This window comes from Empedobacter sp. GD03865, assembly GCF_029840775.1.
Lineage (GTDB): Bacteria > Bacteroidota > Bacteroidia > Flavobacteriales > Weeksellaceae > Empedobacter > Empedobacter falsenii_B.
The window spans coordinates 1-48,393 of record NZ_JAOCDF010000027.1 but is presented as its reverse complement, the minus strand read 5'-3'; the positions used below and the strand labels follow the sequence as shown (position 1 = coordinate 48,393).

At 31.7% G+C, this 48,393-nt stretch carries 45 protein-coding genes, 2 tRNA genes and 2 riboswitches; of the genes, 30 read left to right on the top strand and 17 right to left on the bottom strand.

The window, feature by feature from the left end:
• Nucleotides 1-150 precede the first annotated feature (150 nt).
• Both N5D46_RS10750 and N5D46_RS10745 read left to right on the top strand, forming a co-directional pair.
• Nucleotides 151-570, top strand: a complete 420-nt coding sequence (locus N5D46_RS10750) for a hypothetical protein (RefSeq protein WP_280049948.1) — start codon at nucleotides 151-153, stop codon at nucleotides 568-570.
• A 5-nt stretch (nucleotides 571-575) separates the two neighbouring features.
• Nucleotides 576-1,586 carry a hypothetical protein gene (locus N5D46_RS10745; RefSeq protein ID WP_280049947.1) on the top strand — a complete coding sequence of 337 codons (1,011 nt, stop codon included), beginning with the start codon at nucleotides 576-578 and terminating at the stop codon, nucleotides 1,584-1,586.
• Between the two features lie 431 nt (nucleotides 1,587-2,017).
• Here N5D46_RS10745 and N5D46_RS10740 read toward each other — a convergent pair whose 3' ends face one another.
• Entirely contained in the window at nucleotides 2,018-2,416 is a 399-nt protein-coding gene (locus N5D46_RS10740; protein ID WP_280049946.1) for a DUF4296 domain-containing protein, read from the bottom strand.
• Nucleotides 2,413-3,135 (bottom strand): polyprenol monophosphomannose synthase, encoded by a 723-nt coding sequence (locus tag N5D46_RS10735; protein WP_038336742.1) that lies wholly within the window; start codon nucleotides 3,133-3,135, stop codon nucleotides 2,413-2,415. Before N5D46_RS10735 ends, N5D46_RS10740 begins: the two co-directional genes overlap by 4 nt.
• A 66-nt stretch (nucleotides 3,136-3,201) precedes the next feature.
• Here N5D46_RS10735 and N5D46_RS10730 point away from each other — a divergent pair, with 66 nt between their 5' ends.
• Genes N5D46_RS10730 through recJ form a run of 3 tightly spaced genes read left to right on the top strand, consistent with a single transcriptional unit; the run spans nucleotide 3,202 to nucleotide 6,382 of the window.
• Nucleotides 3,202-3,876 carry a DUF4271 domain-containing protein gene (locus N5D46_RS10730; protein ID WP_038336743.1) on the top strand — a complete coding sequence of 225 codons (675 nt, stop codon included), beginning with the start codon at nucleotides 3,202-3,204 and terminating at the stop codon, nucleotides 3,874-3,876.
• Between the two features lie 7 nt (nucleotides 3,877-3,883).
• Nucleotides 3,884-4,633: a uroporphyrinogen-III synthase gene (locus N5D46_RS10725; RefSeq protein WP_019974792.1), complete on the top strand. Its 750-nt coding sequence runs from the start codon at nucleotides 3,884-3,886 to the stop codon at nucleotides 4,631-4,633.
• A gap of 48 nt (nucleotides 4,634-4,681) precedes the next feature.
• Nucleotides 4,682-6,382 carry a single-stranded-DNA-specific exonuclease RecJ gene (recJ, locus tag N5D46_RS10720; RefSeq protein ID WP_280049945.1) on the top strand — a complete coding sequence of 567 codons (1,701 nt, stop codon included), beginning with the start codon at nucleotides 4,682-4,684 and terminating at the stop codon, nucleotides 6,380-6,382.
• On the opposite strand, the gene rsmI is transcribed toward recJ, so the two are convergent.
• From rsmI to N5D46_RS10705, 3 genes are all read right to left on the bottom strand, one after another.
• Complete coding sequence (rsmI, locus tag N5D46_RS10715) at nucleotides 6,379-7,053, bottom strand: 16S rRNA (cytidine(1402)-2'-O)-methyltransferase (protein ID WP_221854392.1); 675 nt, start codon at nucleotides 7,051-7,053, stop codon at nucleotides 6,379-6,381. The genes recJ and rsmI overlap by 4 nt on opposite strands.
• 60 nt (nucleotides 7,054-7,113) lie before the next feature.
• Nucleotides 7,114-7,608 (bottom strand): DUF4252 domain-containing protein, encoded by a 495-nt coding sequence (locus tag N5D46_RS10710; RefSeq protein WP_038336746.1) that lies wholly within the window; start codon nucleotides 7,606-7,608, stop codon nucleotides 7,114-7,116.
• Nucleotides 7,609-7,670: 62 nt separating this feature from the next.
• Nucleotides 7,671-9,422 carry a 1-deoxy-D-xylulose-5-phosphate synthase gene (locus N5D46_RS10705; protein ID WP_280049944.1) on the bottom strand — a complete coding sequence of 584 codons (1,752 nt, stop codon included), beginning with the start codon at nucleotides 9,420-9,422 and terminating at the stop codon, nucleotides 7,671-7,673.
• Nucleotides 9,423-9,493: 71 nt separating this feature from the next.
• On the opposite strand from N5D46_RS10705, the gene N5D46_RS10700 reads away from it, so the two are divergent.
• Genes N5D46_RS10700 through N5D46_RS10685 form a run of 4 tightly spaced genes read left to right on the top strand, consistent with a single transcriptional unit; the run spans nucleotide 9,494 to nucleotide 13,133 of the window.
• Nucleotides 9,494-10,072 carry a DUF3109 family protein gene (locus N5D46_RS10700; RefSeq protein WP_280037310.1) on the top strand — a complete coding sequence of 193 codons (579 nt, stop codon included), beginning with the start codon at nucleotides 9,494-9,496 and terminating at the stop codon, nucleotides 10,070-10,072.
• A 13-nt stretch (nucleotides 10,073-10,085) separates the two neighbouring features.
• The gene (locus N5D46_RS10695) at nucleotides 10,086-11,747 is read left to right on the top strand and encodes a hypothetical protein (protein WP_125349979.1); all 1,662 of its coding nucleotides are present in this window, start codon (nucleotides 10,086-10,088) and stop codon (nucleotides 11,745-11,747) included.
• 5 nt (nucleotides 11,748-11,752) lie between these two features.
• Nucleotides 11,753-12,757: a Gfo/Idh/MocA family oxidoreductase gene (locus tag N5D46_RS10690; RefSeq protein ID WP_219034045.1), complete on the top strand. Its 1,005-nt coding sequence runs from the start codon at nucleotides 11,753-11,755 to the stop codon at nucleotides 12,755-12,757.
• Nucleotides 12,738-13,133: a hotdog domain-containing protein gene (locus N5D46_RS10685; RefSeq protein ID WP_038336752.1), complete on the top strand. Its 396-nt coding sequence runs from the start codon at nucleotides 12,738-12,740 to the stop codon at nucleotides 13,131-13,133. Before N5D46_RS10690 ends, N5D46_RS10685 begins: the two co-directional genes overlap by 20 nt.
• 43 nt (nucleotides 13,134-13,176) lie before the next feature.
• Here the strand turns inward: N5D46_RS10685 and N5D46_RS10680 are convergent, their stop codons facing one another.
• The 3 genes from N5D46_RS10680 to N5D46_RS10670 form a co-directional block, all read right to left on the bottom strand.
• On the bottom strand, nucleotides 13,177-13,473 hold the full coding sequence (locus N5D46_RS10680) for a type II toxin-antitoxin system RelE/ParE family toxin (RefSeq protein ID WP_280049943.1): 297 nt from the start codon (nucleotides 13,471-13,473) through the stop codon (nucleotides 13,177-13,179).
• Nucleotides 13,458-13,691 (bottom strand): hypothetical protein, encoded by a 234-nt coding sequence (locus N5D46_RS10675; protein ID WP_038336755.1) that lies wholly within the window; start codon nucleotides 13,689-13,691, stop codon nucleotides 13,458-13,460. The genes N5D46_RS10680 and N5D46_RS10675 overlap by 16 nt, the downstream gene beginning before the upstream one ends.
• Nucleotides 13,692-13,801: 110 nt before the next feature.
• Nucleotides 13,802-14,323, bottom strand: coding sequence for an acyl-CoA thioesterase (locus N5D46_RS10670; protein WP_280049942.1), 522 nt, complete (start codon nucleotides 14,321-14,323; stop codon nucleotides 13,802-13,804).
• Nucleotides 14,324-14,503: 180 nt separating this feature from the next.
• Here N5D46_RS10670 and N5D46_RS10665 point away from each other — a divergent pair, with 180 nt between their 5' ends.
• The 4 genes from N5D46_RS10665 (at nucleotide 14,504) to N5D46_RS10650 (ending at nucleotide 20,765) form a co-directional block, all read left to right on the top strand.
• Nucleotides 14,504-14,899: a hypothetical protein gene (locus tag N5D46_RS10665; protein ID WP_180905720.1), complete on the top strand. Its 396-nt coding sequence runs from the start codon at nucleotides 14,504-14,506 to the stop codon at nucleotides 14,897-14,899.
• A gap of 156 nt (nucleotides 14,900-15,055) precedes the next feature.
• A complete protein-coding gene (locus tag N5D46_RS10660) occupies nucleotides 15,056-16,138 on the top strand; it encodes an efflux RND transporter periplasmic adaptor subunit (RefSeq protein ID WP_219034048.1) in 1,083 nt (360 codons plus the stop codon).
• A gap of 18 nt (nucleotides 16,139-16,156) precedes the next feature.
• On the top strand, nucleotides 16,157-19,324 hold the full coding sequence (locus N5D46_RS10655; protein ID WP_280049941.1) for an efflux RND transporter permease subunit: 3,168 nt from the start codon (nucleotides 16,157-16,159) through the stop codon (nucleotides 19,322-19,324).
• On the top strand, nucleotides 19,317-20,765 hold the full coding sequence (locus N5D46_RS10650) for a TolC family protein (RefSeq protein ID WP_280049940.1): 1,449 nt from the start codon (nucleotides 19,317-19,319) through the stop codon (nucleotides 20,763-20,765). The genes N5D46_RS10655 and N5D46_RS10650 overlap by 8 nt, the downstream gene beginning before the upstream one ends.
• 78 nt (nucleotides 20,766-20,843) lie before the next feature.
• On the opposite strand, the gene N5D46_RS10645 is transcribed toward N5D46_RS10650, so the two are convergent.
• Complete coding sequence (locus tag N5D46_RS10645; RefSeq protein WP_280049939.1) at nucleotides 20,844-21,998, bottom strand: SPOR domain-containing protein; 1,155 nt, start codon at nucleotides 21,996-21,998, stop codon at nucleotides 20,844-20,846.
• Nucleotides 21,999-22,086: 88 nt separating this feature from the next.
• Between N5D46_RS10645 and dprA the strand changes: the two genes are divergently transcribed.
• The 4 genes from dprA (at nucleotide 22,087) to N5D46_RS10625 (ending at nucleotide 27,452) form a co-directional block, all read left to right on the top strand.
• Nucleotides 22,087-23,184, top strand: coding sequence for a DNA-processing protein DprA (gene dprA / locus N5D46_RS10640; protein WP_280049938.1), 1,098 nt, complete (start codon nucleotides 22,087-22,089; stop codon nucleotides 23,182-23,184).
• 58 nt (nucleotides 23,185-23,242) lie between these two features.
• Nucleotides 23,243-25,498, top strand: a complete 2,256-nt coding sequence (locus tag N5D46_RS10635; protein WP_280049937.1) for a two-component regulator propeller domain-containing protein — start codon at nucleotides 23,243-23,245, stop codon at nucleotides 25,496-25,498.
• On the top strand, nucleotides 25,498-26,217 hold the full coding sequence (gene recO, locus N5D46_RS10630) for a DNA repair protein RecO (RefSeq protein WP_038336765.1): 720 nt from the start codon (nucleotides 25,498-25,500) through the stop codon (nucleotides 26,215-26,217). Before N5D46_RS10635 ends, recO begins: the two co-directional genes overlap by 1 nt.
• Before the next feature lie 83 nt (nucleotides 26,218-26,300).
• The gene (locus N5D46_RS10625) at nucleotides 26,301-27,452 is read left to right on the top strand and encodes a cystathionine gamma-synthase (RefSeq protein ID WP_280049935.1); all 1,152 of its coding nucleotides are present in this window, start codon (nucleotides 26,301-26,303) and stop codon (nucleotides 27,450-27,452) included.
• A gap of 48 nt (nucleotides 27,453-27,500) precedes the next feature.
• On the opposite strand, the gene N5D46_RS10620 is transcribed toward N5D46_RS10625, so the two are convergent.
• Complete coding sequence (locus tag N5D46_RS10620) at nucleotides 27,501-28,559, bottom strand: hypothetical protein (RefSeq protein WP_219034053.1); 1,059 nt, start codon at nucleotides 28,557-28,559, stop codon at nucleotides 27,501-27,503.
• A 124-nt stretch (nucleotides 28,560-28,683) separates the two neighbouring features.
• On the opposite strand from N5D46_RS10620, the gene N5D46_RS10615 reads away from it, so the two are divergent.
• Entirely contained in the window at nucleotides 28,684-29,277 is a 594-nt protein-coding gene (locus N5D46_RS10615; RefSeq protein ID WP_280037324.1) for a hypothetical protein, read from the top strand.
• A 4-nt stretch (nucleotides 29,278-29,281) separates the two neighbouring features.
• Here N5D46_RS10615 and N5D46_RS10610 read toward each other — a convergent pair whose 3' ends face one another.
• Nucleotides 29,282-29,866, bottom strand: a complete 585-nt coding sequence (locus N5D46_RS10610; protein WP_280049934.1) for a hypothetical protein — start codon at nucleotides 29,864-29,866, stop codon at nucleotides 29,282-29,284.
• A gap of 27 nt (nucleotides 29,867-29,893) precedes the next feature.
• Nucleotides 29,894-30,373, bottom strand: coding sequence for a hypothetical protein (locus tag N5D46_RS10605; RefSeq protein ID WP_280049933.1), 480 nt, complete (start codon nucleotides 30,371-30,373; stop codon nucleotides 29,894-29,896).
• Between the two features lie 48 nt (nucleotides 30,374-30,421).
• Between N5D46_RS10605 and N5D46_RS10600 the strand changes: the two genes are divergently transcribed.
• Nucleotides 30,422-31,168 (top strand): alpha/beta hydrolase, encoded by a 747-nt coding sequence (locus N5D46_RS10600; protein WP_280049932.1) that lies wholly within the window; start codon nucleotides 30,422-30,424, stop codon nucleotides 31,166-31,168.
• Here the strand turns inward: N5D46_RS10600 and N5D46_RS10595 are convergent.
• Nucleotides 31,165-31,605, bottom strand: a complete 441-nt coding sequence (locus N5D46_RS10595; RefSeq protein ID WP_280049931.1) for a nucleoside deaminase — start codon at nucleotides 31,603-31,605, stop codon at nucleotides 31,165-31,167. The two genes, N5D46_RS10600 and N5D46_RS10595, sit on opposite strands and share 4 nt — an antisense overlap.
• A gap of 77 nt (nucleotides 31,606-31,682) precedes the next feature.
• Here N5D46_RS10595 and N5D46_RS10590 point away from each other — a divergent pair, with 77 nt between their 5' ends.
• On the top strand, nucleotides 31,683-32,588 hold the full coding sequence (locus N5D46_RS10590; protein ID WP_114998128.1) for an EamA family transporter: 906 nt from the start codon (nucleotides 31,683-31,685) through the stop codon (nucleotides 32,586-32,588).
• A 36-nt stretch (nucleotides 32,589-32,624) separates the two neighbouring features.
• Here the strand turns inward: N5D46_RS10590 and N5D46_RS10585 are convergent, their stop codons facing one another.
• Together N5D46_RS10585 and N5D46_RS10580 are read right to left on the bottom strand one after the other, a co-directional pair.
• Entirely contained in the window at nucleotides 32,625-33,701 is a 1,077-nt protein-coding gene (locus tag N5D46_RS10585; RefSeq protein ID WP_280049930.1) for a DUF5074 domain-containing protein, read from the bottom strand.
• A gap of 6 nt (nucleotides 33,702-33,707) precedes the next feature.
• Complete coding sequence (locus tag N5D46_RS10580) at nucleotides 33,708-35,516, bottom strand: TonB-dependent receptor (protein WP_280049929.1); 1,809 nt, start codon at nucleotides 35,514-35,516, stop codon at nucleotides 33,708-33,710.
• Nucleotides 35,517-35,549: 33 nt separating this feature from the next.
• Nucleotides 35,550-35,693, bottom strand: a riboswitch (cobalamin riboswitch).
• 174 nt (nucleotides 35,694-35,867) lie between these two features.
• Here N5D46_RS10580 and N5D46_RS10575 point away from each other — a divergent pair.
• The 5 genes from N5D46_RS10575 (at nucleotide 35,868) to N5D46_RS10555 (ending at nucleotide 41,941) form a co-directional block, all read left to right on the top strand.
• Complete coding sequence (locus N5D46_RS10575; RefSeq protein WP_038336776.1) at nucleotides 35,868-36,119, top strand: TM2 domain-containing protein; 252 nt, start codon at nucleotides 35,868-35,870, stop codon at nucleotides 36,117-36,119.
• Nucleotides 36,120-36,277: 158 nt separating this feature from the next.
• The gene (locus N5D46_RS10570) at nucleotides 36,278-37,255 is read left to right on the top strand and encodes a pyruvate dehydrogenase complex E1 component subunit beta (RefSeq protein WP_280049928.1); all 978 of its coding nucleotides are present in this window, start codon (nucleotides 36,278-36,280) and stop codon (nucleotides 37,253-37,255) included.
• A gap of 77 nt (nucleotides 37,256-37,332) precedes the next feature.
• Entirely contained in the window at nucleotides 37,333-39,870 is a 2,538-nt protein-coding gene (locus N5D46_RS10565; protein ID WP_280049927.1) for a DUF5686 family protein, read from the top strand.
• 29 nt (nucleotides 39,871-39,899) lie between these two features.
• Entirely contained in the window at nucleotides 39,900-40,382 is a 483-nt protein-coding gene (locus tag N5D46_RS10560; protein ID WP_038336778.1) for an inorganic diphosphatase, read from the top strand.
• A 125-nt stretch (nucleotides 40,383-40,507) separates the two neighbouring features.
• Complete coding sequence (locus N5D46_RS10555) at nucleotides 40,508-41,941, top strand: M28 family peptidase (protein ID WP_260392002.1); 1,434 nt, start codon at nucleotides 40,508-40,510, stop codon at nucleotides 41,939-41,941.
• Between the two features lie 40 nt (nucleotides 41,942-41,981).
• Here the strand turns inward: N5D46_RS10555 and N5D46_RS10550 are convergent, their stop codons facing one another.
• Nucleotides 41,982-43,358: a tryptophanase gene (locus N5D46_RS10550; protein ID WP_180905739.1), complete on the bottom strand. Its 1,377-nt coding sequence runs from the start codon at nucleotides 43,356-43,358 to the stop codon at nucleotides 41,982-41,984.
• A gap of 117 nt (nucleotides 43,359-43,475) precedes the next feature.
• Nucleotides 43,476-43,889 carry an acyl-CoA thioesterase gene (locus N5D46_RS10545; protein WP_114998110.1) on the bottom strand — a complete coding sequence of 138 codons (414 nt, stop codon included), beginning with the start codon at nucleotides 43,887-43,889 and terminating at the stop codon, nucleotides 43,476-43,478.
• Between the two features lie 116 nt (nucleotides 43,890-44,005).
• Nucleotides 44,006-44,128: riboswitch (cobalamin riboswitch) on the bottom strand.
• Nucleotides 44,129-44,232: 104 nt separating this feature from the next.
• Here N5D46_RS10545 and N5D46_RS10540 point away from each other — a divergent pair.
• From N5D46_RS10540 to N5D46_RS10520, 5 genes are all read left to right on the top strand, one after another.
• Nucleotides 44,233-45,384: a hypothetical protein gene (locus N5D46_RS10540; protein WP_280049926.1), complete on the top strand. Its 1,152-nt coding sequence runs from the start codon at nucleotides 44,233-44,235 to the stop codon at nucleotides 45,382-45,384.
• 168 nt (nucleotides 45,385-45,552) lie between these two features.
• Nucleotides 45,553-45,625, top strand: a tRNA-Met gene (locus tag N5D46_RS10535).
• A gap of 6 nt (nucleotides 45,626-45,631) precedes the next feature.
• Nucleotides 45,632-45,704: transfer RNA gene (locus N5D46_RS10530), tRNA-Met, on the top strand.
• Nucleotides 45,705-45,957: 253 nt separating this feature from the next.
• Nucleotides 45,958-47,175 (top strand): site-specific integrase, encoded by a 1,218-nt coding sequence (locus N5D46_RS10525; RefSeq protein WP_280049924.1) that lies wholly within the window; start codon nucleotides 45,958-45,960, stop codon nucleotides 47,173-47,175.
• A gap of 14 nt (nucleotides 47,176-47,189) precedes the next feature.
• A partial coding sequence (locus N5D46_RS10520; protein WP_280049923.1) for a DEAD/DEAH box helicase family protein occupies nucleotides 47,190-48,393 on the top strand: 1,204 nt, incomplete at its 3' end.

Sequence of the window (48,393 nt, the reverse complement as noted above, 5' to 3'; positions counted from 1 at the left end):
AAAAGACATTATATTTTTTTATACAAAATGATTTTGTTTTTATACAAAAACCCGCAATTCTTCGGTTTTGTATAAAATACGCATTGGTTCGTATAAATTTGAATTTGGGACTAATTTTTTGCTTTTTATTTACGTCGAAAAATTAGTAATATGTCGCATGCAAAAGTGTTAAAATTATATAATCTTATAGACGAAACTTCGTTATCTGAAGAACAACTTGAATGTAAAATTATTCAAATAGTTGATCTTATTCGATTTATAGAAATTTACAATGATTCTATTTTGATCAAAGATTTTTTGAAATACAATTGTAGCATTATTTCCCATGAAAACAAATCAATCGGAATTGTGTTTTGTGAGCAACTCGAAGAAATTGAATCGCTTATCGCCACACAAAAACTTTTGATGATAAAGGAAAAAGAATTTCTGAATGAATTATGGATTGTTTTTGTTAAAGATTATCAACAATCAATTAATATTGAAAGTATTAGCAATGATCGTAAACTCAATCTTTTTGACAAGATTTTTAATTTCAATTTTTATAAACAAACAATTTTACAAGCCAGATAATAGCCATGAAATTAATTAAAACGTCAACAATATTATTTTGTCTTCTAACAAATGTTACCAATGTATATGGGCAAGACAATAAGGAAATAAAAGAACAAGATAGTATTTCCAAAAAAGCCTATATATATTTGACGCAACAATTTTCTGTTCCAAGACCATTGAATGTAGAATACACTTATGCCACGCCAACAAAATTTACTTCGAAAACGGATGGGAACAAAACTGATGGTAATCGAATTAATCATTATTCACAACTGAATATCAGTACAAATATCAATATTTTGAAAAAAAAGAATTGGATTCTTAGTACGACTCTTGGTTATAAGAATACCAATATGGATATAGAATTTGCTGAACCAACGTTTCAAGAAACAAAAAATGTAGATATTAATGCACATTATCTCTATGAATCCTTGAATTTGGCTTATAGTACAAAACTTTTTAACAAGCCTACTTTTCTAAGTTCTAGTCTTATTTTTGATGGTAGCGACAAATATTTTGGTCGAGTAAAAGGACTTGTAACAGGAAATATTTTATTAAAATCTACAGATCGAACTAAAATATTAGTAGGATTAGGATTGAACATTGATGAAGGTACTAAAACACCTGTAATTCCAATGTTTACCTTACAACATAGATTTAATAATGACTTTTTTGCAGATATTATTTTACCAAAACAAATTCTTTTCAGAATGCATCCTTTCAAAAATTCTCGATTATCAATAGGAACTGAATTGGAAGCAAACACGTTTTATTTATATCATTTGAATCCCAATAATTTATCTGAAAAATACGAATACAGACAAGTCGATTTAAATAATGGATTGAAGTACGAATATTTATTAAAACACAACTTTATTATCACTGCCAAAACAGGAGTAAAAACGCTAATTACAAACGGTTTATTTAATAAAAAAGACACGTTTGATGACAAGTTTTTCTCTTCGACACAAGATCCTTCGTTTTATTTTAATGTAGGACTTTCTTATAATCCTTTTGTAAAAAAGCGAAAATAAATCAGTTATTGTCTCCCCAAAAAAAGCCTTACAATAAGTATCGAAAGGCTTTTTAAATCTATCAACTATTAACTACTTGGGTAGTTATTACCTTTTGCAATGTTGCGAAATAAGACGATTTCTTTTAAGATAAATACAGGGATTTGTTCGTTAAGAATTCAAAAATATTAAGATGGTTAAAGTGATTACTATAATTAAAATAGAAACAATAACGACATCTTTATAATTGATTGTTTTCGAACCAAATCCAACTTTCTTTGATTTACTTATCTTTTTAGATTGCATCAGAAGGATTTTTTAGTTAATACAAATATAGATTATAAATTTAATTGAATAACTTATTTGTAATTAAATAATTGTAAAAATTACAATGTAATTATAAGGTAAATTATAACAAACAAAAAACCTCAAGCGATTCACTTGAGGTTTTGTTATTTTTCTGCTTCTATAACGTTATTTAAGCTATTCTTTTGATTTTTTTGACGCTCTTTTTCTTCGTCAGATAATTTATCTTCAAGATTCTTTTTCACATCATTCAGCATATCTTTGAATTTTTCGGGCTGCATCATATAATATTTGTAGCTCTCAGAAAATTGATGAAACGTGATATCATAACTTTTCATAATATCTACGGCATCTTTTGCTAAATCGATACTTTGATCTTGGTTTTGAGTAGGAAACATCTGTAAACCTTGTTGACTAATGTATAAATCTGTAAGAATATCAATCATTTCAGATTTACCGATGAGATCTTTTGGTTTGTCGTAATTTTTTGGTGCGCAACTAAAAATACTCAAAAAAATCAGTGATAGAAAGATCAGGTTTTTCATAATTTACCAAATATTTTTCTTAATCGTAACGAAATTACACCAAAAACAGCTTCTCCAATAATATCAGAACTAATTTTTGATTCGCCTAAAGTTCTGTCTGTAAAAATAATAGGAACTTCTTTTAGCTTAAATTTCTTAATCCACGTTTTATACTTCATTTCAATCTGAAAACCATACCCTTTGAACTGTATTTTATCCAAATCCAAAGATTTCAACACGTTTGCTTTATAACCAACAAAACCAGCTGTTGCGTCATGTACAGGTAATCGCGTGATGATGCTCACATATTTCGACGCAAAATATGACAATAAAACTCTGTTCATTGGCCAATTCACAACATTTACACCATTAGAATAGCGTGAGCCAATTGCTAAATCGGCACCATCTGCTAATGCTTGGTATAAGCGAGGTAAATCATTTGGATTGTGTGAAAAATCGGCATCCATTTCGAAAATATATTCGTAATTATTTGCCAAAGCCCATTTAAATCCATGTACATAAGCGCGTCCTAAACCATCTTTTGTGGTACGAATTTCTAAATGCAAACGTCCATTAAATTCAGGAATCAAGCGTTTTACAATATCATTCGTTCCATCTGGAGAACTGTCGTCAACAATAAGCACATCAAATGCTCCGTCAGCAGCCAAAGCTGCACGAATAATGGCTTCTATGTTTTCTTTTTCGTTGTAGGTCGGGATAATAACTAATTTGTCCGACATAAATATTATTTTGTGGGCATAAAGATAGTTATAAGATTGTTAGTCTTTTGTATTTTTGAAAAAATTATGAAAACAAACGATTTAATCTCGATAGGAAAAAATACACTTGGCAATGATACTGTTCTTATTGCTTTGACGGTGTGTTTGTTATTGGTTTGTGCAGCAAAATACTTGTTTGCGAAAAATTTCAAAACGCTTGATAATAAAACCGAATACATGAGTTTTACGGATGATAATACGACATTATTTAGTTTTATTGTCAATGGTGTGACGGTTTTGTTGATAAGTTTGTTGTTGGTTTCGTATTTTGATATCACGTATAATCATATTCCAAATTTTAAGTTTTATTATCTTTCACGTGTCGGAATTACCTTTGGTGTAATCAGTTTGATTATGCTTTTTAGGTTGATGATTGAGGTGGTTTTCTATCGTGTTTTCTATGAATCTAGTTCTGTTTCATATTTTATGAAAAGTTCGAGTTTTGTCAATGCAAAAAATGTTTTACTCTTACTTATTATTTGTTTTTTGTTTTTTTACACACAAATTAACAAAGATTACTTGATGGTGATTGGCTTTATTTTGTTGTTTTTGAATAGAATATTCGAAATTTATCATATATACGCAAAACAAATAAGTGACAATAAATCAGTTTGGTATTATAATATTTTGTACCTTTGCACCCTAGAAATTTTACCTATAATGGTATTAGCAAAACTATTAATTGTAGGTAAAGTAATCTAAAATTACTATGAAAGTTAAATCAATATTAGTATCTCAACCTAAGCCTCAGGCAGAAAACTCGCCATACTACGAGATTGAAAAAAGAAATAAAATCAAAATTGATTTTAGACCATTTATCCAAGTTGTCGGAATAGACGCTAAAGAAGTAAGACAACAAAAAATTGACTTTAGCAAAGTGACTGCTGTAATTTTTACAAGTAGAAACGCTATTGATCATTTTTTTCGTTTAGCAGAAGAAATGCGCTTTACTGTTCCTGACTCTATGAAATATTTTTGCGAATCAGAAGCAATTGCATTCTATTTACAGAAATACATTGTTTACAGAAAACGTAAAATTTATATTGGAGAAAAAGTTTTTGCGGATATGGTGCCTTTATTTAAAAAGCACAAAGACGAAAACTTCTTATTACCAGCATCTGATGTTTTAAAACCAAATGTTCCTACTTTATTAGATAGTTTAGGATTAACTTGGCAAAAAGCAACTTTGTTTAGAACTGTATCGAGTGATTTATCTGATTTGTCTGATGTAAAATACGATATTTTAGTATTCTTTACACCTTCAGGAATCAAATCATTATTTGAAAATTTCCCAGATTTCGTGCAAGAAAATACAAGAATTGCCGTTTTCGGAAAATCGACAGTAGATCAAGCAAAAGAGATGGGATTACGTGTAGACATTGAGGTGCCAACACCACAAACGCCTTCAATGACAATGGCGTTAGATAAATACGTGAAAGAAGCAAATAAATCAAAATAATATTCGCTTTACCCTTCTCTCTAATTAAAAAATATGTAAATTAAAGAGATGGAAAAAAGATGGGAAATAAAAGAACAGCCCAATACTGAAGTTGTTAAGGATTTAAGAGAATCGCTTAACATATCTGAGGTGCTTGCTATTTTATTAGTCCAACGTGGAATTACGAATTTTGCTCAAGCCAAATCGTATTTTAATCCATCCTTAGACGAATTGCATGATCCTTTTTTGATGAAAGGAATGTCTGATGCGGTTTCACGTATCAAAAATGCAATTGATGATGAAGAAAATATCTTAATATTTGGAGACTACGATGTAGATGGAACGACAGCTGTAACTTTGTTTTACGAATTTCTGACTTCTATCTACTCGAAAGTCTTTTTTTATATTCCAGACCGAAATAATGAAGGTTATGGAATCTCTCAACAAAGTATAGAATTCGCTGTACAAAATAATATTTCACTTGTTATTGCTTTAGACTGTGGGATTAAAGCACACGAAGAAATAAAATATGCACAATCAAAAGGCATAGATTATATTATTTGTGATCACCATTTACCAGATCGTTCTGTGCCAAAAGCGTACGCTGTTTTAGATCCGAAACAAAAAGGTTGTCGCTATCCTTACAAAGATTTGAGCGGTTGTGGTGTTGGGTTTAAATTGGTGCAAGCTTATACCGAGAAATTTAATCTTCCGAAAGAAAATCTTTTATCTCTTTTAGATTTAGTTGCAGTAAGTATTGCGGCTGATATTGTTCCGATTACAGGAGAAAATCGTGTGCTGGCTTATGCCGGCTTGAAACGATTAAATTCAGAACCTCGTTTAGCTTTTCAGCAATTAATTCCGACTAATATTAAAAATAATGTCAATATTTCGAATGTTGTTTTTTCTATTGCGCCAAAAATTAATGCTGCAGGTCGTATAAAACACGGTTCGGAAGCGGTTCGTTTTATGTTGAGTACAGATGAAGAGGATTGCCGTAAATATTTGAATGATATAAATTCATTAAATAATGAACGCAAAACCTTGGATCTTGATATGACACATGATGCACTTTTTCAACTGGATCAAATTAATACCAAAGAAAAATATTCGACCATTGTTTACGATGCTTCTTGGAATAAAGGAGTAATCGGAATTGTTGCTTCTCGTTTGGTCGATTTGTATTATAAACCAACCATTGTTTGCACGAAGAATAATGAAGGCGAAATTGTATGTTCGGCTCGCTCTATTCAAGAGTTTGACATACATTCGGCAATCGAAAAAAACAAAGATTTGTTAACACAGTTTGGTGGACATATGGCTGCTGCTGGTTTGGCAATGAAAGAAGAAAACTTTGAAGAATTCAAGATTAGATTTGATCAAACAGTGAAAGAAATGTCGAATGGAAAACATTTTACGCCATCAATTTTGATCGATAAAGAGATTTCTTTTAAGGATATGACACGTTCTTTCTTGGAATCGGTGATGCGAATGGCGCCTTTTGGACCAGATAATATGAATCCTGTTTTTATTTCGAAGGATTTATTAGCAACGGATTTCCGATTAGTTGGTAAAGAACACGCGCGTTTGTACGTACATCAGCGAGATACACGTATTACGTTTCCTGCAATTGGTTTCAAATTAGGGAAATTTGGACCAAAATTAGAGAAAGGACAATCGTTTGATATGGTTTACACAATCGGAATGAATTATTGGCAAGGAAAAGGAACTTGGCAATTGAATATCAAAGATATTCGCTTCAACGATTAATGATGTCCTTCTATAACCAAAACCATTTCACCTTTTAAATTTCTTTTTTCAGCTATTTCGGCTAATTCAGTTAATGTTCCGCGTAAAGTTTCTTCAAATTTTTTCGAGATTTCGCGTGATAAACTTGCTTTGCGTTCAGCTCCAAAAGCTTCGGCTAAATCTTTTAATGTGCGTCCAATTTTATGTGGAGATTCGTAGAAAATCATCGTTTTCTTTTCTTCTACTAATGAATCTAATTTCGATTTTCGACCTTTTTTCACAGGTAAAAATCCAACAAAAGTAAATTCATTATTTGGTAATCCAGAAACAACTAATGCAGGAACAAAAGCGGTTGCACCTGGTAAACATTCGATTACGATATTATTTGCTACACATTCTTTTGCTAATAAATAACCTGGATCAGAAATACCTGGAGTTCCGGCATCAGTAATAATCGAAATGATTTGACCATCTTTTAGCTGACGAATAATATCTTCAGTTGCTTGATGCTCATTGTGCATATGGTAGCTACGCATTGGAGTAGAAATTTCGAAATGTTTCAGTAAAATACCACTATTTCGCGTGTCTTCTGCCAAAATCACATCCGATTCTTTTAGCACATCAACCGCTCTAAATGTCATATCTCCCAAATTTCCGATTGGCGTCGGAACCAAATATAATTTTCCACTCATGCGACAAAGTTACAAAGTAATTTCAAAAGAAAAAGCCAGCAAATTAGCTGGCTTCCTATATTATTTCAAAATATCTGCTAAATCTGCAATATCTTCAGCCGAAACTTTGTCCAAAATTTTGTCTAAATCTGTTCTAGGAATATCTAATTTCGAATCGATAACCAATACATTTCGTAAACCGTTAATTCCAAAAATCATTTTCTTAACTCGTCCGCCATCTTCTTGTAATGAAATGTTCAAACGGCTGTCTTTCGCTTTGAATTTGACTAAGTTCTCATATTTTTCACCACGCATAGATGACTGCAAATCATTCATGATTCTTTTTTGCTTTCCTTGTCCAGCATCTGAAACAACAAAAACTTTAGCCGATTTTAAATAATTAAATAAATCTGTTCCACCAGCTTTTCCAGCTAATTTCAACGCAAAAGAAGGTAAAGGAATTACAGTAGATTGATTATCATATTTTTTGTAGAATTCTTGCATGTTGCTTGTTGTACCGCAAGATTGCAATGTTAACAATACTGCTATAAAAGATAAACCGATTATTTTTTTCATTGTTCTTGTGTTTATAAATTAGAAAAAGCTATTACAACTCTCGTACCGAAAATTATTAATTTTTAGGATTGTTGAATTTTTAGGTAGGAAAAAATCATTTCTAAAATCGATGAATCATCCAAACCAACGATTTCTTCTAATTCGGTAATCGAAGCGTGTTCGATAAATTCGTCTGGATAACCGTTGATTGTAATATTTCCTTTGTAATGTATTGAATTCAGAAACTCTAAAATTCCACTTCCAAAACCTCCTTTTTTAATCCCATCTTCAAAAGTTAGTATGGTAGAATATTTCAACGAAATAGCTTTTAAACGAGATTCATCTAAAGGTTTGATAAAAGGAAAATCAATCAAAGCAACTTTATCTTGAAGATGATTTTGGATGATAATTTCTTCGATTCGAGAACTAATCAATCCAGTCGAAAGAATTGCTAATTGATTTCCTTCAAAAATAATTTCAGATTGACCGATTTCTATTTTTTTGACTTTAGAATTGCTTGTTTGGATATTATTTTTTGGATAACGAATAGCAAATGGTTGAGTTGTAAACTGCGCTGTGTACAATAGATTTTTGAAATCTTTTTCGTTTCGAGGCGAAGACACAATCATATTCGGAATTTCGCGCAAATATGCAATATCAAAATAACCATGATGCGTCGCGCCATCTGTACCAACGAATCCTGCACGATCAATACAAAATACAACAGGTAGATTCTGTAACGCTACATCGTGAATGACTTGGTCGTACGCACGTTGTAAAAATGTCGAATAAATCACACAATACGGAATGGTATTTTGCGTCGCCAGACCAGCTGCAAACGTCACCGCATGTTGTTCTGCAATCCCGACATCAAAAACACGTTCAGGGAAATCTTGATGACATTTTACTAAATTGCTTCCTGTTAACATAGCAGGCGTTATGGTTACAATTTGTGAATTATTTTCAAGTAATTGATGCATGGTTTTTCCAAAAACATCTTGATACGATTTTTCTTTTTTCTTCGATTTTATTTCACCCGTTTCTTTATCGAACAAACCAGGAGCATGCCATTTTACTTGATCGATTTCGGCTTGTTCGTAACCTTTTCCTTTTGTTGTTTTGATGTGTAAAACTTTTGGACCTCTGATTGAATCAGCTTTATTGAAAGCATTCAGTAATTCATCAAAGTTGTGCCCATCAATTGTTCCGATGAAATTTAAACCAAAATTGGTAAAGATATTTTCGGATTGATTTTCTAATGATTTAAAATGTTTTTTCAAACCACCAACCGAAGGATCAATTCCGATATCATTATCATTCAAAATCACTAAAACATCCAAATCTGTCGATCCAAGGTGATTCAATGCTTCTAAACTCATTCCAGAAGTAATTGATGCGTCACCAATAATTGCAATATGTTTTCTATTGATTTGATTGATTTTATCTGCTGTTGCCATCCCAACAATTGCTGAAATAGATGTAGAAGAATGTCCCGTTCCAAATGTATCAAACTCACTTTCTGTACGCGTTGGAAAACCAGAAATACCATCTTTCTGACGAAGAGAATCGAAAATTTGTTGACGACCAGTCAAAATTTTATGTGGATAACATTGATGACCTACATCCCAAATCAACAAATCTTTAGGTGTATTGTAGTGATAATGTAATGCAATCGTTAATTCAATCACACCCAAACTAGCACCTAAATGTCCTGGTTTTACACTCAAAGTATCCAAAATAAACTCGCGCATCTCGTGAGCTAAAGCAGTTAATTGAGACGCTTCAAAAGTCCTAAGTTCCTTAGGATGATTGATTTTTGAAAGTAGATTATCCATTATTCTTTTACAAAATTACATTTTTCTGAGGAATTTTCCGTACCTTTGCATGTTACAAAATTTAATGTAACATGTTCCAAATAGGAAAAACCCTTGTATCTGAAGAACTACTAAATGAAGATTTTGTTTGTAATCTGAACAAATGTAAAGGGATTTGTTGTGTAGAAGGTGACGCAGGAGCGCCTTTGAATGATGACGAACTAATTGTATTAGACGATATTTATGAAGATGTAAAACCTTATTTGCGTCCAGAAGGAATTGCGGTGATTGAGCAAGAAGGTAAGTACACAATGGATACTGACGGCGATTGGGTAACTCCATTAGTCAATAATCGTGAATGTGCCTATTTAGTTTTCGAAGAAAATGGTTTTTCAAAATGCGGTATTGAAAAAGCATACGAAGATGGAAAGGTCGATTACAAAAAACCAATTTCTTGTCATTTATATCCAGTTCGTGTTAAGGAATATTCAAATTTCACTTCTGTGAACTATGATGTATGGGATATCTGCTCAGATGCTTGTACCTTAGGAAAAGAATTGAAAGTGAATGTTGCAACATTTGCAAAAGATTCGTTGGTCCGAAAATTTGGACAAGAATGGTACGATGAATTAATGGCCATTCAACAAGAATTAAACAACCAAAAAAAGTAAAAAAAAAATTATTATGTCAATAACAAGAGCAAGAAGATCTACTGACGCTATTGAAAGATTATATATCTCTATGCGTCATTTATTTCATAGAGGAGTGTACCGTCCATCTGGTGCACCTGGAAAAATATTAAGAAATTTATTATTCGAAATTAATCCTGAAATCTACGGGTCAATGACAGATCCAAACAAAGTAGAATTAAGTGGGTTGATGTACGTTTTAGATCGTTTACCAGAAGGAATTGTAGAAACGCCATATGTGTCTTTTACATCTGACGAAGGTTATGATCGTTCTATTTTTACACCAATTATTCCTGCAAAACGTCGTCGTTTTTGCTATAGAATTGATGATGACCAGATGAATATCGAAATTTCTCGCGGTCGTTCTGACATTTATGATGTGTTAACGCACTTAACATTTTTATATAACGAAGCGGATAAAATCAGAAATAGAGCATTTAGTAACGAAACACTTTCTAAAAGTAGAGCGTGGGAATTTATCGAAAATGTTGCATTTAATGAAGTTGAAATTTCTCGAAAAGAACGCGAAGTTGCTTTGATGCATTTATCGACGATTTTAGGAAGAACATTTGAAGAAACACAAGAAATTCATCATTATTTCAGTAAAGCAGACGACAAAGATTATTTTTTCCGTGTAGTTTATTGGATGGGATATACTAGCCAACAAGATCGTATCGGAACAAAGAAACGTGAAATTACATTTACGTCAACTTTACGTGAATCGATTGGTCATCATATGATTGGAGAAAAATGGGCGAATGAAATCAAACGTGTATTATTCGAAAATAATCTTCAAGATAAAAACATTCACATCATTTCTGCTAATATGCATAGTGTGTCTAACATGTTGTATGCCTATGATGGATTAAAAAGAAAATACAAAAATGATGGTGTAGAAATTTACGAAGATTTGAGTGCGGCAAACAACAAAATGTTGCGCGATTCGTTAAATGAATACACTCAACAAAATGGTTTAGTTTACATCAAAGATCAATCAGGAACAAATATCGATGTTCAAATTATTGATTTATCTAAAGTAAACATTGCAAATTCAGCATTTTCTTATGCAAAAGATAAGAACAATGAGGTGATTATTGTGATGGATTATGCCTTTGGTGAGCAAGCATTTGAGGCGATGGATGAGTTGTTGAAACCATACAAAGTAGGAGATGTAAAATTCAAAATGAATGTAAAATCTGTTGCGATTATGGGTAAAGCTGGTATTCTTGAAGGAATAAAAGGTGATATAATGATTGCTACAGCGCATGTTTTCGAAGGAACAACAGATAATTATGTTTTTGATAACGAATTAACCGCTGCAGATTTCGAAGGACAAGGTTTAGGTGTTTATGAAGGACCAATGATTTCGGTTTTAGGAACATCATTACAAAATAAAGACGTTTTAGAGTATTTCAAAAATTCGTCTTTCCAAGCGATTGGATTAGAAATGGAAGGTGCGCATTATCAAAAAGCGATTCAGGTTGCGTCAAAAATTAGACATCACATCGATAAAGATGTTAAAGTAATGTATGCTTATTACGCTTCTGATAATCCGTTAGAAACAGGAAGTACATTGGCTTCTGGAGGTTTAGGATTAACAGGTGTAAAACCAACTTATCTAATCACACAAAAGATATTAGAAAAAATTATTAAATAAATTCAATGAAGAATTTTTCCATTTTAGGCTACGGTCATATTGGACGTGTACATCAACAAGCGATAGAAGAAACGGAAAATGCGCAATTAATTTCGGTGATTGATTTCAATTTACCAGAAGATTTACCTTTCAAAGGTTATTCAACACTTGAAAGTTTTCTGAACGAAGATCAAGAAACTGATGTTGTTGTGATTGCTACGCCAAATGGTTTGCACCGCGAACATGCGATTCGTTGTTTAAAAGCGGGAAAAAATGTTTTGATTGAAAAACCAATTGCATTAACTGTAGAAGATATTACTGAAATACTGAAAGTTGCTGACGAAAAGAAACTTAGAGTTTTTACGTCGATGCAGCTTCGTTTTTCTCCAGTTGTGCAATATGTAAAGAATTTGATAGATAATAATTCATTAGGGAAAATTTTCATGGTGAATATTAATTGCTATTGGAATCGTAACAAGAATTATTACAAGTTGCGTGAATGGCACGGAAACCAAGAAATGGATGGAGGTGTTTTATTTACTCAATTTTCGCATTTTGTTGATATCATGAATTTTTGGTTTGATGAGGTAATTTGTACAAATTCAAAAAGTTTCAATTTTACGCATCAAGAAGTGACAGAATTTGATGATTCGGGTTGTGTTGATTTTACTGCCGATGGAGCAATCGGACATATGATTTATACAACGTCAGTTTTCAATAAAAATTTCGAAAGTAATATCACGCTTATTGCTGAAAAAGGAACAATAAAGATTGGAGATCAATATCTTAATCAAATGATTTATTCTGATTTAAAAAATGTGTGTTGTTCAAACAAAATTTCTACTGAACAAAAGAATTTTCATCCTAACGCCATTGCCGAAATTTCTGACGCGTTAATCCGTCATAATGAATCTTTGTTAGATGGAAAATATGCTGTAAATTTAGTCAAGTTTATTTCGGATGCGAATCATTTGGCAACAGAAAATAAGCAAGAACTTAAAATAGAAAACTATGAAATTTCACACTCGTAAATGGGTAAAACCAGAAGATCTTAACCCAAACAAAACACTTTTTGGAGGAAAGCTTTTGGCTTGGATTGATGAAGAAGCGGCGTTGTATAGCATTGTGCAATTAGAAAATTCGCATGTTGTGACCAAATATATGTCGGAAATCAACTTTATGGCTTCGGCTCGTGAAGGTGATATTGTAGAAATTGGAATTGAAGTGGTGAAATTTGGAACAACTTCATTGGTTTTACAATGCGAAGTACGTAACAAAATGACGCATGAAACCATTATTACAGTCGATCGAATTACGATGGTAAATTTAGATGCAGAAGGAAAACCAAAACCACACGGGAAAACACAAATAGAATATGTGGTGGATCGTTTAGCTGGAAAAGGTTAAAAAATTATATCAATAAAAAAGTCGAAACATTGTTTCGACTTTTTTATTTTATTCTGAATTTATTCGGCTTTTGTTTTGAACTTTTTATCGTTAAAATATAGAGATTTGAATCTTTTACTTCATAAAATAGAAGATATTCTTTAATAATTTTGACTCTAACATCTTCAAAATTTGTTTTTCTTCCAATTTCAGGAAATAAGATAATTAGATTGATTTGATTTTGAATTAATTGAAAAAGTTTTTGACTATAAATAGTTGATTTATTTCGATTTTTCCAATAATCAAGAATGTCGAATAATTCATTTTTTGCTTGAGTTGTCCAAATTATTTTTTCAACCATTCATTCATTTCTTCGTTAACAACAGAATTTGACAAAACATTGTTACTCGAAATCTGATTTTTAGCTTCTTTTATAGCAAGTTCTTCTTCTTCAGAAACTTCATAAATAGAACTTTCGGTTTGAAATTTCAATAATTCTAAAATTTCTTCTAATTTCACTTTATCATTCAGATTTGAAATTTGAAGAATTAGTTCCAATTTTAAATCAGAAATACTCATATTGTTTTGTTTTAGAATAAGATAAAGTTAATGAAAAATTTAAAACATAAAAAATCGTTGAATTTATTTAATTAAAATTCAACGATTTAGATGATATTGTAAAAAAAGATTTACTCTGCAAAAAACAACGATTTTAATTCGTGTGCATCAGCAGGATTCATTCTTCCAGCTAAAATCAAACTTAATTGTTTACGACGCAAAGCAGCTTCATAACGCTCGATTTCTTGTTCAGATTCTGGAATTAATTCAGGGACTTGAACAGGTTTATTATCATTATCAACGGCTACAAATGTATAAATACCGCTATTTGTTTGGTTATAAACACAATTTTCGTAATCGTAAACATAGACATCAACATACACTTCCATCGATGATTTGAATGCGCGAGTTACTTTAGATTCTAACTTCACTGTACTTCCCATCGGAATCGGAATGTTAAACGCAACGTGATTGACACTTGCTGTTACAACCAAAAAACTTCCACCATGCATTTTCGCAGAAATAGAAGAAATTCTGTCCATAGAAGCCAATAATTCGCCTCCGAACATGTTTCCTAAGTTGTTGGTTTCATTCGGTAAAACCAAGTTTGTCATTACTGCTAACGACTCTTTTGCTGTTTTTGCTTTCGCCATAAACTTTTGTTTGTTGGGTGCAAATTTCAACAAAATATTCGAGTTTTGAAACAGTTATTATCGTTGTGTTAAGTATTTGTAATTGAGTTTTTTATTAAATCAATAAAATTTTATAGTTAAAAAATGTTAATATAGATTATTGTATTATTTCAAGTCTTACATTTGAACAGAATTATGAAAATGTTTATCACATACTTGCTGTCTGCTTTATTTCTGCTATTTTTTGCGGAAACTAAAGTGTTTGCGGGTACTCAACATTTTCAAGGAAATTTAACTTCGCAGACAGTTGTTAACGATAATACACATATTTATCACGCAAGTAAAATTGTTGAAACTAAATTTTCTAAAACTTCAAATTCAAATCAATTTCAAGAATTTAATCCAAGTATCGAAACGATTGATGATGATTTTCAGACATCAAACAAAATCGATTTAGAAACTTGTATCAAACTATTAAGTGTTGTTCTGGTTTTAAACTTTATAATTCAAGGTTTAAGAAAGAAACACATCTTCTACAATAAAACCATCAAATTTTCGAGTTGTAAGTACATTTTGTTACGTACAATCAGAATTTGATTGATTTCTTAAATTTTTAAAATTACACCAAAAATTAGTGTTCAGTTCATGAATAGCTGAATGTTAACCAATTTTTGTATGTAATATTTTTTGGTAAAACTACTTCTGCCAAGAAATCCATTTCATCAAATTTTACATTTAATAGTTAGAAGAATTATGAAAAGAGTCGCATTATTTGTAGCTCTAAGTACTGTATTGTTGACAACAAGTTGTTCATCAAAAAAACAGGAAAAAGAAGAAGTGAAAGATTATCCAATCACAACGCCAATCAAAATGGATACGATTGTAGATAAGGATTATGTAGCCCAAATTCAATCGGTACGAAACATCGAAATTCGTGCGCAAGAAAAAGGTTATTTGCAAAAAGTTTTTGTGGATGAAGGTCAACATGTACAAGCTGGTCAATTGTTGTTTCGCATTATGCCTTCGATGTATCAAGCCGAATATTTAAAATCGAAAGCTGAGGTAAAAGAGGCACAAATTGAATTACAAAATTCAGCAACTTTGGCTGATAATAATGTCGTTTCTAAGAACGAAAAAGCCATTGCGCAAGCACGATTAGAAAAATCGAAAGCAGAAATGCAATTGGCTCAATTACATTTATCATTTACAGATATTCGTGCACCATTTTCTGGTGTTATTGATAGAATTCCTATGAAATTGGGAAGCTTGATTGACGAAGGAATGTTATTAACAAATTTATCTGATAACTCATCAATGTTTGCTTATTTCAACGTTTCTGAACCTGAATATTTAGATTATCAAACAAATATTCAAGATAGAGCGAATAAACAAGTTTCGTTGATTATGGCGAATAATAAACCTTTACCAGAAAAAGGTTTGGTAGAAACGATAGAAGGAGAATTTAACAACGAAACAGGAAATATTGCGTTTCGTGCACGTTTTGCAAATCCAAATCATCTGTTAAGAAATGGTGAAACAGGGAAAGTAAAAATGACAGTTCCGTTACATGATGCTTTATTAATTCCACAAAAAGCAACCTACGAAATTCAAGATAAAACCTATGTTTTTGTAGTAGATAAAAATGGTGTTGTCAAATCGAGAAATATCACGATTGGTTTAGAAATGCCTGATGTTTATGTGGTAGAAAGCGGACTTTCAGAGAAAGATAATATTTTGTTAGAGGGTGTTCAGAAAGTGAAAGATGATGATAAAATCAAAACGAAATTTATTGCACCTAGAAAAGTTCTTTCATCGTTAAAATTAAAATCAAACTAATCTAAAAAAATCAAAGTTATGTTTGATAAATTTATTCGAAGACCCGTTCTTTCGATTGTCATTTCGTTGATTATAGTTTTTTTAGGAATTCTATCATTAGTCAAATTACCTGTAACGCAATTCCCATCAATTTCGCCTCCAAAGGTGAATATTACAGCGGAATATCCCGGTGCGAATAACGAATTATTGATCAAGTCGGTTGTAATTCCATTAGAACGTGCGCTAAATGGTGTTCCTGGAATGAAATATATTACATCTGATGCTGGTAATGACGGTGAAGCGTCTATTCAAGTGATATTTGATTTAGGAACTGATCCCAATATTGCAGCTGTAAATGTGCAAAACCGAGTTTCTTCAGTTGTCAATAAACTTCCGCCTTTGGTAGTTCGCGAAGGTGTGAAAATCACACGCGAAGAATCAAACATGTTGATGTACATTAACTTGTACAGTAATGATCCAAAAGCTGATCAACAATTTTTATATAATTATGCAGATATCAATATTTTATCTGAGTTGAAACGTATTAATGGAGTTGGAGATGCAGATATTTTAGGAAACCGAGAATATGCAATGCGTGTTTGGTTAAAACCAGATAGAATGCAAGCCTATAATATTTCTGCGGATGATGTGATGAAAGCGTTGGATGAACAAAGTATTGAAGCTTCGCCAGGGAAAACAGGGGAAAGTTCAGGAAAACGTTCAGAAACATTCGAATATGTGTTAAAATATTCAGGTCGATATAACACAAAAGAGCAATATGGAAATATCATTTTAAGAGCAAATCCTGATGGAGAAATCTTACGTTTAAAAGATGTTGCTAATATAGAATTTGGAAGTTCGATGTATGATATTTATTCAACGTTGAACGGAAAACCTTCTGCCGCAATTGTGATAAAACAATCGTACGGAAGTAATGCGAGTGAAGTCATCAAAAACATCAAAGCATTGATGGCAGATTTGAAAGAAAATAATTTGCCAAAAGGAATGGATTACGAGATTTCATATGATGTTTCGAAATTCTTAGATGCTTCGATGGAAAAAGTGGTACACACACTTTTTGAAGCTTTCGTTTTAGTTGGTATTGTGGTATTTTTATTCTTAGGAGATTGGCGTTCTACATTGATTCCTGCGTTGGCGGTTCCTGTTTCTTTGATCGGAACTTTTGCGTTGATGAGTTTCTTTGGAATTACATTAAACTTGATTTCATTATTTGCCTTAGTTATGGCGATTGGAGTTGTCGTCGATGATGCGATTGTGGTGATAGAGGCTGTCCACGCCAAGATGGAAGAGAAAAATCTCTCGCCTTTACGAGCGACGGAAGAAGCGATGCGCGAAATTAGTGGAGCAATTATAGCAATCACATTTGTAATGGCAGCTGTTTTTATTCCAGTTGCGTTTATGTCTGGTCCAGTTGGAATTTTTTATCGTCAATTTTCGATTACGATGGCAACATCAATTATTTTATCAGGAATTGTTGCCTTAACGCTTACACCAGCTTTGTGTGCAATGATTTTGAAAAATAATCATAATCAACCAAGAAAGAAAACGATGCTAAATAAATTTTTGTTGAAGTTTAATAATTTGTTCAACAAAGGTTCTTTTAAATACGAAAAAGTTTTAACCAAAACAGTTAACAAACGAACTGTTACATTCGGAATTTTACTTGCATTTTGCGCTGGAGTTTTCTTTTTGAATAATAGTTTGCCTTCTGGATTTATTCCAAACGAAGACCAAGGAATGTTTTATGCAATTATTCAAACACCTCCAGGTTCTACGTTAGAAAGAACGAATGAAGTTTCTCAAAAATTACAAAAAATAGCGGAAGGAATTGATGGCGTTTCATCAGTTTCATCTTTGGCTGGTTATGAGATTTTGACAGAAGGTACAGGAGCAAACTCTGGAACTTGTTTAATTAACTTGAAAAGTTGGGACGAACGTTCTAAGTCTGCGGAAGAAATCATCAAAGAATTAGAAGAAAAAGCTGGAAATATTAATGGTGCGAATATCGAATATTTTCAACCACCATCTGTTCCTGGATATGGAGCTGCAGGAGGTTTCGAGTTGAGATTATTGGATAAAGCGGGTAGTGGAGATTATCATAAAATGGAAGAAGTGAGCCGTGATTTTGTAAAAGAATTAACTCGTCGTCCAGAATTGAGCTCTGTATTCACATTTTATAGTGCTTCCTTTCCTCAATATGTCTTGAAAATTGATAATGATATTGCCGAACAAAAAGGAGTTTCGATCGAAAATGCGATGGATAATTTATCAACATTAGTTGGTTCTAATTACGAAACAAGTTTCATCAAATTTGACCGACCTTATAAAGTGATGGTACAAGCTTCGCCAGAATATCGTGCGCTACCGGAAGATTTATTGAAATTGTATGTGAAAAATGATCAAGGTGAAATGGTTCCATATTCAGCTTTCATGAAAATTGAAAAAGTATATGGTTTATCAGAAATTACGCGTCACAATATGTATAATGCAGCAGAAATTAGTGGTACGCCAGCTTCTGGTTATAGTAGTGGACAAGCGATTGCAGCGATTAATGAAGTAGCTAAGAATACTTTGCCTCGTGGTTTTGGAATTGATTGGGCAGGAATATCGAAAGATGAGGTTTCTCGTGGAAATGAAGCGGTCATAATTTTTGTCATCTGTTTAATTTTCGTTTACATGATTTTAGCAGCACAATACGAAAGTTTTATTTTGCCTTTACCAGTTATTATTTCATTACCAACAGGGATTTTCGGAGCATTTTTCTTCTTGAAATTATTAGGATTAGAGAATAACATTTATGCACAAGTTGCAATGGTGATGTTGATTGGACTTCTCGGTAAAAATGCGGTGTTGATTATTGAGTTTGCAGTACAAAAACATAACGAAGGTTTATCAATTGTAAAATCAGCGATTGAAGGTGCGGGTGTTCGTTTCCGTCCAATTTTGATGACATCATTTGCGTTTATTGCAGGTCTTATTCCGTTGGTTATTGCTTCTGGTCCGGGAGCAGTAGGAAATAGAACAATTGGTACTGCTGCTGCAGGCGGAATGTTGTTCGGAACTATTTTCGGGTTGTTTATTGTGCCTGGTTTGTATGTTGCGTTTGGCGCTTTGGCGGATAAAATGCAATTGGTGAAATACGAAGATGAAAATCCTTTAACAGAAGAAATCACGGAAGATGAATAAAAATAATTTAAAAAATATAATTGCAATAAGTCTTTTTGGAACAATGATTTGGAGCTGTAAAGCTCCTGCGGTAAGCAAAGAGATTGAAAATCATCAAGCACCAAAAATTCCAGAAGCTTATCAGAATGTTCAAAATGATAATACACCAAGTTCTGGGTTAACGCCTTGGAAACAATTTTTTACTGATCCAAATTTGGTCGTTTTGATTGAAGAAGCGTTAAAAAATAACCAAGAATTGATGATTACACTTCAAGAAATTGAGATTTCTAAAAATGAAGTGTTGTACAAAAACGGAAAATTATCGCCAACTGTTTCAGCAAATGCAGGAATTGGAGTTGAGAAAGTTGGTCGTTATACAAGTCAAGGTGCTGGTGATGCTTCGACTGAGATAAAACCCGGGAAAGAAATGCCTGATCCTTTGATGGATTATGCGATTGGATTGAGCGCTGATTGGGAAGTTGATATTTGGAAAAAATTACGTAATTCGAAAGATGCTTCGATTGCGCGATATTTATCAACGGTAGAAGGAAAGAATTTTGTTTTGACAAATTTAATTTCAGAGATCGCGTCGTCTTATTATGAATTATTGTCTTTAGATAGTCAATTGGAGTTAATTCATCGAAATATTGAGTTACAGAAAGAATCACTTCGTGTAGTTAAAATTCAAAAGGAAGCAGCGCGTGAAACTGAATTAGCGGTGAAGAAATTTGAAGCAGAATTATTAAAATCAGAAAGCGAAGAGTTTAATATTAAACAAGATATTACGGAAACCGAGAATAGGATTAATGCTTTATTGGGAAGATATCCGCAAACGATAAAACGTGATGGTTCGTCTTTTATGGATTTGATTCCGCAAACAATGCATGCAGGAATTCCGTCTGAATTATTATCGAATCGTCCTGATATCAAGCAAGCAGAACTAGAATTGAAAGCTTCTGCATTGGATGTAAAAGTGGCTCGTGCAGAGTTTTATCCGTCGCTTAATATTTCTGCGGCTTTAGGATTAAATGCTTTCAAACCTTCTTATTTGGTAAAAATGCCAGAGTCAATTCTATACTCATTGGCAGGAGAATTAGCTGCGCCTTTAATTAATAAAAGTGCGATAAAAGCGGAGTTTAATACAGCAAATGCTCATCAAATACAAGCGTTGTACGAATATGATAAAACAATTTTAAATGCTTATTTAGAAGTGTCAAATCAAATGTCGAAGATTAATAATTTAGAACAAAGTTATTCTTACAAAGACAAACAAGCGAAAGCACTTGTAGAATCTATTGATATTGCGAATCAATTGTTCAAAAATAATCGTGCAGATTATTTGGAAGTGTTAACAACTCAACGTGATTTATTGGATGCAAAAATGGAATTAATCGAAACAAAAGAAAAACAATTAAGTACAGTTGTCGCTATTTACAAAAGTTTAGGCGGAGGCTGGAAGTAGTTTTCATATTCATTCTAACAAAGAAATAAGCTGCCCAAAAGGCAGCTTATTTCGATTTATTTTGTATTAAAAAATGATTTAATTTTCAGTTCTAACCCAAGTTCCAGGAGACTTTTTATTTACATCATTCATATATTTTTGCGCATCTTCTATGTTATTGAAGCTGCTATATGTAACATAATAATAGCGACCTTTTACATAAGAAACTCCAGCATCTTTGTAACCTTGTTTTTTCAATTCTCCAACCAAACGATCAGCATCTTCTTGACGTTTTAACGAAGCCGCAATTACTTGATATTTTTTATTGTTAGATTTTACAGTTGTTTTAGTTGCAATTTCTTTTTTGTCTTCAACTTTCTTTTCAGCTGTTTTAGGAGCTTCAACTTTCGTTAATTTTTTCGTTTCTGTTTTTACAACTTCTTTTGTCGAAGGTTTTTCCTTTACAATTGCGGTAATTTCCTTTTCAGTCTCATTCAGTTTTGTTTCCTTTACAACTGTAATTTCAACTTTTTTAGGCGTTTCAATTGTATCTGTTTTCGTTACCGTTTCGGCAATCTGATATTCAACTAAAGAAGGCTCAGCAATCGTTTGTGGCATATTATACACATCGTATTGCACTGTAGGTTTTTCAGTTTTGGTTGCGTCATCTTTACCAATCATTGGTAAAACCAAACCGCTCCATTGCTCCGTTACGAATTCTTGCACGGGTTGCGGCGTATTAAAATATAGGAAGCCACCAACAATAATGGGAATTAATGAGGCTGCGGCTAAAAATTTTGACATGTGTTTGTTAGAGGTTTTAGTTTTAGACGAATCTAAAATGTAATTGGCTTGTAAATTTGAAAGACCGTAAGCGGCGATGAAATAATTTTGAGCATTTTCTGGTTTGAAGTCAATTTTTCCAGCGTCATTAAATTGTAATGATCCGATATTTTGTAAGGTTAAAACTTTTCCATTTTTCAAATGTTCTTGCCAAAAATAAACTTGTTCATTCAAAAATGTTTGCGCATTTTCAAAAGACATCGGCTCATCTTCTACAATTTTATTCACCAAAACACCATCACTTTTTGTTAAAGTTGTATTGAAAGAAAGCTCTTTTCTTGGCGAAATAAATGTGTTTGTTTTCTCGTCAAACGCCACATTAGCAGTGTTTGAGATAAACGCACCAAAGTTTGGAACGATTACACAATCGTGCTGAAATAATAATTGACTAATATGCTCTTCTAACCTCATACTACGAAATTAACATTTTTTTTAGATTTAGCAAAAAATAAATACTTAAAATTCTATTTAGTTGGTTTAATATTAATAATTTAACAAAATGAAAACCGATTTACCATATATTTTAGCACTTTCTTTCCAGAAAGGAATTGGCGATATCACGGCACGAAAAATTATTCAATTTTTTGGTTCGGCAGCGGCTGCTTGGAATTGTAAACCAAAAGATTTGATGCAAATTTCGGGAATTGGACAGCAAATAAGCAAAGATTTTGGGAATAAAAAATGGTTAGATTTAGCTTTTAACGAAATAGAATATTGTAAAAATAATCAAATCAATATTTTAACTTTTTATGATGAAGTTTATCCACAATTGTTAAAAGAATGTATTGATGCACCTTTGGTGATTTTTTGCAAAGGAAATTTAGAATTTAATCAATTCAATAACAAAAAGATTTCGATTGTAGGTACGCGAAAAATGACTAATTATGGACGAAATTTTATTACTGAATTAATCGAAGGTTTAGCAGATTTTGATGTGACGATTGTAAGCGGATTAGCGTATGGTTGCGATATCGAAGCGCATACAAATGCGCTCAAAGATAATGTGGCGACGTGGTCGGTAATGGGAACAAATTTTGAACGAATTTATCCTGCTGCTCACAAAAAAGTTGCAGTTGAGATGTTACAAAAAGGTGGTTGGATTACAGAACAACCAAGTTTTAAAGCTGTCGTTCCAGAAGCTTTTTTGCAACGAAATCGGATTATTGCAGGCTTATCGGATATTACAATTGTGGTAGAATCTGCTTTTAAAGGAGGAAGTTTGGTGACCGCAAAGTTTGCAAATGAATATAATCGTGAAGTGTTTGCTTTGCCAGGAAAATCAACCGATGCGTTGAGTATTGGGTGTAATTATTTGATAAAATCTCATCAAGCTTATTTGGTCGAAAATTCGAAAGATATTATTGACTATTTTAATTTCAATTCGAAGAAGAAACCAAAACAAATAGATTTGTTTATTGAGTTTTCTGATGATGAAAATTTAATTGTAAATTATCTCAAAACCAATGGAAAGCAACATATTGATAAAATGTCTTTTGACTTAAATTTGAAATCCTACGAATTGATGCCAACCTTATTAGATTTGGAATTAAAGCAAATAATTTCGACGCTTCCAGGCAAATTTTATGATTTATTGTAACAAGTAATACAATTTTTAGCAAGTTATTTTGTTATAAATTACAGTATTTTTGTGCATTATGAAGACAAAATTGTTCATTTTCATCACCATGATTTTCACAAGTTTAAACGCTCAAAATGATAAAGTGCGTTGGGCTGATCTTTTTTCTTACAATAATGTGAAATTGTTGGAAGAAGTAAATGGTGTGATTTATTGTGGAACTGAAAACGGAATTTTCTTGTTCAATCCTCAAAATCCAACAAGTGATTGGATTAAACTAAATAAAACCAATTTTTTGAACAATGTTGGGGTTTCTGCAATGGCTTATGATATAGATTCGGATTCGTTTTTAGTTGGGTATGAAAATGGAGGTTTAGATTTATTGAAATCTGGAGAATCGACAATGGTTTTGGATATCAAATGGAATGGTTTTTCGGGTGATAAAAAAGTCAATCATATTTTTATAAATGATGGAATTGCGTTTATTTCTGGAGCTTTTGGAATTGTTTCTTTCGACTTAAAAGAAGAAGAATTTAAAGAAACAACGCTTACAAATACAGCTGTTGTAAATGATGCTGCAATTAACGGAACAACTCTTTATATTGCAACAGATAAAGGAATCTATTCGAGCGAATTATCGGATAAGAATTTGAATAATCCAGATTTTACAAATAGAAAAATTTGGAAAGAAGAAATTGTTGGTCAAAATGTTACAAATATAGAATTATTTGAAAATGAGATTTATTATTCGGTAAACAATGAATTAAAATCATTAAGAGGAACTTCTACTCCTTTTAATTTGATTAAAGAGTTAAAATCGTCGAATGGTAAATTAATTATTACTCAGAATAATCAAATTTCTGTTTTCAAAGGAGATAATTACCCTTTAATTGATGAAGATGGAAATGAAATAAATTTCAATTCAGGAATTTTTATTAACAATATTTATTTTGGAGGTTCAGTAAATCATGGAATTATTAATTTATCTAATCATAAAGAATTTTATCCCGATGGACCTTTCAATAATAAAGCTTGGTCTGTAACAACAAAAAATGGAAAAGTCTGGATTGCTCCAGGAGGAACTCTAGGTTATGGAAATGTTTTAGATAATAGTGATGGTTTCTATTATTATAATGTAAAACAATGGAACAATTTTCGTTCAAAAGATATTTTTGATATTCGAGATGTTTTAAGAATCGCTCCTCATCCAGATAAAAATAATAATACATTTATAGTTTCATCATTCAATAAGTATGGACGCGATGTAAATGGGCGAACAGATTTATTAGAATTTGATCCAACTAAATTCGAGTTTGTAAATAATTATAAACCTGATCGAATTATTAGTAATCAGTTCCCTAGTTCTAGAATTTCTGGATTAGCCTATGATAAATTAGGAAACTTACATATTGGTGCTTCATTTCCAGATGGAAAATCTCCTGATTATAATTCGGTTTATTACTTAGAACGTAATGCTAATGGGACGTGGAATAATATTTCTGTTGATAAAGCCTCTGCAATAGTGGCTCTAACTCCTGATTTTTCTGATATTTATACCTATTATCCAAGTGGTAGAGAAGGAGGAGGGGTTGCTGTATTAGATAAAAATTATCAAATAGTAACAACTTTAACAACTTCAAACAAGTTGCCTATTAATAACGTTTTGACAGTTGCAAATGATAGATCAAACAACTTGTGGATAGGAACTCAACAAGGTTTAGTGGTTTTGTACGGAGCTGATAATGCTGTAAGTTCTAATAATATAATTGCCGAGCCTGTTGTCATTATTCAAGATGGAATTCCGGAAGCGTTGTTAACCGATGTTGGAATTTATGCTATAAAAGTAGATAACGCAAATAATAAATGGATTGCAACAAATGGAGCAGGAGTTTATTATGTTTCGGATAGTGGAGAATCGACGAAATTGCATTTTACGTCTAAAAATTCACCTTTACCTTCGGATGTTGTGTACGATGTTTCGATTGATGAATCGACAGGAAAAGTATATTTTGCAACGGAAAAAGGTGTGGTTTCGTATAACGGAGATGTATCGACAGAAGCGAATAATTTTAACAATGCAATTGCTTATCCTAATCCTTATCGTCCAGAATATAAGGGGAATGTCACGATAAAAAATCTTCCAAATCGTGCGTTGGTTAAGATTACAGATATTGTTGGAAATTTACTTTTTGAGAAAAAAGCAGAAGGAGGAATTGTAGAATGGAACACAAATAATGCAAAAGGAAAGCCAGTAGCTTCTGGAATTTACTTAGTTTTGATGACAAATGCTGATGGTACAGAAACCAAAACATTAAAAATTGCAGTTGTCCGTTAATGAAAATTTTAGAAACCAAAGCCATTGTACTTTCAAGCTTAAAATATGGTGACACGAGTTTAATTATTCGTTGTTATACACAAGATTTTGGCTTAAAATCATTTATAGCAAAAGGAGTTTTCTCCAAAAAAAAGCGAAATACTTCGTTGTATTTTCCGCTAGCAGAAATAGATTTGAGCTTTCAACCGAAATCAAATGAACAACAATTGGTTTTCTTAAAATCAGCTCAGACGTCGCATTATTATGAATCGTTGCATTTTCATCCCATCAAATCGGCGATTGTTTTTTTCTTAGCTGAAATCCTAAACTTAGTTCTAAAAGAAGAATCAGATAATCCAGAATTATATTTTTACATTGAACATTCGTTAAAAGAATTTGATCAAAAAAAAGATGATTTTGCAGATTTTCATTTGATTTTTTTAATTCAATTATCACATTTTCTTGGTTTTTATCCCAACTTAGAAATTGATGGAAATCTATTCGATTTAGAAAATGGATTTTTCACAAATTCGAATTCATCTATCAATATGTTGAAAGCAGATGAAACTGTTTTGTTCAAAAAATTGTTAGAATTACACTTTTCCGAAGATTCAAAAAATACATTCAACCAATCGCAACGTTCTCTTTTACTCGAAATTCTAGTGAAGTACTATCAAATTCACACCAATAATTTTAAGAAGCCAAAATCATTACAAGTTTTACACGAATTGTTTAGTTAATCTCCCGAAATAAATTCTAACAAATCTTTAAAACAAAGAATAAATAAAACTCCATATATTTGCTATAGTTAAAAGCATTTACAATGAAATTCAATACAAAAGCTATACATGGAGGTCAACAACATGACCCTTCTACAGGAGCCGTAATGACTCCAATTTACCAAACATCAACATTCGCGCAAAGATCACCAGGAGATTACAAAGGATACGAATATTCTCGTGGTGCAAATCCAACAAGAACTGCTTTAGAAAATGCATTAGCATCTATCGAAGGTGGAGTTGCAGGTTTTGCATTTGGTTCTGGTTTGGCAGCAATCGATGGTGTATTAAAATTATTTAAACCAGGTGATGAAATCATCGCGATGGACGATTTATATGGAGGTTCTTACCGTTTGTTTACACGTGTTTATGAAAAATTCGGATTGAAATTCCATTTTGTAGACATGACAAATGTTGAGGCTGTTGTTGCTTTAATTAATGATAATACAAAAATGGTTTGGGTTGAAACACCTACAAATCCATTGATGAAAGTGGTTGATATCAAAGCGGTAAATGATGCTGCAAAAGCAAAAAAATCTGATATTTTAGTCGCTGTTGATAATACATTTGCGTCGCCATATTTACAACGACCAATTGAGTTGGGAGCAGATATTGTGATGCATTCAGCAACAAAATATTTAGGAGGTCACTCAGATTTAGTTGCTGGAGCAATTGTGGTAAACTCTGAACAATTGGCAATAGATGTTCACTTCAATTTATTTGCAACAGGAGGAATTTTAGGACCACAAGATTCTTACTTAGTTTTACGTGGAATCAAAACATTGGCTGTTCGTATGGATCGTCATTGTTCAAATGGAATGAAAATCGCACAATTTTTAGAAGCTCATCCTAAAGTTGCGCATACGTATTATCCAGGTTTAGAAAATCATCCACAACACGAAATTGCGAAAAAGCAAATGAAAGATTTCGGAGGAATGGTAACGTTTACGTTGACTTCTGGGAAAAAAGAAGATGCTTTCAAAATTTTAGAAAACTTAAAAGTCTTCACTTTAGCTGAATCATTAGGAGGAGTTGAATCGTTAGCAAATCATCCAGCTACGATGACACACGCATCTATTCCAGCTGAAAAACGTGCTGAAATTGGTATTACAGATGATCTAATTCGTTTGTCTGTTGGTATCGAAGATATAGATGACTTATTAGAAGATTTAGAACAAGTTTTGAACTTGATTTAATCGATAAATGGAAAATAAAAAAACGGAATCTATAAGATTCCGTTTTTTTTATTGAATTGGAGTTAACGCTTCAGAATTTCGGAGTATTGCAATATATTGAAAATAATCAGTTGTTTTTAAATTTTCTTTTGGTGTAAAGTTTTCTCCAAATAATCTTGACTTTATTTGAATTAAATTTTGAGAAGATTTGTATGGTGAATTTTTCGCATTAAGATTAAAAATTGAAATGGAATTAGACTTTGCAAGTTCTTTAAAATCAAGAATACCTTTTATTAACATCATCGGTCCATCAGCATTTACCCAGTTTATTTTTTCATTTTCTGGAGTAGGAAATTGATCATTTTTAGGTAAATACATTTCACTGTCCAATGTATAACTTACGATGCTTGTTACGTTATATTTATTGTCTAAAAGTCTTTCAGCAAAAGGTTTTTCTTTATCATTCATACTTTTTTGAAGTGTATGAAAAAGACCAAATAATCCATAGAATTTTTCATTTTGTAGATGATTCTTTGAAATGATATGATTAAAATTTTCAATCATTGCAGAATCTCTTGAAATTTTGTTGTTAGAATCATCAAAGTTTGTATCAATACCCAAAACAACGATTTTAGATGAATCATTTAATGTTTTATTGTAATCATACAAGTTGTTCCATTTTTTTAGTAACTCTTGACTTGATTGTTGAGGAATTCTTTTTTTAATAGCTAAAACAACTTCTTTTAATAATTTTTCATTTTTAACATCGGAGCTTAGAAATGTGTTTAATTTTTTAGAATTTAAACTGTCCATTTCGGCAATGTAATAGTTGAATCCAAGATTCTTATTCAAATATTTAAACATAAATTCATCTAATTTTTGATTGTCAGCAAAACCATGAATTTCACCTAATAGAATAACATTTGAAGTGTTGAAGTTATTATCAAAAATCTGAGAATCAAAGTTGCTGTCAATTGTTGTTTTATTATTTTTTAGATAGCCAATATTTGTTTCATTTTTAGAAGCTAAGAAAATTTTATTACTAATAAATAAATACAAAAAAATAAGTGTAATTATTGAAATTAGAGCAATAAAGAAGATTTTTAGGATTTTGATAAGTGTTTTCATGTTGTTAATTTTTATCAAAACTATAGTTAGCAAAAGACTTGTATAAATATATGTTTACGAATTGTTGATTTTTTAGGATGAATTGAGAAAATCATTTACTGAAAATTTTTTCTATTTTTATAAAATGAAGTTTCTAATTCTTTTCTTACTTTCTGTGATGAGTTTTGCTCAAAAGTTGGATACGATTAATCTCAATCAAGTTGAGGTAGTGAATTATTCCAATTACAAACAATTTCGTCCAAAGTTTAAACAAGTGGTTCGATTAACGGATAACACAAGTTTCGGACTTAAAATATTTTCGAATTTATTACTTCCAAATGAGAAAGAAATTGAAATTGTCGCAATTGAAATTTTGTTTGAATCAAAAGTGAAAAAGAAAAATTATTGCAACGAATATTATTATTTCAAACCAATGATTCTAAAATCGATTGAGGATAAACAAAGTTTGATTGAAGAAAAATGGTTTGAAGTGGATAAAGATTATCAAGGAAAATATATTTTTCCGATTCATTTAAAACTTAAACCTTCCGAAGCCAAAAACTATTTTATTGGTTTAGAAACTTCTTACGAAAATCCTTTTTGTCCCGAAGGAAATGGCTATTTTGATTTGATTAATACGAAACAACCAGTTGATTTATATTATGAAATTAATGGTGAAATGATTAAACAAGATATTTTGAAAAATCATTCACTCAACTACAAAATCTACTACAAATAGAAATTTACTTCCACAATAATTTCAATTCAACTTTATATTTTCCAGCGTATGGTTTTGGGTTTGTCGGTTTCTCAGAAATCGAGAATTGATACACACCACGAGCAGGTAATTCGAAAATGGTTTCTTTGCCAAAAGGACCACCTTTTATAGAATCCACAGGTCCTTTGATGTGATTAATTCTGATATTTGCTGTAGAATCTTGCGCAGAAATTTTGATCCAAACTTTTTTAGCAGAATCTGCATTAAAGGTAAATGTATTTGTTTGTCCTGCTATTTTAGTTGGTTCTGCTTTAGCTTTTGCATAACTTACTTCCAGATTTTCGGTTGTGTTATTAGCACTTAACGGAATAATTTTATCTGCGTTAGATACAACTTTTTGTTGAGGTTTTGTCACAACTTTCTTCTGAGGAGAAGCTGTTTTTACCACTTCTTCCTTCATTACATCTTCTGTTGTTGGCTTATCTTTTTTTACCAAATCCTTGTACGCAGAATCAACTCCAATCTTGCTTGGATAAATGGTTGGTGTAGATTTGTCTTCGCAGCTATAAAGCGTAATCAATGTAATAAAAGCGATAAAAGTCCATTTCATAACAGAAAAATTCTGTTGTAAAAGTAACTATTTTAACTGCAATTTCAAGGTATATTTTCCTTCAAATGGATCGCCTTGCATCAAACTTTCGCCAATTCGAATTTGATACAAACCTTTTTCGTTTAAATCGTAATTGATTTCTTGTCCAAAAGGACCATCTTTTTCATTATTTGGAGAGATAAGTTGATTAATTCTAATGTTTCCTAGTTTATCTTGAGGAATTATTTGAATAAAAACAGATGAAGAAGAATCATTTCTAAAACTAAATGTTTGTTCTTCTTTTGCTACTTTTTCAATTTCAAATTTACCTTTTCCTTGTATTAATTTCAATTCAGAATTATTCATAATCTTTGGAGAAGCAAAAGCAATTTCTTGCATAGAAGAATCTTTTTTGACTACTTTTTGGGTCGTTTCTCCTATTGATATTGTTTGATTACTAGTCATACAATAAATGATAATAGCACCAATAGCTATTGAGAGGATAATAATGGGTCTATATTTTTTCATTATTGTAAATTTGTGGCTTAGTTAATTACAAATTCTGAACCAAACTATATGTTGTTTTACAAAAATACAGGAAACGGTAAACCCTTGGTGTTTTTACACGGTTTCTTAGAGAGTCATTTAATTTGGAATAATTTACGAAAAAATCTTGAGAAAGAAGCACAAATTATTACAATAGATTTACCTGGACATGGAAATTCTGAAAATTTTCAAGAGGTGAATACGATGGAAGAAATGGCGGAAAAAGTGATTGAGGTTTTGGATGAATTAAAACTTGAGAAAGCAACTTTTGTTGGGCATTCGATGGGTGGTTATGTAGCGTGTGCGTTAGCTGATCTTTTTCCAGAACGTGTAGAAAACATTGTTTTGATTAATTCTTCGACTTTGCCAGATGATGAAGCGAAGAAAAATCAACGGTTGAAAGCGTGTGAAACTGCTCGAAAAAATTTCAATGCGTTGGTAAGTTTTAGTATGCCAACTTTATTTGCGGCTCATCATCGTGATCAATTTAAAGAAGAGTTGAAATTTGTAAAAGAAATTGCTTTGAAAACGCCAATTGAAGGGGTTTGTGCAGCTTTGAAAGGAATGCGAGAGCGTCCATATCGTTCGTCGATTTTGTATGATTTCAAAGGTGGAATTTATATTATTGTTGGAATGAATGATGAAACAGTCAATCCTGAATTATTTTTAACTTTAATTCCAGATTTGCCTAACATTCATTTGTACAAATTTGATGGTGGACATATGGCTTTTATAGAAAATTACGACGAAGTTTTATCGATTTTGAAATCAATTTAACGCTTGCGTTGGAAAAATTCTTTCATCAATTGACCACACTCCTCTTCCATAATTCCCGAAACAATTTCAGTTTTTGGATGTAATTCGCCAATTTTTGCTTTAAAACCACGTTTTTCATCCGAAGCACCATAAACTACTTTTGAGATTTGACTCCAATACAACGCTCCGCCGCACATCACACAAGGTTCTAAGGTTACATACAATGTGCAATCTTGTAAATATTTTCCGCTTAAATAATTCGCAGCAGAGGTAATGGCTTGCATTTCAGCATGAGCGGTCACATCAGTCAATGTTTCCGTTAGATTATGTGCTTTCGCGATAATTTTGTTGTTGCAAACAATCACAGCTCCAACTGGAATTTCGTCTCGCTCGAAAGCTGTAATCGCTTCATTAAAGGCGATTCTCATAAAATATTCGTCTGTAAAAAGATTTTCCATTTCTATAAAATTTAAGGCAAAAATAATCATTTCCAAATTGGATATTCGATACATTTGTACAAATTGACGCCTCTTTTATGAATCAATCAAAATATATCATTGCAGCCATTATAACCTACTTTATGTGGGGATTTTTCAGTTTCGGATTGAAACCAATCGCAGGTTATCCTCCTTTGGATATTCTATTTTTTAGATTGTACGTTTCCGTTTTCTTTTTAGTGGTCATTAATGTTGGATTTCGACGCAATAAGATGAAAGCTGATTTTGATTTGTTCAAATCATTTGATAAAAAGAAACAGAAAAAATTAGGAAGTTTAATTGTTGGCGGATCATTGATTTTGATGACGAATTGGTTGATGTTTATTATCGTAATGAATCATATTAGTGTGCAAGCTGCATCGCTCTCGTACTTGGTTTGTCCGATTATTACAACCGTTTTGGCTTTCATTATTCTGAAAGAACATTTAACCAAAATAAAATGGATTGCAGTTGGTATTAGCCTTTTAGCATGTTTGGTTCTTTCTATAGGTCATCTTGTAGATTTGGTTTATAGTTTGATTGTTGCGTGCACATTTGCCCTGTATATCATAATTCAGAGAAGTTTGAATGTTTTTGATAGTTTCAATTTGTTGATGACACAATTATTAATTGTAGCCATTCTGATGTTACCATTGGTTTTCATCTTTTCAGGACCAATTCCGACCGAAACAATTTTCTATCAATGTATTATGATGATTGTGATTTTGTTCACCATTATTCCAATGTTCTTAAACAATTTTGCTTTAAAAGGAATTGACTCTTCAACCGTTGGAATTTTAATTTATTTGAATCCAATTATGAATTTTGTTTTGGCAATTTTCTATTACAAAGAAGCCGTTTCGCCAATGCAAATGATCGGTTATAGTTTGATTTTACTCGCAATCGTAGTATTTAATTCGCAAACAATTTTCAAAATAAAACACATAAAAAAATCTGAAGTCTAAACTTCAGATTTTTTTATGTTGATTTTTCAGGAAATATTATTTGATGTAAACAGAATTTGGTGAAACTCCAGTTGTAATTGCTGGATTTTTAAGACCTCCTTGTGCATTCTGAATTAATAATCGTCCATTAGAATTGTAATCTTTTGCGTCTAAAACATAAAAAGTATCACCTTTTACATAGAAACCATATACACTATCAGCACCTGTTATGTAATCTGCTTTTGTAGGCAAAGCTGTTGCATTTGTAGCCATAGAATAAACAGAATTATTAACGATGTAATACAATTTACTATTCTCCGCAACTAAGAAATTAGGATGTTGTCCATCAGGAAAATTCATTTCTAATTTATCTTCTGAAGTTAAATTATAACGAACCAATTTTCCTTTTGTAGTAGTTCCCCAATTAACACCTTGAGAAAGCACAAATAAATTTCCGTTTTGAATTGTTAAATCTGTCGGAACATCACCAACATTTATACTTTTTTTATCATTTGTTTTAAGGTCAATAATTGTAACTGTTTTACCTGTTCCCCAACCACCTTTTTGTGCAACATAAAGTTTGTTATTGTCAAGAATCATTTTTTCTGGACCTTCATCTACTTTATATTTTTCTACAAATGTTAAATCACTGATTTTGTATTTTGCAATAAAATCATCTGTCGTTACATTAGGATCTCCCCAGTTTGAGATATACAAAAATTGATCATCAGAAACGATATAACGAGGGTTGCTCATATTATCTGATGATGGAATTGTACTAATTTTTTTGAAAGTTGTGTTGTCTACAACTTCTACTTTATTAGAAACATTAAGAACAATATAAGCTTTGTTTCCTTTGAAATACATGCTTTGTCCTACAGAACCCAATTGTGCACCAGCGTTCGCAGTCTTGAAAATTTCTTGAATAGGATTTGTTGTACTTACATCTTTTGTTGGATCAAAATAAGTGATTTCTGCGTTAGCTGAATTGAAACCTCCTTCATTCAAAATAAAAACTCCTTTCGAGTAGTTTCCTTTTTCAGGATCATTATTTGGCCCATCATCGTCATTTGAACAAGATTGTAAAAATACTCCTGCCAAGGCTATAAGTGCGATTGATTTAAATTTAGTCATAGTTTTTTAAAATTTTATTTGTAATTGTATATTATAATTTGTGCCAGGTTGCCAACGATTTTCTTGCGTTTGATATTCTTGGTTAAACACATTATTCACTCTCATAGAAATGCTATAAAGTGGTGAAATTGTATAATTTAAACCAAAATTCATTAGCCAAAATCCATCAAGTGTTCTTTCTTCTTGCGAATCGGTAAAAACTTTACTTGTATAAATGTTTTGTACAAAAGCAGATAAACGTTTGTAAGTGTATTGTGCGCTCGCCGTCCATTTATGATTTGGGGAATACATCAGTTCCTTATTTTTAAATTTATCTTTTGTTTTGGTGTATGCATAAGTTGTATTGAAACTAAATGCATTCCATTTGTAGTTTCCAATCATTTCAAAACCATAGGTTTCAGCTTTGTTGATGTTCACAGGAACCCAATAAGAACTGTTTTGCGAACTCGGAATCCATTGAATCATATCACTCAACTTATTATAAAAAATATTGGTTTGAATGTTTAAATTTTTGTTGATAAAATCATTTCCAAGTTCAAATTGATAAGCTGATTCTGATTTCAAGTCCGGATTTCCACCAGTTTTCCAAAATAAATCATTGTACGTTGGATTTCTGAAATTTTTCGAAACATTTCCTCTTAATTGATACGAATGAATCGGACGATAATTAAAACCCAATGAATAAATAAATGGATTTTGGTACGTATCAGAAAAATCTTGACGAATACTCGCTTCGTATTCCAAAACATCTGATAATTTATGCTTCGCGATTAAGGCAAAATTGATTGAGTTTTGATCGCTTTTAGTCAAATTATTTCCACTTCCTTGATTATAATTAGCTTCAGATAAAAGCGAAAGCTCGAAATTATTGGTCAATTGATGATTCAGATAATATTTTAAAATATAGTTATCAACCTGTAAATCGTCCGAATAAGATTTGTGAATATTGTTGAAATAACTGCTTTCTTCTCGTATATAAGCTAATTTTAACTGCGATTGCCACTTTTCATTTGGATTGAAATTCCATTCTGTCATCAAACGGTAATCCTGATTTTCGTATCCAGAAGGCGTTGAACCAATGTCAACCAAAGGAAATTCGCGCTTTCCAAAATTGAACATCGAATAAAGTTTCAATTCATTTTTAGGATCGATTTTATAACCAAAATTTCCATTAATTGTATTGAAATAATATTTTCCATTCAAATTCTTCTTCATGTGATTCGGAATTTTGTAATCATTATCAGATTGATTTCGTTCGTAATCGATTGAAGAACTAAATTTTTCTGTACTATATTTCAACTGATATTTTCCCGACCACGTATCGTAACTTCCGTATCCTAAATTAATTTTTTGTTGTAAACCTTTATCATACTCAAATTTATTCAACAAATGAATTGTACCGCCGATAGAACCTGTTCCATACGCAATACTTCCGCCTCCTGGTTTCACTAAAATTCCGTCAAACGAATTACTTGCAAATAAATTAAAATCCGTTTGTCCTGTTGTTTGCGAATTGACATTTATTCCGTTCCAAATTACCGCTGTATGCGAAGCTAAAGTTCCACGAAACGAAGGCGAAGAAACCATTCCTCGTCCATTTTCTTTAAAATAAATTGGCGTTTGCGCTTGTAAAACTTGCGTCAGTTGATTAGGATTTTGCTCTAAAATACTATCATTAAGTTTGATAATACTTTGAGATTTGTAATGATTTTTAAGAAAAGCATCGTTCAAAATCAAAGGTTTCAAATTGATGGTATCCGTCTGTGCAAAAGCAATTCCAGCGATAAGATTAAAACAAAGAAAAAGTTTTTTCATATTAAAATCTGTTTTTCCTCCGAAAACATTTTCTATTAATTTGTTAGCAATGGCAGGTTTCCTGACTTATTCTTTTACAAAAAGTATGTTAGAATTTACAGTTGCGGGGACAGTTTTGGAATTGAACCAAATTCCCTTTTAACTCACTCGTTGAGCACCATTTTATGCAAATGTAAAGAAAAGCAATTGATTTTATAAAAAGTAGATTGTTAAATCGTTAACCTTAAATTAAGATCAGATTTATTTTATTTGTACAGTATTCAAAATCATTATATCTAGTGATTTTTAAGAATGATGGACAAATTAAATTTGTAACCAACAAAAACAATTATTATTTAAACTTTAAAAACGATGGAAAACAATCAGCCGTACAAATCAGAGAAAAAAATCATTGCTGGAATTTTAGGAATTTTAGTAGGATATTTAGGAATTCATAAATTCTATTTAGGATATACAAAAGAAGGAGTTATTCAAATTATTGCCACTTTTGTAACATTTGGATTTGCTGGACTTATTGGATTTATTGAAAGGATTATTTATTTGACTAAATCTGACGAAGAGTTTGATAAAACATATGTAGAAGGTCACAAAGGCTGGTTCTAAAATAGAGATTACATTCTTTTTTAAATATTTTTCGATCCCAAAATAACTTTAGATTATTTTGGGATTTTTTTATTGAATGAATTCGTTTTAAATAATTCGCAAGTTTTTTATTACATTTGCTTTAGGAAAAAATATAATAAAGAACGAAATCGCATAAAATGGCTATAAAAACATTTAGAGAAGTAATCGCAGAGGCAATGAGTGAAGAAATGCGTCGCGATGAATCTATATTTTTAATTGGAGAAGAAGTAGCAGAATACAACGGAGCGTACAAAGCTTCGAAAGGAATGTTAGACGAATTTGGAGCAGAACGTGTAATTGATGCGCCAATCGCAGAGGCTGGTTTTTCTGGAATCGCAATTGGATCTACAATGACGGGATGTCGTCCAATCGTAGAATATATGACATTCAACTTCTCATTAGTGTCTATTGACCAAATTATCAATAACGCTGCAAAAATTTATCAAATGTCAGGAGGACAATTCAACTGTCCAATTGTATTTAGAGGACCTACTGCTTCTGCAGGACAATTAGGTGCAACACACTCACAAGCTTTTGAGAATTGGTATGCAAATGTACCAGGTCTTAAAGTAATTGTTCCTTCAAACCCTTATGATGCAAAAGGTTTATTAAAATCTGCAATTCGTGATAACGATCCAGTAATTTTCATGGAATCTGAACAGATGTATGGAGATAAAATGGAAATGCCAGATGAAGAATACACAATCGAAATTGGTAAAGCAGAAATCAAACGTGAAGGTACAGATGTAACGTTAGTTTCTTTCGGGAAAATCATTAAGCAAGCTTACATTGCTGCTGATGAATTAGCAAAAGAAGGAATCAGTGTAGAAGTAATCGATTTACGTACAGTTCGCCCATTAGATTATGATACAATCTTCAAATCTGTGAAGAAAACAAATCGTTTGGTTGTTTTAGAAGAAGCTTGGCCTTTTGCTTCTGTTGCTTCAGAAATTACTTATATGGTTCAACAAAAAGCTTTCGACTATTTAGATGCGCCAATCAAACGTATTACAACGAAAGATACATCAGCACCTTACGCTCCAAACTTATATGAAACTTGGATTCCAAATGCAAAAGATGTAATTGAAGCTGTAAAATCAGTTATGTATAAATAATATAAGATTTATCAACTATATTTGTAAAGTCTAGCACATATTTTGCTAGGCTTTATTTTTTTAAACAAATCTTATTGATGAAAAGTTATATAACAGCTGTTTTTTTAGTTGTTTTGACGTCTTTGCACGCTCAAGTAAAAATTCAGGGAAAAGTGATCGATTCTGAAACATTGAAACCGATTCCTTATGCAGATATACGTTTACCGGAGTTAAAAGTTAGTGCTACATCCAACTCAGATGGAACTTTTTATATCGAATCTGCTTCAAATACAAATAAAATTGTTGTTTCTAAAAGTGGTTATGAGACTGCTGATTATATCATCGAAAATAAAATCGATTATAATTTTATTGCTCAACTATTTCTAGCTGAAAATGATACAGAAACAGACGATGATCAATCTGTAGAATTGAAAGAAGCCGTCGTTTCTGCAAAGAAAAAACGTGTCAAGAAAAAAGAAAATCCTGCTTATGCAATTTTACGTGAAGTTTGGAAACGAAAAAAGAAAAACGGATTGAAACTGACTCCTCATTATCAGTACGACGAATATGAAAAATTGCAATTTGATATCAGTAATATCGATTCCACTTTCATGAAACGTAAGATTTTCAAAGGGATGGAGTTTGTTTTTGAGAAAGTAGATACTTCTTCAATCAACGGGAAAACGTATTTACCCGCTTTCTTAAACGAATCGATCTATAAAATAGCAGGAATCAATAAACCTTCTACAAAAGAGCGCCGTGAATTAATTGCAAACAAAACCTCAGGTTTCGAGAAAAATGAAGTCGTTGCTGCGACAGTAAAAAACTTATTCCGGGATATTGACATTTACGATAATCGTGTTAATATTTTAGACATCAAATTTGTAAGTCCTATCGCTACCGATGGTTTTGCGGTTTATGATTACGAACTAAAAGATACGATTGATGTCGATGGAGTAGAATCTTATCGAATCAAATATTATCCTCGCCGTGAAGGTGAATTAACTTTCAAAGGAGAATTATTTATTTCGAAAGATGCTTATGCTGTGAAAGAAGTTGTAATGGAGACAACGAAAGAAATGAATGTGAATTTTGTGCGTAATATTTTCATGAATTTAGAATATGATATTCCAAATGATTCTATTTTCTATCCGAAAAAAGAATACGCGATGTTGGATATGTCGTTGTTGAGTAAAAAGGAAAGTGCGAAAGGTATTTTTGCGCATAAAACGGTGAATTATTACAATTACGATTTCGATACAACACATCCCGAAGCTTTTTATTACGAGAAATTAGATCCAGCAAAAGCTGCGCTTAACGAAAAAGATAATCAGTTTTGGGCAGAAAATCGTCCTGAAGCTTTAACGAAAGATCAAGAAGGTATTTACGAAACATTAGAGCAATTAAATAAAGTACCAAAATTCAATAATATTGTGAAAGCAATCGAGATTTTTGGTTCTGGATATTACAATGTTGGAAATGCAATTGATATCGGGAATTTATATTCATCTTTTGGATACAACCAAATCGAAGGTTTCCGTTTGAGAGCTGGAGCTCGTACATATTTTTCGCAAAATGATATGTGGCGTGCGCAAGGTTTCTTGGCATATGGTTTTCGAGATGAAAAATTCAAATATGGAGCAGATTTTCGTTATATGTTCAATAAATATAATCGTTTTCAAGTCGGTATCGGAACAAAACGTGATGTAGAACAATTGGCTGCAACGTTAACGGCTTCTGACGGAATTATGACGCGTAGTTTTGCTTCGTCATCAATCATCAATCAAGGAGATAATACATTTTTGAGTAATAATAATTTGACAAATGTGTATGCATCGATTGAACCTTGGAAAAATGTAACATTTCGTGTTGATGGAAATTATCAATTAATCAAACCAGCAGATGCAGAACATTTCTCGATTGGTTATGAAAAAAATGGTCAGATAAAAGAAACTTTAACAAATTCAAGTGTAAGTGTTTCGGTAATTGCTCGTCCAGGTGCAAAATATTCTCAATATGGAATTGATCGTTACGAAATGACAACACTTGCACCAACGTTGATGTTGCGTTATACAAAAGGATTGAAAGGTGTAATTAATTCAGATTTTGAATATGATAAATTACAATTTTTATATACACAACCAATTTTGATTGGATCTTTTGGTAAATCATTGGTAACTGCAGAAGCTGGAAAAACATTTCAAGGTGTTCCTTTATCATTAATGAGTGCATTACCTGGTAATGAGAGTTACGGACAAGTTTATGGTACATTTTCGCAATTAGATTATTATGAATTTGTAACAGACGAATATGTAACGATGAATTGGGAACATCATTTTAACGGTTGGATTTTGAACAAAGTTCCGTTAATTAAGAAATTAAAATTAAGAGAGGTTGGTTTCTTGAGAGCGGCTTACGGGGATATTTCGGAGAAAAGTAAAGCTATTAATCGTTCCACGATACAATATTTTGCACCAAATCAACAAATCTACTACGAATACGGGTTTGGGATAGAAAACATTGGTTTTGGAAACATTAGACCAATACGTGTTGATTTTAATTGGCGCGGAAATTATAATAATTTGCCAGATGTTCGTAAATTTGGCATCACAATCGGTTTAGATTGGAATTTTTAGAAAATAAATAATAAAAAAAGAATATTACAATGACTTTTGATGCAATCATCGAAATCCCAAGAGGATCTCGCAACAAATACGAAATGGATCACGAAACAGGAAGAATCCGTTTTGATCGTGTTTTATACTCTCCAATGTTCTACCCAGCTGATTACGGTTTCGTAGAAAATACATTAGGATTAGACGGAGATCCAATTGACGTATTAGTTTTCTTAACAGAACCTACTGTTCCTGGATGTGTAATCGAAGTAAAAACAATCGGTGTTCTTAAAATGTCTGATGACAAAGGACAAGATGAAAAATTAATTTGTGTGCCAGTTGCAGATCCAACATGGAACCAATTAGAAAACATCACTGATATGAATCCTCATACATTGAAAGAAGTTGAGCACTTTTTCAGAGTGTATAAAGACTTAGAAAATAAGACAACAACAATTGAAGGGTACGGTGATAAAGCAGAAGCAGAACAATTGTTGCAAGATGCAAGAGAGCGTTTCGTACCAGCTCACTAAGAAATAATTTATAATTTCATATAAATAGTCCTCATTTTTTGAGGACTATTTTTTTTAAGTAAATTTTCCTTCCATTCTATCAACTATTTCCAAAAACATTTTTAAGTTTATAGAAATACTCACACATGAAATCGAAATTTTTATTAACATTAGGTTTAGTCTCTACAACCATGAGTTTATCTGCTCAAACTAATCAACAAGTTTTAGACTTGATTAATAAAGAAGTACAACAAAATTCTGAAGCTTATCAACAACTAAAAAAAGCAACCGAAACAATCGGACATCGTGCAACAGGAACAGAAAGTGGACGAATAGCAGAAGAATATGCAGCAAATTTGTTGCGTTCGTATGGTTATGATGTGTCTTTTCAAGAATTTACATTTAGCGGGTGGAATCGTAAAAGTTTAGATTTAAAAATCAATAATCAACCTATAAAAGCAGTTGCTTTAGCGCATTCGCCAGCAAATGTTAATTTTTCGGGAGAATTAATTGATTTGGGAAATGGACTTGAAGAAGATTATAAAAAGATTGGTGATAAAGTAAAAGGAAAGATTGTTTTTGCTGCGCTTGGTTTGTTGGATGGAACGCCAAAAGAAACCGAAAATCTACATCGTTCAGAAAAAACAGCTTTAGCAGAAAAGTACGGAGCGAAAGGAATTATTTTGTTTAATCGTCCTGCTGGAGGAATTCTATTAACAGGAACGGCCTCTGTGACGGGAGAAATTATTAAAATTCCTGCGATTAATATCAGTTTAGAAGATGGATTGAAAATCAAAGAAAATCTATCAAAAGGAAAAGAAATTGCTAAAATCGAAATGAAAAATGATGTTGGACAAATGAAAGGTCGCAACATTATTGCAAAGAAAATCGGTTCTAAATTTCCAAACGAGAAAATAGTTCTTGGAGGTCATTTAGATAGTTGGGATTTGGCTACTGGAGCCATTGATAACGGCGTTGGAAGTTTTTCTGTGATGGATATTGCACGAACGTATAAAAAGTTAAATCTTCAAAATGATCGAACAATTGAATTTGTTTTATTTATGGGCGAAGAGGTTGGTTTGATAGGTTCTAAACATTATGTCAATCAAGCACTGAAAGATGGTTCTATCAATCAAATCAAAGCAATGTCGAACATGGATATGACGACCAATCCAAAGTCGTATTATTCGACAATGGAAAGTAATTTGTCTATTTTAACTGATTATGCAAATGATGTGCAAAAAGTAATTCCAGATTTTAAATTGAAAACATTTGCAAGTGTAGATTTACATTCAGATCATCAACCGTTTATGTTACAAGGCGTGCCTATTATTGGGCTTTCGGATAGTCAATTTACAAAAGGAGCGTTAAATTGTTACCACGCAAATTGTGATACATTTGATTATGTAGAAGAAATTGGTTTGAAAAATAATGTGATTTTGGAAACCTATTTGTTGTATCGTTTGAGTAATTTGAAAGAAATTCCTTCAAAACGTTGGAACGAGCAAGAAGTAAAAGAAGCCTTAATCAAAGGAAATTTAGAAACTCCACTTCGTATTTCGGGCGATTGGAGATGGTAATATCAAAAAAATCCTTCAGATTATCTGAAGGATTTTTTATTTATTTCTTTTTCAATTTTACAGTGAAATGTCTTAAAATTTCAGATTCCCACGAAATTTCATAACCTGAATTAATCTCGTTTCGTCGATCAAAAATATTTTTCAACGCAACCGCGATATAATCCATATGACTTTGGAAATAAGTTCTTCTTGGAATTGCTAAACGCAATAATTCTAATTTTGGATAACGATTTTCTCGTGTTTCAGGATCACGATCTGCCAAAATAGTTCCGATTTCTACACCACGAATTCCAGCTTCTTTGTACAATTCGATTCCCAATGTTTGTGCAGGAAATTCTTCGCGCGTTACATTTGGTAAAAACTTTACAGCATCAACAAAAATAGCGTGTCCACCAATTGGTTGCTGAATTGGAATTCCAAACTCAATTAATTTATTCCCTAAATATTCAATTTGTTTGATGCGCGATTGTAAATAAGAATATTCTGTCGATTCTTGTAAACCTTGTGCTAAAGCTGCTAAATCACGTCCAGCTAAACCGCCATAACTTAAATATCCTTCGTAAATAATTCCAAAATTACCACATATTTTATATAGCTCTTCGTTATTCAGTGCAATAAATCCACCAATATTTACCAAACCATCTTTTTTCGCAGACATTGTCATTCCATCACCGTAAGAAAACATTTCTAAAACAATTTCTTTAATAGTTTTTGTCTTAAATTCTTCTTCTCTTTCTTTGATGAAATAAGCATTTTCCGCAAAACGAGCGCCATCAAAAAAGACTGGAATTCCATATTGATTAGACAATTCACGAACTTGACGAATATTTTCGATTGATACAGGTTGGCCACCAGAAGAATTACATGTAACAGTGATTAATGTAAATGGAATTTGTTCTTTTCCGTATTCTTTGTAGACATTTTCTAACTTTTGTAAATCGATATTTCCTTTGAAAGGATGAATCAATTCGCTGTCAAAAGCCTCATCAATAGTACAATCAATTGCGTGTGCTTTTCTAAATTCGATGTGACCTTTTGTCGTATCAAAATGCGAATTTCCAGGAACAACATGACCTTCTTTTACAAGAGCTGAAAACAATACATTTTCCGCTGCACGACCTTGATGCGTAGGCAAAAGAAACTCAAATCCCGTGATGGTATTAATGGTTTCTTTCAGTTTTAAGAAAGATTGAGAACCAGCATAACTTTCGTCTCCAGTCATCATTGCAGACCACTGTTTGTCGGACATTGCTCCAGTTCCAGAATCAGTTAATAAATCAATAAATACTTTGTGGCTTTCTAGGTTAAATAGGTTGTAATCTTTTTCTTCGATCCACTTTTCACGTTCTTCTCGAGTAGATTGATAAATTTCTTCGACCATTTTTATGCGAAATGGTTCGGCAAAAGGTAATTCCATTTTTTGTGTTTAATGTAAAACTAAGAAACCTTTAGAATATTATCAATTATTAATTGGAATTCATAAAAAAATCCTCTATCAAAAAGATAAAGGATTAAAAATTTTCTATAGCTCGTGTTAGTCAATAACAGGAACTGGTCGTTTGTTTTCGTTAATTGCAACTAATGTAAACGTTCCAGAAATCGCTTTATCACGTCCGTCACGATACATACTTTCGATAAAAACGTCAATTTGTACATCCAAACTTGAACGTCCTACACGTACCACTTTTCCTACCATTTCTACGATAGTTCCTGCTGGAATTGAGTGTTTAAAATCAATTTTGTCACTACTTACTGTAACAATAGGTTTACGACAAAAACGAGTTGCTGTCATAAAAGCAATTTCGTCCATCAAATACATTACTGATCCTCCAAACATTGTGTTGTGGTGGTTTGTATCTCCAGGAAAAACAGCTTTAAAAATGCGAGTTTCAGAATTGATGATACGTTGTTCGATCAACTCTTCTCTTGGTGTTTTTTCCACTTCCATTATCATATATTTACACGTTACTTTTCTTCATTAATTTTTGAGTTGATAATGTTTTTTTGTGGTGGTTTGATGATTTCATAGAACATAATTTTTACTTTTTTCGCGAAAGTTTTTGACTAATTATTAACTCAATTAGTGGCATTCTGACTTATCAAAAATATTGATTCACAGTTGCGCGACAGTTCGTGAATTGCACACGATTCCCCAATAAGTTGAGCACGAATTTGATGCAAATATAAATTAGAAAAATGAAAATTAGCAGATTTATTGTCCCGAATTCGTAGGTATGGAATAATTCGTGTAAATTCATTTTTTCGAATTTTTAATGAAGTAAGAAATAAGAATGAAAATAAAACCAATCAAAGATTTAGTTCATAATCTATCAGAATGGAATGAATTAGTTTCTCAAACCAAAGATTTAACCGATAAAGTAGTTCAAGATGTTAATTTTTTGCATCAAGAAATCAATTGGGAAGAGTATAATTTATGTAATACATCGTTTTTGGGTTGTAAGTTTAAACAATATGAAGCAATCTATTTAATCGAAAAAGGAGCATTCGTTTATCCAAAATTTGCATCAATTCCCTATAATCCATATCGTGGAAAATTGTATACTTGGCAAGAGTTGATGGAAGGTTATAATCAGGACAATGATGAAAGTATAGATCTTAAAATCTACAAACATTTCAAAAAACATAAATATAATCCATCTGTTTCAGAAGCTTTGGCGCAACGTTTACACGATTTGTCTATTGATGATTGTTTGCGTCGAATTTTAGAATATGATGAAAACGGAATGACGAAGAAAAAAGTGATTGGTTTTATGGGTGGACATTCTACTGCGCGCAATTCTGAGTTTTATAATGAAACGGCGAAAGCAGCAAAATTGGCAACTGAAAAAGGTTATTTTGTTGTTTCTGGCGGAGGACCTGGAATTATGGAAGCAGCAAACTTAGGTGCTTATATGGCAAACTATGCAGATGAAGATTTGATGAATGCTATTAATATTTTAGCAGATTTAGATTTTATTGATGATCAAAGAACCGAATACTTGGCAAAAAATTATATGACTAATGCACAGAAGGTTTTAGAGATTTACCCAAATGGTGCAGAAAGTTTGGCTATTCCTACTTGGTTTTATGGTCACGAGCCAAGTAATTTATTTGCCACGAATATTGCGAAATATTTTTCTAATAGTATTCGTGAAGATATGTTGTTAACAATTAGCTTATTTGGTTTAGTTTATGCGCCTGGAAGTGCAGGAACGACACAAGAAATTTTTCAGGAAGCAGCTCAAAATCATTATGGAACTTCCGGATATTACAGTCCAATGATTTTTTTGAGTAAGAAAAGATATGTAGAAGATACAGCGATTTATTCGGTTTTGCATCAATTAGCAACAGGAAGACCATATAAAGAGTTATTATTTTTAACAGATAGTGCTGATTTAGCAATTGATTTTATCGAAAATCATCCACCAATCAAAGCGATTTAAAATTATTTTAGAAGATTATTAAAAATAAATTTAATTATTAAAACTGTATAAACCTCTTTAATAAAATGGTTTATGTGAGTTTTATTTGTTTTCTGTCCGAATAAAATAAAATAATTTCGAATAATGTTTGGTATTTTAAATAATGAACGTATATTTGCAGTCCAATAACGCGAGATGGAGCAGTAGGTAGCTCGTCGGGCTCATAACCCGAAGGTCACAGGTTCGAGTCCTGTTCTCGCTACTAAATCGCGAGGTGGAGCAGTAGGTAGCTCGTCGGGCTCATAACCCGAAGGTCATCGGTTCGAGTCCGGTCCTCGCTACTACAAAGAGAGTTTCTAACAAGAAGCTCTCTTTTTTTATGTCTTTAACTGAGAATTAAGATTGGATAAACTATTGATAAATACTGCCCTTTCTTCATTATGATAGTAAAATATAGATTATTCTATTCAACTTCAAGAAATTAATCATCTCCACTTCTGAGGCATACTTTAAGGCATATACACTAAATGTGAAAGGCATACAAAAAGGCATACTATTCAAATTAAAAGTACCCCAAAAATTAAGTTTAAAATAATGAATAACAGTAAATTATATATATTATTTGTTTTGGATATACTTAAAACAAATAAGAAAGGTTTGTCTCCTATTAGATGTAGGTTGACTTACCAACAAAAAAGAAAAGTTTTTTCTATTAGCTTGAATGTAAACCCTAAAAAATGGAACTCTAAGCTTCAAAAAATGAAATCCACAGATAAAGATTGTAATTATGTAAACAATCAACTCAGCCTGATTAAATCTAAAATTAATCAGGCTTTTTTGTATCTGCAAATGAATGAGAAGCAATTTGATGTAGAAGATATATACATTCAGTACTCAGGTGACCATACCAGGAGAATAAAATATTTATTAGAAGTATTTGACATCCACAATCAGAGATTTCTCAAATTGGTAGGCAAAGAATATTCAATGTCTACATACATCAAGTTAAAAGAAGCAAGGAAACATACATATGAGTTTATCAAGTTTAAGTTCAATAAGAATGATATTTTACTTGAATCTATAAAGCTCAATTTTATAGATGATTTTGATTTCTATCTAAAAACAGAAAAGAATCACAAACAAATTACAATCAATAAAACTATTCAGAGATTAAAGAAAATCATCAAACTTGCTCTTGGTGAAGGTTACTTGTCAAGAGATCCTTTTATACTATATCATCCAAAAAGAGTTGAAAAGAAGATTGTTTATTTAACAAAGGAAGAATTGACAGAATTAGAAAATCATAAGTTTATCCAAAAAAGAATACAACAAGTAGCTGATATGTTTATCTTCTGCTGTTATACAGGTTTAGCATATAATGAAATGGCAAGTCTTGAAAGTTCTCATATACACAAAGGTTTTGATGGGAATGATTGGATTAAAATGACAAGAAAGAAAACAAAAAGAGAAATATCAATTCCACTATTAGCTAAGTCAAAAGAAATTTTAGCGAAATACCAGGAAAGTGAAAATCTCAAGCTTTTGCCTATTATTAGTAATCAAAAGTTTAATTCTTATCTAAAAGAAATCTCTGATGTAGTAGGTTTTGAAAAGAATCTTACTCATCATGTAGCAAGGAAAACTTTTGCAACTACAATACTATTATACAATGACATACCTATGGAAATAGTGTCTGAATTATTGGGTCATAGTAAAATTAGTACTACACAAGAAAGTTATGCTAAAGTAGTTCAATCAAAAGTAAGTGAACATATAAAAGAATTAAATACTAAATTGACATCTGAAAAATAAAAAAAACGTAAAAATTGAAGATAATAGAAGTAACCGAATTATTGAATACTCCAATTGAGTATAAGAAAATAAAAGAAAGTGATTTTATAGACATTAATAACATAAGTAAGGAAATAGTAAGCAAAGATTCAGAAGGTTATGTATTAAGTGATTTAAATAGTAAAATTAACTTACTAGAGAAAGATACTACAATAATTAACATTGGTGTAGGATTAGGAAAATCTACTGCAATAATTGATATAATAAGACAGTATCATAACATGAATAGTGATTCTATTAAATATAAAATCATTATGATTACACCTTATAAAACATTAAATAATATTAATGCTTTTAAAGAAATATTTGAAGCAAAAAATATTCATTTTGATTATGAGGATATAGATGCTAATAACTGGAATGAAAATCAAGTTATGGAAGATATAAATAAACCATTACAGATTTTTACAATAAATACAATATTAGAGGATTCAGGACAAGAAGGTGTAGCTCAAAATGCAAATAAAAATAGATATATTAAAGAGTTAATAGAAAATTGTAAAATCAATAATATTAAAGTCGTAATGGTTCTTGATGAGTTACATGAAACATTAGATAATTTCGATAAAAATAAGATATTACTCATCAATAAGTGGAATGAAGTAGTACATAAAGTATTTTTGGCAAGTGCTACTTTTTCAGAATCTTGTATACCCATATTAAAGGTATTTTCATTAATGACGAATAAAAATGTTAAAATATTTGAAACTGAAAGAATCCAAAATAGAGCGTTGAGTGATTTAAATTTAATATTATATAGACGTCAATCTTATGATTTTAATGATTCTTATTTAAAACTATCATTTAATGAGATTCTTATGAAAGACTTTAGTGCAATTAACATTTTGTGCTATTCTAAAGTTGTATCTGAAAATCTTTATAAGTCTGCTATTGGTGATAATATTAAAAGAAAATATGGTAGTCTTAATTTATGTTTCGGTAATAGTAAAATAACATTTAAAAGAAATGAATGTAATATAGGAACTACTTTTAAAACGGGGATTAGTATTGATGAAGAAGAAACAGCTTTTGTGATTATATTACCACCTACTTCAGCTAAAGATAATGGAATTTTTAATGATAAACTTAATTCTATAACACAAGCAATTGCAAGAGCAAGAAGTTCAAGTTCAGAAATTTATATTATTATGCCAGCGCCTAAAGTATTAATTAAAAAAG

Excerpts from the sequence above, each read along its gene's own strand:
- N5D46_RS10690 (WP_219034045.1), top strand. The coding sequence starts at position 11,753 with ATGAAGAATTTTTCCATTTTAGGCTACGGTCATATTGGACGTGTACAT.
- N5D46_RS10525 (WP_280049924.1), top strand. The coding sequence starts at position 45,958 with ATGAATAACAGTAAATTATATATATTATTTGTTTTGGATATACTTAAA.
- N5D46_RS10685 (WP_038336752.1), top strand. The coding sequence starts at position 12,738 with ATGAAATTTCACACTCGTAAATGGGTAAAACCAGAAGATCTTAACCCA.
- N5D46_RS10660 (WP_219034048.1), top strand. The coding sequence starts at position 15,056 with ATGAAAAGAGTCGCATTATTTGTAGCTCTAAGTACTGTATTGTTGACA.
- N5D46_RS10745 (WP_280049947.1), top strand. The coding sequence starts at position 576 with ATGAAATTAATTAAAACGTCAACAATATTATTTTGTCTTCTAACAAAT.
- dprA (WP_280049938.1), top strand. The coding sequence starts at position 22,087 with ATGAAAACCGATTTACCATATATTTTAGCACTTTCTTTCCAGAAAGGA.
- N5D46_RS10645 (WP_280049939.1), bottom strand. The coding sequence starts at position 21,998 with ATGAGGTTAGAAGAGCATATTAGTCAATTATTATTTCAGCACGATTGT.
- N5D46_RS10705 (WP_280049944.1), bottom strand. The coding sequence starts at position 9,422 with ATGGATAATCTACTTTCAAAAATCAATCATCCTAAGGAACTTAGGACT.
- N5D46_RS10655 (WP_280049941.1), top strand. The coding sequence starts at position 16,157 with ATGTTTGATAAATTTATTCGAAGACCCGTTCTTTCGATTGTCATTTCG.
- N5D46_RS10550 (WP_180905739.1), bottom strand. The coding sequence starts at position 43,358 with ATGGAATTACCTTTTGCCGAACCATTTCGCATAAAAATGGTCGAAGAA.
- N5D46_RS10700 (WP_280037310.1), top strand. The coding sequence starts at position 9,494 with ATGTTCCAAATAGGAAAAACCCTTGTATCTGAAGAACTACTAAATGAA.
- N5D46_RS10555 (WP_260392002.1), top strand. The coding sequence starts at position 40,508 with ATGAAATCGAAATTTTTATTAACATTAGGTTTAGTCTCTACAACCATG.
- N5D46_RS10695 (WP_125349979.1), top strand. The coding sequence starts at position 10,086 with ATGTCAATAACAAGAGCAAGAAGATCTACTGACGCTATTGAAAGATTA.
- N5D46_RS10540 (WP_280049926.1), top strand. The coding sequence starts at position 44,233 with ATGAAAATAAAACCAATCAAAGATTTAGTTCATAATCTATCAGAATGG.
- N5D46_RS10725 (WP_019974792.1), top strand. The coding sequence starts at position 3,884 with ATGAAAGTTAAATCAATATTAGTATCTCAACCTAAGCCTCAGGCAGAA.
- N5D46_RS10585 (WP_280049930.1), bottom strand. The coding sequence starts at position 33,701 with ATGACTAAATTTAAATCAATCGCACTTATAGCCTTGGCAGGAGTATTT.
- N5D46_RS10580 (WP_280049929.1), bottom strand. The coding sequence starts at position 35,516 with ATGAAAAAACTTTTTCTTTGTTTTAATCTTATCGCTGGAATTGCTTTT.
- N5D46_RS10595 (WP_280049931.1), bottom strand. The coding sequence starts at position 31,605 with ATGGAAAATCTTTTTACAGACGAATATTTTATGAGAATCGCCTTTAAT.
- N5D46_RS10680 (WP_280049943.1), bottom strand. The coding sequence starts at position 13,473 with ATGGTTGAAAAAATAATTTGGACAACTCAAGCAAAAAATGAATTATTC.
- N5D46_RS10615 (WP_280037324.1), top strand. The coding sequence starts at position 28,684 with ATGAAGTTTCTAATTCTTTTCTTACTTTCTGTGATGAGTTTTGCTCAA.
- N5D46_RS10560 (WP_038336778.1), top strand. The coding sequence starts at position 39,900 with ATGACTTTTGATGCAATCATCGAAATCCCAAGAGGATCTCGCAACAAA.
- N5D46_RS10650 (WP_280049940.1), top strand. The coding sequence starts at position 19,317 with ATGAATAAAAATAATTTAAAAAATATAATTGCAATAAGTCTTTTTGGA.
- N5D46_RS10675 (WP_038336755.1), bottom strand. The coding sequence starts at position 13,691 with ATGAGTATTTCTGATTTAAAATTGGAACTAATTCTTCAAATTTCAAAT.
- N5D46_RS10620 (WP_219034053.1), bottom strand. The coding sequence starts at position 28,559 with ATGAAAACACTTATCAAAATCCTAAAAATCTTCTTTATTGCTCTAATT.
- N5D46_RS10730 (WP_038336743.1), top strand. The coding sequence starts at position 3,202 with ATGAAAACAAACGATTTAATCTCGATAGGAAAAAATACACTTGGCAAT.
- N5D46_RS10635 (WP_280049937.1), top strand. The coding sequence starts at position 23,243 with ATGAAGACAAAATTGTTCATTTTCATCACCATGATTTTCACAAGTTTA.
- N5D46_RS10545 (WP_114998110.1), bottom strand. The coding sequence starts at position 43,889 with ATGGAAGTGGAAAAAACACCAAGAGAAGAGTTGATCGAACAACGTATC.
- N5D46_RS10740 (WP_280049946.1), bottom strand. The coding sequence starts at position 2,416 with ATGAAAAACCTGATCTTTCTATCACTGATTTTTTTGAGTATTTTTAGT.
- recJ (WP_280049945.1), top strand. The coding sequence starts at position 4,682 with ATGGAAAAAAGATGGGAAATAAAAGAACAGCCCAATACTGAAGTTGTT.
- N5D46_RS10710 (WP_038336746.1), bottom strand. The coding sequence starts at position 7,608 with ATGAAAAAAATAATCGGTTTATCTTTTATAGCAGTATTGTTAACATTG.
- N5D46_RS10575 (WP_038336776.1), top strand. The coding sequence starts at position 35,868 with ATGGAAAACAATCAGCCGTACAAATCAGAGAAAAAAATCATTGCTGGA.
- N5D46_RS10590 (WP_114998128.1), top strand. The coding sequence starts at position 31,683 with ATGAATCAATCAAAATATATCATTGCAGCCATTATAACCTACTTTATG.
- N5D46_RS10625 (WP_280049935.1), top strand. The coding sequence starts at position 26,301 with ATGAAATTCAATACAAAAGCTATACATGGAGGTCAACAACATGACCCT.
- N5D46_RS10610 (WP_280049934.1), bottom strand. The coding sequence starts at position 29,866 with ATGAAATGGACTTTTATCGCTTTTATTACATTGATTACGCTTTATAGC.
- N5D46_RS10600 (WP_280049932.1), top strand. The coding sequence starts at position 30,422 with ATGTTGTTTTACAAAAATACAGGAAACGGTAAACCCTTGGTGTTTTTA.
- N5D46_RS10735 (WP_038336742.1), bottom strand. The coding sequence starts at position 3,135 with ATGTCGGACAAATTAGTTATTATCCCGACCTACAACGAAAAAGAAAAC.
- N5D46_RS10670 (WP_280049942.1), bottom strand. The coding sequence starts at position 14,323 with ATGGCGAAAGCAAAAACAGCAAAAGAGTCGTTAGCAGTAATGACAAAC.
- N5D46_RS10750 (WP_280049948.1), top strand. The coding sequence starts at position 151 with ATGTCGCATGCAAAAGTGTTAAAATTATATAATCTTATAGACGAAACT.
- recO (WP_038336765.1), top strand. The coding sequence starts at position 25,498 with ATGAAAATTTTAGAAACCAAAGCCATTGTACTTTCAAGCTTAAAATAT.
- N5D46_RS10665 (WP_180905720.1), top strand. The coding sequence starts at position 14,504 with ATGTTTATCACATACTTGCTGTCTGCTTTATTTCTGCTATTTTTTGCG.
- rsmI (WP_221854392.1), bottom strand. The coding sequence starts at position 7,053 with ATGAGTGGAAAATTATATTTGGTTCCGACGCCAATCGGAAATTTGGGA.
- N5D46_RS10605 (WP_280049933.1), bottom strand. The coding sequence starts at position 30,373 with ATGAAAAAATATAGACCCATTATTATCCTCTCAATAGCTATTGGTGCT.
- N5D46_RS10570 (WP_280049928.1), top strand. The coding sequence starts at position 36,278 with ATGGCTATAAAAACATTTAGAGAAGTAATCGCAGAGGCAATGAGTGAA.
- N5D46_RS10565 (WP_280049927.1), top strand. The coding sequence starts at position 37,333 with ATGAAAAGTTATATAACAGCTGTTTTTTTAGTTGTTTTGACGTCTTTG.